Source organism: Stenotrophomonas veracruzanensis, assembly GCF_032911525.1.
Taxonomy (GTDB): Bacteria; Pseudomonadota; Gammaproteobacteria; order Xanthomonadales; family Xanthomonadaceae; genus Stenotrophomonas; species Stenotrophomonas africana.
Genome location: NZ_JAWJTI010000021.1, coordinates 1 through 56679, shown reverse-complemented (window position 1 = coordinate 56679; position 56679 = coordinate 1). Strand labels below are relative to the sequence as shown.

Here is a 56679-nt window from a genome sequence, read left to right as displayed (position 1 = left end):
ACAAGAAGTGCATGGACGCGGAGTTGGGTGTACTCCCGATCGATGATGTCACCCTGGGTCGCATGAAGCGTGAGAAGCTGCTGGCCAAGCAACGACTTCTGCGAATGTACGAAACACCGCTCCCAACGACGTCCCCCACACTTTGACGCACCTCGTCACGCCCGGAACGGCGTGACCCGGCCATCGATGGCCCCGCCGGGCGCTCCTGCCCCGGCATCGCGGCACCGCCGATGAGGCGGCCGCGCCAAGGCACCACAAGCGGTGGTGCCTTGGCCTGCAGGTACGACTCACCGATGCGGGCGGTACCGGTCTCCTCGTCGATCCGGGGCCGTCCGCATCTCTTTTTGCGGGCTTGCGGCCCGGCGCCGCGCCGACCTGACATTCATCGCCATCCGACGGATAATCATCGGTCCGGCCCTGTGTGGCGCGAACCGAAAGTCCTCCGAATGCCCATCCATTCTTCCGTCCTCGAACTCATCGGCCAGACCCCGATCGTCAAGGCCCAGCGCCTGGACACCGGCGTCTGTGAGCTCTACCTGAAGCTGGAGAGCGCCAACCCGGGCGGATCGATCAAGGATCGCATCGGCCTGTCGATGATCGAGGCGGCAGAGCAGCGCGGCGACCTGAAGCCGGGCGCGACCCTGGTCGAGGGCACAGCCGGCAACACCGGCCTGGGCCTGGCCCTGGTGGCCCAGCAGAAGGGCTACAAGCTGATCCTGGTCGTTCCCGACAAAATGAGCCGGGAAAAGATCTTCAACCTGAAGGCGATGGGCGCCGAGGTGCGTCTGACCCGCTCGGACGTGGCCAAGGGCCATCCCGAGTATTACCAGGATCTGGCCAAGACCATCGCCGAACAGACCCCGGGCGCCTACTTCATCAACCAGTTCGGCAACCCGGACAACCCGGCCGCGCATGAATTCGGCACGGGCCCGGAAATCCTGGAACAGATGGGCGGCGATCTGGACGCCATCGTGTTCGGCTGCGGCAGCTCCGGCACCATGACCGGCCTGTCGCGCGCCTTCGCCAAGCTGTCGCCGAAGACCGAGCTGGTGCTCGCCGACCCGGTCGGCTCGATCCTGGCCGAGTACATCAACGACGGCAACCTGAATGACAAGTCGGGCAGCTGGCTGGTGGAAGGCATCGGCGAGGACTTCCTGCCGTCCATCTCCGATTTCAGCCGGGTGAAGAAGGCCTACGCCATCACCGACGGTGAGAGCTTCCATACCGCGCGCGAGCTGCTGGCGAAGGAAGGCATCCTCGGCGGCTCGTCCACCGGCACCCTGCTGGCGGCTGCGCTGAAGTACTGCAAGGAACAGACCACGCCGAAGAAGGTCCTGGTACTGGTCTGCGATACCGGCAACAAGTACCTGTCGAAGATGTACAACGACTACTGGATGCTGGACAACGGCTTCCTGGAGCGCCCACAGCACGGCGACCTGCGCGACCTGATCCTGCGCCCGTACGGCCAGCGCGATACCGTCGTGATCGGCCCGAACGATCTGTTGACCACGGCCTACCAGCGCATGAAGCTGTATGACGTGTCGCAGCTGCCGGTGATGGACGGTGACCAGCTGGTCGGCATCGTCGACGAAAGCGACGTGCTGCTGCATGTCTATGGCGATGAGGCCCGTTTCCGCGACAGCGTCGCTACCGCGATGGTCAGCAAGCTGGACCGGCTGGATGTGAAGTCGCCGATCGAGGCCCTGCTGCCGGTGTTCGACCGTGGCCAGGTCGCGATCGTGATGGACGGCGACGCCTTCCTGGGCCTGATCACCCGTATCGACCTGCTGAACTACCTGCGCCGTCGCGTGCAGTAAGCTGCTGATCGAAGACGTTCGCTGCTGAATCCCGGTTTATCCGCGTCAAAGGTCGTTAAGGCCGCGCTGGTAGACTTCCGCACCTTCGATGGCGCCGTGCGTCGGCGCTCCTCAGGAAACAACATGTCCAACGCTACTTCCCAGGATCGCGCCCTGGCCCTGGCTACCCTGGCCATCCACGGTGGCCAGTCGCCGGACCCCAGCACTGGCGCGGTAATGCCGCCGATCTACGCCACCTCGACCTATGCGCAGTCCAGCCCGGGCGAGCATCAGGGCTTCGAGTACTCGCGTACCCACAACCCGACCCGCTTCGCCTATGAGCGTTGCGTGGCATCGCTGGAAGGTGGTACCCGCGGCTTCGCCTTCGCCTCGGGCATGGCGGCGAGCTCGACCGTGATCGAACTGCTGGACGCCGGCAGTCACGTGGTGGCAATGGACGATATCTACGGCGGCAGCTTCCGCCTGTTCGAGCGGGTGCGTCGCCGCACCGCCGGGCTGGATTTCAGCTTCGTCGACCTGACCGATCTGGCCGCGTTCGAAGCCGCCATCACGTCGAAGACGAAGATGGTGTGGATCGAGACCCCGACCAACCCGATGCTGAAGATCGTCGACATCGCCGCGGTCACCGCCATCGCCAAGCGCCATGGCCTGATCGTGGTGGTCGACAACACCTTCGCCTCGCCGATGCTGCAGCGTCCGCTGGAGCTGGGTGCGGACCTGGTCCTGCATTCGGCCACCAAGTACCTCAACGGTCACTCGGACATGGTCGGCGGCATGGTCGTGGTCGGCGACAACGCCGAACTGGCCGAGCAGATGGCCTTCCTGCAGAACTCGGTGGGTGGCGTGCAGGGCCCGTTCGACAGCTTCCTGGCCCTGCGTGGCCTGAAGACCCTGCCGCTGCGCATGAAGGCGCACTGCGCCAACGCGCTGGCCCTGGCCCAGTGGCTGGAAAAGCACCCGGCGGTGGAGAAAGTGATCTACCCGGGCCTGCCGTCGCACCCGCAGCATGAGCTGGCCGGCAAGCAGATGGCCGGTTACGGCGGCATCGTCTCGATCGTGCTCAAGGGCGGTTTCGAAGCGGCCAAGCGCTTCTGCGAGAAGACCGAACTGTTCACCCTGGCCGAGTCGCTGGGCGGCGTGGAAAGCCTGGTCAACCACCCGGCGGTGATGACGCACGCCTCGATTCCGGTCGCGCGGCGGGAACAGCTGGGTATCAGCGATGCGCTGGTAAGGCTGAGCGTGGGCGTGGAGGAGCTGGGGGATCTGCAGGTGGATCTGGAGCGGGCGCTGGGCGGCTGACCGCACTCCTGTCCTCCATGACGTCTCCAGACTCCTCTCCGGTTGCTGCATCGGTACGCATGTTTGCGTGGCTGCGCAGCCAGGCGTGGCTGCGCGGTGCCTACCATCTGTTGCCGACCGGCCTGCGCGAAGGTGCGCTGCGATTGTTTTCGCGGCGACTTCAGGCGCGGACGCGCTTCGTGCGCACCGCGGCCTGGGAGAAAACTCTGCAGCCTGCCGGCGACGTCGTTGCTGGCGCAGCAGGGCGTGGAGCGGACCTGCCCGGAGTCAACATCCTCGGCTATATCCATGGTCAGTTCGGATTGGCCGAAGCGGCGCGCAGCTATGCGCGTGCATTGATCGAACAGGGTGTGCCGGTCGCGCTTCGCGACATCGATCTTGGCCTGCCGAACGCGCGTGGCGAACATGCGCTTGATGCCTACCTCGACGATACGATGCCGCATGCCGTCAGCATCATCTTCGTCAACCCGGATTACCTGGCGCAGGCCCTGGCGAGTATCCCGCTGGCCCGCGGGCAGGGGCGCTACCTCATCGCCTGCTGGTTCTGGGAGCTGGAACGCCTGCCCGACAGCTGGTTGCCGGCCCTGGAGCTGGTGGATGAAGTGATGGTGGCCACAGGTTTCGTCGAGAATGCCGTGGCTCATGCCACCCGCAAGCCGGTGACGCGGATTCCGATGCCGCTGGGTGTCCTCAACGACAGTGGGCTGCAGCGTGTGGACTTCGGCCTGCCGCAGGAGGCCTTCGTCTTCCTGACGTCCTTCGATTTCAGTTCGCGGATGGAGCGCAAGAATCCCGAAGCGGTGATCCGCGCCTTCCGCGAGGCGTTCCCGGCACAGCGCCGTGATGTCCGCCTGCTGGTCAAGAGCAGCAATGGCCATCGCTTCCCGCATCTGCTCAAGCATCTGCTGGCCATCGCCGACGGCGACGAGCGCATCATCATCCGTGACGAAGTCATCGCACGCGAGCATCTCAATGCACTGCAGCGTTGCTGCGACGCTTACGTATCGCTGCACCGCGCCGAGGGCTTCGGCCTGGGCCTGGCCGAATGCATGGCCATGGGCAAGCCGGTGATCGCCACCGGGTGGTCGGGCAACATGGAATTCATGGATGCCGATTCGGCCGGACTGGTCGATTTCACGCTTGTTCCGGTGCGTGAAGGGGAATACCCGGCGGGCAAGGGGCAGCGCTGGGCCGACGCGCAGGTGCCGATGGCTGCAGCATGGATGCGCCGGCTGGCCGATGACCCGGGCTTCGCCGCCGCGCTGGGGCAGGCAGGACGCACCCGCGTCGAAGCAATCCTATCCACCCAGGCCGCTGCCAGCGGCATCATTGAACGCGTTCGCCAGCTTCAGGCCAACGCACGTACCGCGCAGGACACCATGCAGACAATGAAGCACGAGGCAGGTAATGAGTGACATGATCCGGTCCATCTGGGCCTACCGGTATTTCATTCTTTCGTCGATCAAGAATGAATTGCGGGTCCGCTTCATCCGCAGCAAGCTCGGCGCATTGTGGATGATCATCCATCCGCTGATGCAGGTCGTGATCTTTGCCACCATCCTGTCGGAGGTACTGTCGGCGAAGCTGCCCGGCATCGACAACAAGTACGCCTATGCGCTGTACCTGATGGCGGGCACGCTCTGCTGGAGCATGTTTTCCGAGACGGTTGGCAAATGCGTGTCGCTGTTCGTGGACAGCGGCAATCTGATGAAGAAGATGGCGTTCCCGCGCATCTGCCTGCCCTTCATCGCCGGTGGCACGATGCTGGTCAACAACCTTCTGCTGCTCATCGCGATCTTCGTGGTGTTCGCAGTGCTCGGCCACTACCCGGGAGCGCAGGCGCTCTGGCTGCCGGTCCTGATGCTGATCACGCTCTTCTTCGCAATGTCGATCGGGCTGCTGCTGGGGGTGTTGAACGTGTTCATGCGCGACATCGGTCAGGTGGTCCCCGTCGTGCTGCAGGCGTTGTTCTGGCTGACGCCGATCGTTTACAACATCCGCATCCTGCCTGAGCACGTGCAGGGCCTGTTCAAGCTGAATCCGTTGTATCCGCTGGTGAGCAGCTACCAGAACGTCCTGCTCTACGACCAACCGCCGGTGTGGGCTGACCTGGCCTGGCTGATTGGCGCCGCATGCGTGCTGGCGCTGGCATCGTTGATCGTTTTCCGTCGTGCCAGTCCCGAGATGGTGGATGCACTATGAGTGGTGAGTTGCGTGTTGAAGGCGTAGGCAAGGCCTACCGGGTGTGGGGCAGCGAATGGCTGCGCGCAGCGAGCTGGTTCGGTCTGCCAACCCGCCCGCGCGAAGAGCACTGGGTCCTCCGGAACGTGTCGTTCTCAATCTCGCCCGGCGAAGCGGTGGGTGTGATCGGACAGAACGGTGCCGGCAAGAGCACGTTGCTCAAGCTGATCACCGGCACCGCGCAGCCGACCGAAGGACGGGTCACGCGGACTGGCCGGGTCGCCGCCATCCTTGAGCTGGGAATGGGCTTCAACCAGGACCTGACGGGCCGGCAGAATGCCTTCCACTCTGCAGGCCTGATGGGATACAGCCAGGAGCAGATAGCCGAAGCCATGCCGGGGATCGAGGCATTCGCGGAGATCGGCGAATACTTCGACGAGCCGGTGCGCACGTATTCCAGTGGCATGCAGGTACGCGTTGCATTCGCGGTCGCAACGGCATTCACCCCCGACCTGCTGATCGTCGACGAAGCCCTTGCGGTGGGTGACAGTTACTTCCAGCACAAAAGCTTCGACCGCATGCGGCGGTTCCGCGAGGAAGGCACCTCGATCATGCTGGTTTCCCACAGCCCCAGCGACGTCAAGGCACTGTGTGACCGGGTGATCCTGCTCGACAAGGGGCAGGTGCTGAAGGACGGTGCACCGGACGAAGTGATCGACTTCTACAACGCGTTGATCGCCCGCAAGGAGAACGAGAAGCTCAGCGTTGAGCAACGACGTGATGAGTCGGGTTGGGTCACCACCCGCAGTGGCAGTGGCCAGGCCGTGGTCAGCAGCCTCAAGCTGATCGACGCAGCCACGGGCAGCGAGGTTGCCTTGGCGATGGTGGGGCAGCAGCTCAGGCTGGTACTTGAAGCGGAAGTGCGGGCTTCGCTGCCCAGTCTGGTGCTGGGCTTCATGATCCGCGACAAGCAGGGGCATGTGGTCTGGGGCAGCAACACCTGGCACACCGAGCAGGTCCAGAGCCACGTGTCGGCAGGAGAACGGCTGCGCTACACGCTGGACTTCACCTGCCGGATGGGCCCGGGTTCTTACTCGGTTTCGCCGGCCCTGGTCAGCAGCGATACGCACATGATCGACAACTTCGAGTGGGTCGACAATCTGTTGGTCTTCGAAGTCATGAATGCGGACCATCCCATGTTCATTGGCAGCAACTGGCTGGATGCTGAGTTTGCTGTCGAACGCAACACTGTCATCTGAGTTCTCCGGGTAACCATGTCCAAGCTCATTTCCTACGCCCAGAATTTTGAAGATGTCATCCTGTGGCGCGTACTGGGCCACATCGAAGGCGGCCGCTACATCGATGTCGGTGCGCAGAGCCCGGACGTTGACTCTGTGAGCCTTGTTTTCTACGAGCGTGGTTGGCGCGGCATCCATGTCGAACCGACCCAGCATTATTCGGATCTGCTGCGAACGCGGCGTCCCGACGAACAGGTGCTGCAGGTGGCTGTTACCAACAGCCCGGGTGAGCTCCGCTTCTTTGACGTCGCCGACACCGGTCTGAGCACGCTGGATGAGGGCATCGCCCAGGAACATCGCGATGCCGGCTTCAATGTCAGCGAAGTGCGCGTGCCCGCGGTGACGCTGGACAGCGTGTTCGAGATGTCCGGTCCCGGCGAGATCCACTGGCTCAAGATTGATGTCGAAGGCGCCGAGCGGGAGGTAATCGAGGGCTGGAAGGGACCGCATCGGCCCTGGGTGCTGGTGGTCGAGGCTACGCGGCCACAGAGTCCGGAACTGAACCACCACCTGTGGGATCCGATGGTGCTGGCCAAGGGCTATTCCTTTGCGTACTTCGATGGACTGAACCGCTTCTATGTGAGCGACGCGCATCCTGAGCTGGCCACTGCGCTGACGTGTGGTCCGAATGTGTTCGACGATTTCGTCCTGGCACCACAATCGGCGTTCTGTGCGGCCGCCAATGCAGTTGCTGCCGAAGCCATGGCACAGCAGAGAGCATCTGCCGCCGAAGCAGCAGAGCAGCAGCGGGCGGCCGCTGCCGAAGCAGCAGAGCAGCAGCGGGCGGCCGCTGCCGAGGCAGCAGCGCAACAGCGGGCGGCCGCTGCAGAAGTCGAGGCCCGGCAGCGTGTGCAGCTGGCCGAAGCGGCCCGGAAGATCGAAGTGCTGGAAGGAGAGCTGAAGGCAAAGCGTGCTTCGGAAGCCACTTTCCATCGCGAGAAGAGCTTGATTGTCGAAGCTGCAGGAGAGCACCGCGAAGAGTTCCAGCGGGCAGTGGCACAGAATCAGGTGTTCGCCGTTGAGATCGGACGTCGCGACGCTGAAGTCGCACGCCTGAACGAGGTCGTGCACGCGCTTCTGACCAGCACGTCCTGGCGGATCACCCGACCATTGCGCGGGCTGAAGTATCTGGTCACGCAGCCCACGATGTTTGCGCGTCGCGTGGTGCTCGCGGCCATGCGTCGTGTTGCCCAGCGCCCCGCAGTCGCGCGTCCGCTGAACACGCTGTTGAAGCGGGTGCCGCGGCTGCATGCCAAGCTGATTTCGGTGGCGGTCAATAACCGGATCATCGCCCAGGTGCCGGGAGCCATGCAGCATGCAGGCCTGGTCGGCGGGGTTGGTTCGTTCGAGGGTCTCACCGAAGTGCAGGCCCTGGAACAGCTGTCCATGCGTGGACAGGCGCTCTACACGGATATCGCAGTTGCCAATCGCAGGGAGCGTAGATGATGCGGATTCTTCTGGACCTGCAGGGCGCCCAAGGTGAAAGCCGCCTGCGAGGCATCGGCCGATACTCGTTGTCGTTGGCCCTGTCGGTGGCGCGCAATGCGCGTGACCATGACATCCACGTTCTGGTCAATGGCGCCTTTCCCGAGGGCATTGATCACATCCGTGACGCCTTCGCCGGGCTGCTGCCGAGGGCCAGCATCCACGTACTGCACGTGCCGCTGCCCGTTGCCCAGCGTGAAGGCGAGAATGCGCTGCGTCGGGCGCAGGCCGAGATCGTCCGTGAGGCGGCGATTGCGACGCTGCAGCCGGATATCGTGCATGTCTCCAGCCTCTTCGAGGGCTTTGCCGACAATGCGGTGGGAACCATCAACCAGCACTGCCGCGTGCCGACGATCGTCACGCTGTACGACATGATTCCGTTGATGAATCCGAAGCTGTACCTGGACCCCGATCCGCGCTATCGCGAGTTCTATCATGGGAAGCTGGAACAGCTGGCGCGTGCCGACGCACTGGTGGCCATCTCGGAAAGCTCGGCGCAGGAAGCGCACGAAGTTGCCGGTTTCCCGGCAGAACGCATCTTCAACATGTCCGCAGCCTGCGATCCGGTGTTCCGCCCGATGGATACCCTGGACTCCCGGCGCATCCTGACCCGCGTTGCCTTTGGAGTGACCGCCGGCTTCGTGCTGTATACCGGTGGCGCGGACCGCCGCAAGAATCTGCCGCGCCTTGTGGAAGCCTACGCAGGCCTGGACGCGAAACTGCGCGCCGGCATGCAGCTGGTGTTCGCCGGACATATGCCCGGACCGCACGTGGATGAGCTGCAGCGGTTGGCGGCGTCGCTGGGCCTGGCGGAGCGGGACCTGGTCTTCACCGGGTATGTTTCCGATGAGCAACTGGTCGCGCTCTACAACGAATGCAGTCTCTTTGCGTTTCCTTCGTGGCACGAGGGCTTCGGCCTGCCCGTGCTGGAGGCGATGGCGTGCGGTGCTGCAGTCATCGCGTCGGACGCTTCGAGCATTCGTGAGATCGCAACGGAACCCACCGCGTTGTTTGATCCCATGGATGTCGATTCGCTCCGTGCATGCATGGCTCATTTTCTCTCCAATCCGGAAGAGAGCCAGCGCCTGCGTAGCTATTCACTGGAGAGGGCGCAGGCGTTCTCGTGGAACAGGGTGGCCTCGGTCTTCGTCGATGCATGCGAGCACGTGGTTGGACTGGGGCTGGAGCGCACCTCGCCCGAGGCAGCGATCAACGTCGCGACGACCCGCCTGGGCGCGCTCCCCGATGTCCAGAACATCGATCTGCTGATCGCTGCGGATGCGCTTGATCGCAGCTGCATGGCTGAGCCGCAGCTGCTGGTTGATGTGACCGAGCTGGCGGAAAAGGATCTGCGCACGGGCATCCAGCGCGTCACGCGTGCGGTGGTGGCTGAGTGGGCGAAGCTTGCGCCGACGGGCTATCGGTTGCAGTTGGTGCGCCTGGATCGCATTTCCGGGCAGTATGTCTGCGCCAACATGTATGCGGCAACGCTGCTGGGTCTGCAGCAGCAGGCTGATGTGCCGGTGGTCTGCCACGCCGGTGATGTGTTCCTGGGGCTGGACTTGACCGGATCTGCGGTGAGGCTGGGAAGCGAGTGGTTCCGCTACCTTCGCCGCAGTGGCGTGAAGATCAGCTTCGTGGTCTACGACATCCTGCCGGTCAGGCATCCGGAATGGTGGCCGGGTGGTGGTGGTCAGCACCACGAAGCGTGGCTGCGTGAAATCCTTGGCTGCGCCGACCAGCTCATCTGCATTTCCAGGGCCGTGGCCGATGATGTCCGTGCCTGGATGGAAGAGGAGCAGGTGCAAAGCCCGGCCTCCATTGACTGGTTCCACCTTGGTGCCGATCTGGATGGCAGCGTGCCGTCGAAGGGACTTCCGGATGATGCAGAGCAGGTGATTGAGCGGATCGCTGCCGTTCCCAGCTTCCTGATGGTTGGGACGATCGAACCCCGAAAAGGTCATGAGATGGTGCTGTCGGCCTTCGAGACGCTCTGGGCGGAAGGGCATGACGTGAATCTGGTCATCGTCGGTCGCAAGGGGTGGTTGGTTGACGCGTTGTGCAGCCGGTTGGCTGGCCATGCGCGACTCGGTCGCCAGTTGTTCTGGTTCGAGAGTGCCAGTGACGAGTACCTGGACGCGATCTACGCCAATTCCAGCTGCCTGATGGCTGCCTCGGAAGGTGAGGGGTTTGGTTTGCCGCTGATCGAGGCCGCGCAGCGTGGTCTGTCGATCATCGCCCGCGATATTCCCGTATTCAGGGAAGTGGCGGGTGGGCATGCACACTTCTTCTCGGGGTACGGCGACGCCCCAATCGCGCAAGCCGTCCGTGAATGGCTGCCACTTCGGGCCAAGGGGGCCGAAACCCGTTCAGACCGCATGCCCTGGCTGACCTGGACCCAGAGCGCCGCACAGCTGCAGCGGGTGTTGCTGCAGGATCTCGCCACCGTGGACCGGTCCCTCACCAGCTCCTGAGCTATGATCCACCGTTGCATGGGCGAGCGGGGCGCGCAGGCGACAATTGCCCCCGCGATCTGGCGGAACCCGCCAAACCAGACTTTTGAAGAGAGATCGGAATGAGCAATAAGAAGGCGATTATCACCGGCATCACTGGCCAGGACGGTGCTTACCTGACCGAACTGCTGCTTGAGAAAGGATACGAGGTGTATGGCACCTATCGCCGCACCAGCTCCGTCAATTTCTGGCGCCTGGACGAACTGGGTGTCACCAATCACCCGAACCTGCACCTGGTCGAGTATGACCTGACCGATCTGGGCACCTCGCTGGCCATGGTGCAGAAAATCCAGCCGGACGAGATCTACAACCTGGCTGCGCAGAGCTTCGTCGGGGTGAGCTTCGAACAGCCGACCACCACCGCGCAGATTACCGGTGTGGGCGCGCTGAACCTGCTGGAGGCGATTCGCCTGGTCAACCCGAAGATCCGCTTTTACCAGGCGTCGACTTCGGAAATGTTCGGAAAGGTGCAGGCCGTGCCGCAGGTGGAAGACACCCCGTTCTACCCGCGCAGTCCCTACGGCGTGGCCAAGCTCTACGCGCACTGGATCACGGTGAACTACCGCGAGAGCTATGACATCTTTGGTTCCAGCGGCATCCTGTTCAACCATGAGAGCCCGCTGCGCGGCCGCGAGTTCGTGACCCGCAAGATCACCGACTCGGTGGCCAAGATCAAGCTGGGCCAGCTGGACTGCCTGGAGCTGGGGAACCTGGATGCCAAGCGCGACTGGGGCTTTGCCAAGGAATATGTGGAAGGCATGTGGCGCATGCTGCAGGCCGATCAGCCCGACACTTTCGTTCTGGCGACCAACCGTACCGAAACCGTCCGCGATTTCGTCAGCATGGCGTTCAAGGGGGCCGGCATCGACGTCGAGTTCAAGGGCAGGGATATCGATGAAGTTGCCATCGATGCCGCGAGCGGCAAGACCGTGATGCGCATCAATCCGAAGTTCCATCGCCCGGCGGAAGTCGATCTGCTGATCGGCAATCCGGAAAAGGCCGAGCGCATCTTGGGCTGGAAGCCCCAGACCACGTTGGAACAGCTGTGCCAGATGATGGTCGAAGCCGACCTGAAGAGGAATGAGCGTGGTTTCTCGTTCTGACCTGAACGGAAAGCGGGTTCTTGTCACCGGAGCGTCCGGCTTCACCGGACGCTACATGGTGGAGGAACTGCGTGCGCAGGGCTGTCATATTGTTGCGTTGAGCGGGCAGGGTGCAGCCAGCGCTGCTGATGACCATGTCGTTGCCGATCTGACAGATGCTGCGGCGGTGACGGCTGCCGTAGCCGAGGCGCGCGCGGATATCGTCGTGCATCTGGCCGCGCTGGCATTCGTTGGCCACGGTAAGGTCGAGGACTTCTACAGCGTGAACCTGATGGGGACACGCCACCTGCTCGCTGCCCTGGACCAAGCCGGGCATCGTCCCGAACACGTCCTGCTGGCCAGCAGTGCCAATATCTACGGCAATCGCTCCAGCGGTATCCTGGACGAGGATACGATGCCTGAGCCGGCCAACGACTACGCGGTGAGCAAGCTGGCCATGGAGCATGTGGCGGGCCTGTGGCGTGAGCGCTTGCCGATCACTATTGTCCGGCCGTTCAACTACACCGGTGTCGGCCAGGCAGAGCAGTTCCTGGTACCGAAAATTGTCTCTCATTTCGCCCGGCGGCTGCCGGTGATGGAACTGGGCAACCTGGAGGTCTCCCGAGATTTTGGCGATGTAAGGGCCGTGGTTTCCGCCTACAGGCAGCTGTTGCAGGTGCCCGCTGGGGGGCAGGTGGTCAATGTCTGCTCGGGCCGTGGCCTCAGCCTGACCGAGATTGTCATGCTGTGCGCGGAACTGACCGGTCATCAGCTGGAGATCCGGGTGAATCCGGCTTTTGTCCGACCCAACGAAGTCAAGGTGCTGCTGGGCAGCAACGAGCGCCTGCGGGGACTGATAGGCGACTGGCAGGTTCCGCCAATGCAGGAGACGCTGGCCTGGATGCTGGGCGCTGCCCTGTAGGACTTCCCGCCGACTTGGCGCGGACTTGGCATACAATTACTGAATGACTGGGGCTATCCCGGAAGCGGGTCATGGCGGCCTGCTCCGGAGTGCAACCACCGATCCCGAGGATTGCATCGATCATGGCTGAAGAACAAAAACGCGTTCTGGTAACTGGTGGCGCCGGTTTCCTTGGATCCCACCTGTGTGATCGTCTGATCGATGCAGGTCATGACGTCCTGTGCGTGGACAACTTCTACACTGGCAGCAAGGCGAACGTTGACGGTTTACTCAACCATCCGCGTTTTGAGCTGATGCGCCATGATGTGACGTTCCCGCTCTACGTGGAAGTTGACCGCATTTTCAATCTGGCCTGCCCGGCGTCGCCTGTGCACTACCAGCACGATCCGGTGCAGACCACCAAGACCAGTGTGCACGGTGCGATCAATATGTTGGGCCTGGCCAAGCGCGTCGGGGCTCGTATCCTGCAGGCCAGCACGAGCGAAGTCTACGGAGATCCGGAAATCCACCCGCAGGTCGAAGGTTATTGGGGCCGGGTGAACCCGATCGGCATCCGCAGCTGCTACGACGAAGGCAAGCGCTGTGCCGAAACTCTGTTCTTCGACTACTGGCGCCAGCACCAGCTCGAAATAAAGGTGATGCGTATCTTCAATACCTACGGCCCGCGCATGCATCCCAACGACGGTCGCGTGGTCAGCAACTTCATCGTGCAGGCGCTGAAGGGCGAGCCCATCACGATCTACGGCGATGGCACCCAGACCCGCAGCTTCTGCTATGTCGATGACCTCATCGAAGGCATGCTGCGTCTGATGAATTCGCCGGCTGATTTCACCGGGCCGGTGAACATTGGCAACCCTGGTGAGTTCACTATGCTTGAGTTGGCTGAAACCGTGCTGCGTCTGGTTGGTGGCACCTCGAAGATCGAGCATCGCCCGCTGCCGTCTGATGACCCCAAGCAGCGCCAGCCGGACATCAGCCTGGCCAAGGCCACGTTCGACTGGGAGCCGAAGGTCGCGCTGGAGGACGGCCTGAAGGAAACCATTGCCTACTTCCGCCATCGCCTGCAGGCCTGAGGACGCAACGATGCGCAAGGTTGTGGTGATGCCAGTGTATGAGGACCTGGAAGCTTCCTCGAAGCTGTTCTTGGAACTGGCGCGTACCCAGGGTCCGGATACCTATGTCGTGGCGGTGGATGATGGTTCAGTTCGCCAGCCGTTGCAGGTGTCGGCCATTGAGGCAGCCGCACTGGAAGGCGTGGTGATCAAGCTGCGTCGCAACGTCGGGCATCAACGCGCCATTGCCATCGGCCTAAGCTACGTTGCAGAGCATTTCGATGATAATGTGATCGTCATCTCGATGGATTCCGATGGCGAAGACACACCTGAGAGCATCACTGAACTGGTCGGTGGGCTGTCATCGCCCGATGTCGACGTGGTTGTGGCTACCCGCAAGAGCCGGGTCGAATCGCTGAAGTTCAAGTCGTTCTACATCGTCTACAAGCTCCTGTTCTCGCTGCTGAGCGGGCGCAAGATCAGCTTCGGTAATTTCATGGCTGCCAAGATGCCGGCGGTGCGCCGCCTGTCTTCGATGCAGGAACTGTGGACGCACGTGGCGGCTGCTGTGCTCGGCTCCAAATTGCGCGTGCAGACCTGTGCACTGGATCGTGGCGCGCGTTATGCCGGGCGCAGCAAGATGAACTTCGTTGGCCTGGCCCTGCATGGCTTCCGCGCGCTGATGGTATTTGCCGAGGATGTACTGGTGCGCGTGGGCATTGCCTGCACGCTCGTAGCGGGCCTGTCAGTGGTCGGTGGCGTGGTGGCATTGCTGTTGAAGACGATGGGCTTCGCTACGCCTGGCTGGTTCTCGTTGGCCTTCGGCATCCTACTGCTAGTGTTCCTGCAGACAGCGGCACTTACGCTGATCATCCTGATGCTGTCGGGCATGATCCGCAGCGGCGGGGTGCTGGTCGCAGGCAGTTATCGTGAATTCGTCGATGAGGTACAGCATGCCCGCCGCACCTGAGCGCGCGTTGGGTGGCCAGTTGATCAGGTACCTGATCAACGGCGTTGTCGCTACGGTAGTGCATTACAGCGTGCTGCGCTTCAACATCGAAGTGCTGCACATTCCCCTGGCTGGGATCGCCAATGCCATCGCCGCCGTGTTCGGCATTTCGGTGTCCTTTCTGGGCAGCCGCTACTTCGTGTTCCGCGGCCAGCAGGGCAGCGTGGTGAAGCAGGGCTCGCTATTTCTGCTGGTCTACGCCGCCATCGCCGTCCTGCATGCCCTGGTGATGTATGTCTGGGCCGATCGGCTCGGCTATGACTACCGCATCGGCTTCCTGCTTGCCACCGGCATGCAGATGGCCTTCAGTTTCCTTGCGAACAAATTCGTGGTGTTCAAATGAACAAGTACCTGCGCGCCATCCTGGCCACCGTTGCCTTCATTGCCGTTCTGCTGTTGACCTACTACCTGCACATGCGCTATTTCCGCGTCAATGTGGTTCTGTACGCCAGCATCCTGGATGCACTCATCGCGTTGGTGGTTGTTTTCGGCACGCTGTACCTGCTCAAGTGCTTCCGTGATTTCAGTCGCCTGGAACTGATCCAGCTGGCCGCTATTTGGTTGCTGGGCGGATACCTGTTCGCCATTTCGGTGCCGACGGTGATCGACCGCTCGTTGTCGTTCTACATTCTGGAGAAACTGCAGCAGCGTGGCGGTGGCATCCGCGAGGATGCGTTCAGGCAGGTCTTCACCGAGGAATACGTACGCGAGCATCACCTCGTGGAAGTCCGCCTGACCGAGCAACTGCAGTCCGGTACGATCGATATCGAGCATGGCTGCGTGAAGCTGACCCCGCGCGGTGAGCGCCTTGCCTCGTTCAGCCGCTTCTACCGCCGGAACCTGCTGCCGACCCACCGACTGCTGATGGGTCAGTACACCGACGCGCTGACGGATCCATTCCGCGACAGCCACATGAGCAACGACTACCGTTGCCGTTGACGCCCCGGAGGCCGAGCATGCTGTCCATGCCTGATTCCGGCCAAGCGCCCGGCAACACGGCAAGCGTTGCTCGGCTGGTGTGGCCGCTGCTGCTGCTGATTGTCGGTTTCTGGCTGGTGCCGCTGGCGCTGACCTGCCAGTTGCAGTGCGTGCCCGGCGACCTGGGCGATGCCCGCTTCAACAATGTGGTGCTGGAGCATTTCTACCGTTGGTTGGGCGGGCACGAAGCCAGCTTGGTGAGCCCGGGCTTCTTCTACCCGATGCCCGGTGCGTTGACCTTCTCGGACAACCACTGGGGAACGGCGTGGATCTACGCGATCTTCCGCGCGCTGGGCTGGGACCGTTACCAGGCATTCGACCTGTGGTTCCTCTGCGGCTACCTGCTGAATTTCGTGGCGAGCCACTACGTCTTCCGCCGGCTGCGCTTCTCGCCGCTGGCCAGCGCGCTGGCGGCGTTTGCATTCACCTTCGCGATGCCGGTGGTTGCGCGGTATGGCCACGCGCAGCTGACGTATCGCTTCCTGATTCCCATCGGCCTGCTACTGTGGCAGTGCTTCCGCGGAGATGGACGCTGGCGATGGCTGGCCGCGCTCGCGCTCGCGGTTGCGGCACAGTTCTATATCTCCATCTACCTGGGCTACTTCATGCTGCTTTTTCTGGCGGCATGGGCGCTGGCGCAATGGCTGCTGGAAGGGTGGGGGCCTCGTCAATGGTTCGAGCAATGGCAGCACTACCCACAGGGTGTTGTCCGGCGCGAGCTGATCCTGGCCTCGCTGACGATCGTGGCCGCAGCGGTGATGATCGCCGTGCTGATGTACCCGTACCTGCATTATTCAAAGCTATACGGTTTCCAGCGCGCTGCGGCGGAGATCGCTTCGCTGCTGCCCCGGCCACAGAGTTACCTGTTGGCCGATTCGTCGGGAGTGTGGGGCGGTCTCAGTCAGCAGTTGGCCACGCGCATGCCGATGCGCCATGAGCAACAGATTTTCTTTGGTCTGGGTATTCTGGGGTTGATGGGCGTCGGCCTGTTCATGTCACGGCTGCCATCACGATGGGTTGCGCTGGGCGCGATCGTCATCGTGGTGGCGCTGACCCTGAGTGTGGGGGGCGTATCCCTCTATATGCTGCTGGTCAAGTTGCCAGGTGTTGGCTCCATCCGCGCCATGGCACGCATCGGCTTGGTACTGGCCCTGCCAGTCGCGCTGCTTGTTGCTGTCGGCGTGGATGCTTTGCGAACAAAGGGAACAGCAGGACTGCTTGTTGCTGGTGCCTTCGCGTTGGCGATGGTGGCTGAGTCCGGGTCGATGCACACGGTCCATTTCGATATCCAGACGGCACGTCTACACGATACAGGTCTGCGCACCCAGCTGCCCTCGCAGCTACCCGTCGATGCGGTGATTTTCAATCCATTGCGACCCGAAGTGCCGTTTTACGAGGATGAACTGGACGGAGTGATTCTGGCCCAATCGCTGGGCAGGCCGACACTCAATGGCTATTCCGGTAACAGTCCGCCGGGCTACACCGCCAACGTTGAAGCGTCGCCCGAGCAACAGGCAGAGCAACGAATAGGGGCAGCCAAGGCATTCTTTGCAGAAAAGCTGCATCTTGCGTTGCCGTTGGAAATGGCGGACTCACTGGAGATCGTGCGCCATCCTGAGCCTTCGGACACACCCCGAAGCCAGATGCGGTTGACGGAAATGGCGCGTGTGTCGATCGAGGTCGTTACGCTGCGGCGTCAGTCAGATGGCTATTCCGTACAGGTACGTATCCACAATGGTGGCGATCACTTCTTGACCTCCAGGTCTCACGCACCCTTCAGGCTTTCATGGCAGTGGTTTACCGATGCCGAAGGCCCCGATTCGGCGCGTTGGACCGAACGCGTGGATCCGACAGGTGGGGTGAATGTTGCACCTGGCTCTGATTTCATCACGACGTTCAAGATTCCGGATAGGCAGGAACCAAGGGCACGTCTGGCGGTAAGCGGCGTGCTGGAGGGGCGTGCCTGGCTGCACGATCATGGCATGCAACCGGCCGTCGCCGAGCTTGATGCCGCAAGACCACCGAACCCCTGAGCAACGCATTCGCATGAAGTCCAGCCGTTCTGCCATCGAATGGGGCCTGATCGCAGCCGGTGTCGTGGTCATCGCATTGACCCTTCACCCTGCCATCTTGGGTGATGCTGCTGTCCGCTACCAGACCATCGAGTACTGGCTGGGGGAGGGCGGGGGCTATTCGAAGTTCTCGATGATCCAGCCCGCGCTTTCCATGCCATTGGCGTGGTTGGCCAATGCCGTGGGTATCGATCCGGCACACTTGGTCGCCTACTTCAACGGCCTGGTTTTTCTGGTGATGGGAGCCGCTGCCTATCCCGAACTGGCCCAGCGCTATTCGCCGGAAACGGGCCGTACATGGCTGCTCCTGATGATGGCGGCGTCGATGTTTCCCCACCATCTGCAGCACTATTACGGCGAGGTGTTGACCAGCCTGTGCCTGTTGCTGGGGATCCTCTGGATCAGTCATCGTTCCTTGATCGCGGTGTTGCTGCTGGCGCTGGCTTGTGTCACTACGCCGGCATTGCTTGTCCCCTTCGCCGCCGTTGCTTTCGTATGGCTGCTCGTGCGTCGCAATCCATTGCCAATGCTTGCGCTCTTGATCGCAGGAGCGATCTTTCTGGGCGAGACGCTGATCAAGTACGGCGGCTTTGACTCTGGCTACCTCTCCGATGGCGAGCACGGCTTCGCGACTGTCCTGCCGTACTCAGGGCGCCCCGGGTTCAGCTATCCGATGTTCTTTGGCGTCCTGTCCCTCTTGATGTCCTTCGGCAAGGGACTCGTCTTCTATATTCCCGCGCTGGTTCTTGTCTTGAGCCGTCGCGTCCGGGAGATGCTGCAGCTCGATGCGCGCGCGACGTGGATTGCGTTGGCTGCATTGGCGCTGCCCATCCTCTTTTACTCCAAGTGGTGGGCGTGGTACGGCGGTGCCTTCTGGGGTCCGAGATTCTTTCTCTATCTCTGCGCGCCTGCTTGCCTGTTTATCGCTCTGGCAATGCAGGATCGTGCCGTCGCGTGGCCACGGCGATTGCTGGTCACGGCTATCCTGGTGTTGTCTGCCTGGGTTGCTGTCGATGGCTACCTGTACGGTCAGGAGCAGATGGATGCATGCTGGGCTGACAATTATTCCGAGGAGTACCTGTGCTGGTATGTGCCTGAGTTCAGCGCGCTATGGCGGCCTTTCGTCACCGGCAGTTTCTGGCACATGATGAGCAACGTACGCTGGCCCTACGCGGCTTGGAATCTGCTTGTTGTCGGCTACCTGCTGGCTCGTGAACTAATTGGCTCGCTCGGGCGGGATCCTGCGCCCCGGCCGTTGTCTGTCGCAGCAAAGAATTCCGCCCTTCCCTGATATTTGACCGAGAGCACCATGAAAATCGCAATCGCAGGCACCGGCTATGTCGGACTTTCCAATGGCGTACTCCTCGCACGGCAGCATGAAGTCGTGGCGCTGGATGTGCTGGCAGACAAGGTAGAAAAACTCAACCGCGGTGAATCGCCGATCGTCGATGCGGATATTCAGAGCGCGCTGGCGGGCGGCGCGCTGAACTTCCGTGCAACGCTTGATCCGTACGAAGCGTATGAAGGTGCTGATTTTGTCGTCATCGCCACACCGACGGACTACGATCCGGAAACCAACTACTTCAACACCGGCTCGATTGAAAGCGTCATCAAGAAGGTGCTGTCGATCAATCCGTCGGCGACGATGATCATCAAGTCAACCATTCCCGTGGGTTTTACCCGTCGGATGCGTGAACAGTTCGGTGTCCAGAACATCATCTTCTCGCCGGAATTCCTGCGTGAAGGCCGCGCCCTGTACGACAACCTGCATCCGTCCCGGATCATCGTCGGCGATCATTCCGAGGCGGCCAAGACGTTCGCGGCGCTGCTCGAAGCCGGGGCGGAAAAGAAAGATGTCCCGGTGTTGTTCACCGATTCAACCGAAGCAGAAGCCATCAAGCTGTTCGCCAACACCTACCTGGCGATGCGGGTGTCCTACTTCAACGAACTGGATACCTACGCGCAGACTCATGGCCTGGACAGCCGACAGATCATCGAAGGCATTTCGCTGGATCCACGCATTGGCAGAGGCTACAACAACCCATCGTTCGGTTACGGTGGCTACTGCCTGCCCAAGGATACCAAGCAGCTTCTGGCCAACTACCAGAGCGTTCCACAGAACCTGATCCGGGCGATTGTCGATTCCAACACCACGCGCAAGGATTTCATCGCAGCCGATATCCTGCGCCGCAAGCCCAGGGTCGTAGGCGTCTACCGCTTGATCATGAAGGCGGGCTCGGACAATTTCCGTTCCTCCAGCATTCAGGGGATCATGAAGCGCATCAAGGCCAAGGGCGTGGACGTGATCGTCCACGAGCCCGTTCTGGATGCGCCGGAGTTCTTCAATTCGCGGGTAGTCAATGACCTGCAGGCGTTCAAGCAGGAAGCGGATGTGATCATCAGCAACCGTATGGCGGATTCACTGCTCGACGTTGCTGACAAGGTGTATACGCGCGATCTGTTCGGCGACAACTGATCGCTGCCAAGCGGCAAAGGAAAAGGCCGGGAGTCATGTTCCCGGCCTTTTTTCATGCGTGACGCGGGAAGGGCTCAGGCGCGCCCGTAGCTGTCTTCGAAGCGCACGATATCGTCCTCGCCGAGATAGCTGCCGGACTGCACTTCGATCAGTTCCAGCGGCAGCTTGCCCGGATTCTTCAGTCGGTGAGTCACGCCCAGCGGAATGTAGGTACTCTGGTTCTCCGACAGCAGGATCACCTCATCACCACGGGTGACCTCGGCGGTGCCGCTGACCACGATCCAGTGCTCGGCACGGTGGTGGTGCATCTGCAGGCTCAGCGTTGCGCCCGGCTTGACGGTGATGCGCTTGACCTGGAAACGCGCGCCATTGTCGATTGAGTCGTAGGCGCCCCAGGGGCGGTAGACCTTGCGGTGGGCGGCGGCTTCGCTGCGGCCATCGCGCTTGATCTGGCCTACGATTTCCTTGACGTCCTGCACGCGGTCCTTGTGGCCCACGAACACGGCGTCATCGGTTTCAACGACCACGATGTCCTGCAGGCCAACCATTGCAATCAGGCGATTGCCGTAGGCGTAGCTGTTCTTGCAGTCCACGGCGATAACATCGCCGTGGCAGGCATTGCCATCGGGGTCCTTGTCGGACACCTCCCACAGCGCCGACCACGATCCGACGTCGTTCCACTCGGCATCGAGCGGTACGACGGCGGCGTCGGCGGTCTTTTCCATCACGGCGTAGTCGATGGAGTCGTTCGGGCTGGCGGCGAAGGCCTCTGCATCCAGGCGGATGAAGTCGTTGTCGCGGGCGGCCTTGTCGAGCGCCTGACGGCAGGCGGCCAGGATCGCAGGCTGCAGGGCTTCCAGCTCCTTCAGGTAACGCGAGGCCTTGAACAGGAACATGCCGCTGTTCCAGAAGTACTCGCCGGAAGCGACGTACTGCTCGGCGGTGGCCAGATCAGGCTTTTCGACGAAACGGTCGACGGCGCGCACGCCTTCGCCTGCAGCGGCCTTGATGTAGCCGTAGCCGGTTTCCGGTGCGGTCGGGACGATGCCGAAGGTGACCAGCTTGCCGGACTCGGCAGCGAGGGCGGCCTGCTTGACCGCCGCGTGGAAGGCCGCTTCGTTGCGGACCACGTGGTCGGACGGCAGCACCAGCAGCAGCGCGTCATCGCCATTGGCCAAGGCCTGCAGCGCGGCGATCGCGATGGCCGGAGCGGTATTGCGGCCCACCGGCTCGAGGATCAGCGCCTGCGGCAGCACCTTGCACTCGCGCAGCTGCTCGGCAGCCATGAAGCGGTGCTCCTGGTTGGCGACCACGATCGGTGCCGCGCCGGCGATGGAAGCAACCCGCTTCCAGGTCGCCTGCAGCATGGTGTCATCGCCGACCAGCGGCAGGAACTGCTTCGGATAGGCCTCGCGCGACAGCGGCCACAGCCGCGTGCCCGAGCCGCCGGACAGAATGACGGGAACAATGGGGGTCATGCGAAGTATGTCCTTCTCAGTGATTGGCTGGCGTGCCGCCAATCAGGGCAGTCAGCTCGCGGATTCGGTCCTGCAGCAATGCTGCATTGCCGCGGGTCTCGATGTTCAGCCGCAGCAGTGGTTCGGTATTGGAACTGCGCAGGTTGAAGCGCCATTCGGCAAAGTCGGCGCTGACGCCGTCGGTGCGATCCAGGAGCGGCTGCTGAGCCTCGAAATGAGCCAGCACACGCGCGACCGTGGCCTTGGCATCGTCCACCCGGAAGTTGATCTCGCCGCTGCACGGGTAAGCCTTCATGCGATCGGCCACCAGTTCGCCCAACGACTTGCCGGTGCTGGACACCAGCTGTGCGATCAGCAGCCAGGGAATCATCCCCGAATCGCAGTAGGCGAATTCGCGGAAGTAGTGGTGCGCACTCATTTCGCCACCATAGATGGCGTCTTCGGCGCGCATGCGTTCCTTGATGAACGCATGGCCGGTCTTGCTCATGATCGGCACGCCGCCGGCCTGCTCGACCATTTCCACGGTGTTCCAGGTCAGGCGCGGGTCGTGGATGATCTTGCCGCCCGGCTGGCGGGCCAGCAGGGCGGTGGCCAGCAGGCCGACCAGGTAGTAGCCCTCGATGAAGTTGCCTTCGGCATCGAAGAAGAAGCAACGGTCGAAGTCGCCATCCCAGGCGATGCCGAAGTCGGCGCCGTTGGCGCGCACCGCATCACGCGTGGCCGCGCGGTTCTCCGGCAGCAGCGGATTGGGGATGCCGTTCGGGAAACTGCCGTCGGCCTCATGCTGGATGCGGATGAACTCGAACGGCAGGTGCGGAGCCAGCTGGTCGATGACCAGTCCCGCGCCGCCGTTGCCGGGATTGGTGACGATCTTCAGCGGCTTCAGGCTGGCGCGATCGACATAGCCGAGCAGGTGCTGGATATAGGCCGACTTGTCGGCATCCTGGGTCACGGTTCCAGTGCCGTTGCCGAGCGGGGCATCTGAGGCGGCGAAATCGCGGATATCGAACAGGCCGGTGTCACCGCTGATCGGCTTGGCGCCGTCGCGCACCAGCTTCATCCCGTTGTAGTCCATCGGGTTGTGGCTGGCGGTGACCATGATGCCGCCGGCGGCACGGCGGTGGAACGTCTGGAAATAGACCTCCTCGGTGCCACACATGCCGATGTCGATGACGTCACGGCCGCTGGCGGTCAGGCCCTTGATGGCGGCCTGCAGCAGCGCGGGGCTGCTCAAGCGGATGTCGTGTCCAACCACCACCGGTCCCGGGCCCAGCAACGCGGCGGTGCCGGCGCCGATACGGCAGGCAAGGCGTTCATCCAGTTCATCCGGAACGCGGCCACGGATGTCATAGGCCTTGAAACACGGAAGCGTCATCAATGCAGTCCTTACACGGGTTGACCCGGGATTATAGCGATAGGTAATGCAAGGACGAGTGATCCAGGCCAGCGTCCCTGCGGGCCCCGAGACGGTTGGAGATGCCACGTAACCTTTTGATTCCGTGGCATCTTTCAGGTGTCTTCAGTTCAGTGCTGTTTCCAGCTCCGGCAGGATCGTGAACAGATCCCCGACCAGGCCGATGTCAGCGATCTCGAAAATCGGCGCATCACCGTCCTTGTTGATTGCGACAATCGTGCCGGCATCCTTGATGCCGGTCAGGTGCTGGATGGCACCACTGATGCCGACGGCCACGTACAGTTCCGGCGCGATGATCTTGCCGGTCTGGCCAACCTGCAGGTCGCTGGGCACGTAGCCGGCATCGACGGCGGCGCGCGAGGCACCGACAGCGGCACCGAGTTTGTCGGCCAGCTGGAAGATCACCTTGAAGTTCTCTTCCGAGCCGACGCCGCGGCCGCCAGAGACCACGCGCTTGGCACTCTGCAGATCCGGGCGGTCGCTGGCACCGGCGGCCAGGCCGACGAAGCGGGTGTGGGTCGGCAGCGCGGCGTCGACGCTCGCCGCTTCAATGGCGGCGCTGCCGCCCTGGGCGGCTTCCGGCCAGGAGGCCGCGCGCACGGTGGCGACCACGATCTGGTCGGCCGGGGCTTCCACGGTGATGATCGCGTTGCCGGCGTAGATCGGGCGCTTGAAGGTGTGGCTGCCTTCGACGGTCATCAGGTCGGAGACCTGGTTGACGCCGAGCAGGGCCGCCACGCACGGCATCAGGTCCTTGCCGAAGGTGGTCGACGGGCCGAACACATGGGTGTAGCCCTTGGCCAGCTGCGCGATCTGCGGTGCCAGTACCTGGGCGATGGCCTGCGCGTTGGCGGCGTTGGCCACGGTCAGGACCTTGGCGACGCCGGCGATCTTCGCGGCTTCGGCGGCAACGCCGGCCGGGTCGGCGGCCAGCACCACCACATCGATGCTGGCACCACTGATGGCGGCGGCGGCGCTGACGGTCTTGGCGGTGGCGGCGTTGAGCTTGCCGTCGTGGTGTTCGGCGATGACGAGAATCTTGCTCATTACAGCAGCCCCTTCTGCTTGAGTGCGGCAACCAGTTCGGCCGCGTCCTTGACCATCACGCCCTTGCTGCGCTTGGACGGCGCGTTGTAGTGGGTGGTCTTGAAGGTGTCGGCGGCGTCAACACCGAGATCGGCCAGCTGCAGGGTTTCCAGCGGCTTGGCCTTGGCCTTCATGATGTCCGGCAGCTTGATGAAGCGCGGCTCGTTCAGGCGCAGGTCGGTGGTGACCACGGCAGGCAGGTCCACTTCCAGCGTTTCCAGGCCGGCGTCGACTTCACGGGTCACCGTGGCCTTGCCGTCGGCGATCTCGAGCTTGCTGGCAAAGGTCGCCTGCGGGCGGCCCCACAGCGTGGCCAGCATCTGGCCGGTCTGGTTGGCGTCGTCGTCAATGGCCTGCTTGCCGAGGATCACCAGGTCCGGCTGTTCCTTCTCGATCAGCTTGAGCAGGGTGCGCGACGCGGTCAGCGGCTGGATGGCCTGGTCGGTGACGACGTGGATGGCGCGGTTGGCGCCCATGGCGAGACCGTTGCGCAGGTGCGCCTGGGCATCGGCCGGGGCGATGGTGGCAACCACGACTTCGCTGGCGATGCCCTTGTCGCGCAGGCGCAGGGCTTCTTCCAGGGCGATTTCATCGAACGGATTGGGGGACAGCTTGACGCCGTCGGTGACCACGCCGGAACCGTCCGGCTTGACCTGAATGCGGACGTTGTAGTCCACCACGCGCTTGTACGCGACGAGGATTTTCATCTGCTGCTCGATCCTTGTAGTGCCGGCCACCGGCCGGCTCACAGTTGCGGAGAACGCCCGGTTCTGGAACAGCAACCGGTTCGGGGGTGGGATCCCGATTCTAGCCGGCTTGAAGGCACCATGCGAATGCGTATGGTTTTGCTGCGATGCGGAAGAATCGCGTCCTTTTTGCCCCTCGTTCATGCACGGCACGCCGTTGTCAGGATGCCCCCGATGTATTCTGTGGAGCTGAATCGGACGGTTTTGATGCCGCCGACCTCCGATGCATCGATCAGGAGAACAGGTAGTGCCCACATGGCTTGTCACCGGCGGCGCCGGATTCATTGGCGGTAACTTCGTTCTCGAGGCCGTCGCGCGCGGTGTCAAGGTCATCAACCTCGATGTGCTGACCTACGCCGGAAACCTGAAGACCCTGTCCAGCCTGGACGGCAACCCGGATCACGTGTTCGTGCAGGGCGACATCGGCGACCAGGCGATGGTCACCCGCCTGCTGGCCGAGCACCGGCCGGACGCCGTGCTCAACTTTGCTGCCGAGAGCCACGTGGATCGCTCCATCGACGGCCCGGGCGCCTTCATCCAGACCAACGTGGTGGGCACCCTGGGCCTGCTGGAAGCGGTGCGCGACTACTGGAAGGCGCTGCCGGCCGAACAGGGCGCGGCCTTCCGCTTCCTGCACGTGTCCACCGACGAGGTGTACGGCACCCTGGGTGAGACCGGCAAGTTCAGCGAAACCACGCCGTATGCTCCGAATTCCCCATATTCGGCGTCGAAGGCCGCTTCGGACCATCTGGTCCGTGCCTTCCACCACACCTACGGGCTGCCGGTGCTGACCACCAACTGCTCCAACAACTACGGCCCGTATCATTTCCCCGAGAAGCTGATCCCGCTGGTGATCGCCAAGGCGCTGGCCGGCGAGCCGCTGCCGGTGTACGGCGATGGCAAGCAGGTGCGCGACTGGCTGTTCGTGTCCGACCACTGCGAAGCGATCCGCACCGTGCTGGCCAAGGGCCAGGTCGGCGAGACCTACAACGTCGGCGGCAATTCGGAAAAGCAGAACATCGAAGTGGTGCAGGCCATCTGCGCACTGCTGGACCAACGCCGCCCGCGCGCGGACGGCCAGCCGCGCAGCAGCCAGATCACCTACGTCACCGACCGCCCGGGCCATGACCGCCGTTACGCGATCGATGCCTCCAAGCTGAAGAACGACCTGGGCTGGGAACCGGCCTACACCTTCGAGCAGGGCATCACCTTCACCGTTGACTGGTACCTGGACAACCAGGAATGGGTCAACGGCGTGCTCGACGGCAGCTACCGTCTGCAGCGCATCGGCACCGCGGCCTGAAAACCCAGGAGACCTCATGACCCAGCGCAAGGGCATCATCCTCGCCGGCGGCTCCGGCACCCGGCTGTATCCGATCACCAAGGGCGTCAGCAAACAGCTGCTGCCGGTGTATGACAAACCCATGATCTACTACCCGCTCAGCGTGCTGATGCTGGCGGGCATCCGTGAAGTGCTGATCATCAACACGCCGCACGAGCAGGCGCTGTTCCAGCAGCTGCTCGGCGACGGCTCGCAGTGGGGCATGGACATCCAGTACGCCGTGCAGCCCAGCCCCGATGGCCTGGCCCAGGCCTACCTGATCGGCCGTGATTTCGTCGCCGGCAAGCCGAGCTGCCTGGTGCTGGGTGACAACATCTTCCATGGCCATGGCCTGCGCGAAGTGCTGCGCAACGCTGACCAGCGCGAGCAGGGTGCGACCGTGTTCGGTTACTGGGTCAATGACCCGGAACGCTACGGCGTGGCCGAGTTCGACAAGGACGGCAAGGTCATCGACCTGGTCGAGAAACCGGAGAATCCGCGATCGAACTACGCGGTCACCGGCCTGTACTTCTACGACGGCAATGCCAGTGACTATGCGGCTGAGCTCAAGCCGTCGCCGCGTGGCGAGCTGGAGATCACCGATCTGAACCAGCGCTACCTGCGTGAAGGCCACCTGCATCTGGAGGCGCTCGGCCGTGGCTACGCCTGGCTCGATACCGGCACCCACCAGTCGCTGCTGGAGGCATCCAACTTCATCGAGACCATCCAGACCCGTCAGGGCCTGCAGGTCTGCTGCCCGGAAGAAATCGCGTTTGGCAAGGGATGGATCACCGCCGAGCAGCTGGAAGCACTGGCTGCACCGCTCATCAAGAATGCCTATGGCCATTATCTTCGGAAGCTGGCATTGCGTGGAGTGGTTCCGTGAAAGTCATTGAAACCTGTTTGTCGGGTTGCGTGGTGATTGAACCGAAAGTGTTCGGCGACGAGCGCGGTTTTTTCTTTGAGGGCTGGAATGCTGAGCGGTTCGGTGATCTGGGTTTGCCGACCCAGTTCGTGCAGAGCAATGTGTCCTCTTCCAGCGAGGGGGTCCTGCGCGGCCTGCATTACCAATGGCCACGCCCGCAGGGAAAGCTGGTGAGCGTTCTCGAAGGTGAGGTCTACGACGTGGCCGTCGACATTCGTCATGGCTCCCCGACCTTCGGGCAATGGGAGGCGGTGGTGCTGAGTGCGCACAACAAGCGTCAATTCTGGATTCCGGAGGGCTTTGCCCACGGTTTTGCGGTGTTGTCCGAGCGCGCGCTTTTCCACTACCTGTGCACTGATGTGTATGTGCCCGAGGCAGATGCAGGCATTCGCTGGAATGACAGCGAAATTGCAGTGAATTGGCCGCTGGGCTCTCCAATGCTGTCTGCCAAGGACGAGCGAGCCCCCTTCCTGAAGGACATTCCTGAGGATCGCCTGCCGGTCTACGTGCCATGACGGTTCTGGTATTCGGCGGCAACGGCCAGGTCGGCCAGGAGCTGCTGCGCGCGCTGGCGCCGCTGGGCAAGGTGGTCGCGACCACCCGCAGCGGCGTCCTGCCCGATGGCAGCGCCTGCGAAACCGCCGATTTCGGCCAGCCGGACAGCTTGCCGGCCCTGCTTGACCGGCTGCAGCCGTCGATCGTGGTCAACGCGGCCGCCTACACCGCCGTCGACCGTGCCGAACAGGAGGTCGACGCCGCCTTTGCGGCCAACGCGCAGGCGCCGGGCGTGATCGCACGCTGGTGCGCGGCGCATGGCGTGCCGTTCGTGCATTACTCCACCGATTATGTGTTCGATGGGCAGGGTTCCGCCCCGTACCGTGAGGACGAACCGACCGCGCCGCTGGGTGTCTACGGCACCAGCAAGCGTGATGGTGAGGACGCCATACGGGCAGCGGCAGGACGCCACCTGATCTTCCGCACGGCATGGGTGTATGCGTCGCATGGTGCGAATTTCCTGCGTACCATGCTGCGCGTCGGCGCCGAGCGAGAGCAGCTGCGCGTGGTGGCTGACCAGGTGGGTACGCCGACGCCGGCGGCGCTGATTGCCGATGTCACTGCGCAGGTGCTGCAGCATCCGGGCCAGTTGTCCGGAACCTGGCATCTGACTGCCGATGGGCAGACAAGTTGGCATGGGTTTGCCGAGGCGATCTTCGCCGAAGCGCTGGCTACCGGGGTGTTGGCGAAGGTGCCGGCCGTCGAGGCGATTCCCAGTTCCGAGTATCCGACGCCGGCCAAGCGCCCGGCCTGGTCGGTGCTGGACAACCGCAAGCTGCAGCAGGATTTCAACATCGTCCTGCCGGCATGGCAGGATGGTCTGAAGCAGGTGATGGCGGAAATAGCGCCCGCCTGAAGATTGCAGTGCTTTACCAGAGCGGAAAGGGTTAGAGCTCAGATCCGACGACGTACCCTGCGCGACGCAGGTGGTTTTCCCGGCAACGGCGCCAGCAGCGCCTGCACGTCTTCCTCGCTGAAGCGCGGCCCAGCGCTGCCACCGCCTTCGAGAATCGATTCGGCCAGCAGGGCCTTGCGTTCCTGCAGCTCGGCAATACGCTCTTCGATGCTGCCTGCGGCGATCAACCGGTAGACGAACACCGGCTGCTGCTGGCCGATCCGGTGAGCGCGGTCACTGGCCTGGTTCTCGGCGGCGGGATTCCACCAGGGATCGAAATGGATGACGGTGTCGGCCGCGGTCAGGTTCAACCCCACGCCACCTGCCTTGAGGCTGATCAGGAACACCGGGACGTCACCCTGCATGAAACGCTGCACCGGCGTGGCCCGGTCCTGGGTATCGCCGGTCAGGGTCACATAGGCCAGCCCCAGATCGTCCAGCGCCTGCGCGATCAGCGCCAGCATGCCGGTGAACTGTGAGAACAACAGGATCCGCCGGCCTTCCTCGACCATCGACGGCAGCATGTCGCGCAGCAGTTCCAGCTTGGCCGAACCGGCGTTGCGTGCCGTCGTTTCGCCCGGCAGCAACCGCGGATCGCAGCAGACCTGGCGCAGCTTCAGCAGCGCATCCAGCACCCGGATGTGGCTGCGCGCCAGACCGCTGTCACTGATGGCTTCGCGGACCTGTTTCTCCATTGCCGCCCGAACGGTTTCATAGAGATCGCGCTGCCCGCCCTCCATCGTCACCGCGCGGATGATGAGGGTTTTCGGCGGCAGCTCGGCAGCCACCTCGTCCTTGCGTCGGCGCAGGATGAACGGGCGCAGCCGCTGCGCCAGCAACTGGGCACGGCGATGGTCGCTGCCGCGTTCGATGGGGTGGCGCCAATGCTGGTTGAACTGCTTCTCGGTGCCGAGCAGGCCGGGCAGCAGGAAATCGAACTGCGTCCACAGTTCGCCCAGGTGGTTTTCCAGCGGCGTACCGGTCAAACACAGGCGATGGCGGGCCTGCAACGTGCGCAGGGTGACGGCAGCGCGTGATTTCGGATTCTTCACCTGCTGGGCTTCATCCAGAATCAGCAGATGGTAGGCATGTGCCTGCAGCGCATGCTCGTCGCGCCACAGCAGGGGGTACGTGGTCAGTACGAGATCATGCGCGGGAATCGCGTCGAACAGCGTCTCGCGCGTCGATCCGTGCAGGGTCAGCACGCGCAGGTCCGGGGTGAAGCGTGCCGCTTCGCTCTGCCAGTTGTGCAGCAGTGAGGTCGGCACCACCAGCAGTGCCGGCCGGTCCAGGCGGCCGCTTTCCTTTTCGACCAGCAGATGGGCCAGGGTCTGCAGGGTCTTGCCCAGTCCCATGTCATCGGCCAGTACGCCGCCCAGGCGCTGCTGCCGCAGGTACTGCAGCCACGAAAGGCCATCGCGCTGATAGCCACGCAGCGTCGCCTGCAATCCGGCAGGCGTTGCTACGTCTTCCGGGGCAGGCGCCTGCAGCAGGCGCTGCACGAGTGCCTGGGTGTCCCCGTGGCCCCGCAGCTGCAGGTGTGCGTCGTCCTTCAGGGCTTGCAGCCGACCGCGATCGTGCATCGATAGCCGCAACGGCACATCGCGCGGGGTGAACAGGTCGGCCAGCAGGGCAATGACCGGTTTCAATCGCGACGCCCGAAGCGCCAGGCGCGTATTGCCACCGGCAGTCAGCAGGATGTTCTCGTCATCGCCAATGGCGTCCAGCTGTCCGCGCGACCAGCGAGGATCGGCATTCAGTACCTGCTGCAGCAGCGGAACCATGGACACGTTGTGGCCGTCCACCTGGATCTCCAGGCCCAGATTGAACCAGCCCGCATCCTGCGGGTCCGCCTGGATGTCCAGATCGATTTCATCCACCCGGGTGATGCGATGGCGGAAATCGTCGTCTGCCTCCACTTTCCAGCCCAGGGCCTCCAGCCGCGGCACGTCATCCAGCAGGAAGCGGGTCCAGTCGAAACTGCGCAGTTCGAACAATGGGCCGCCGCCGTCCAGGACGATGCGTGGCTGCCGCTCACGGTGCAGATGCACGCTGCGCAGTTCATCTTCGCGCCGTGCCTCCTCGTGGAGGTCACGCGGCAGCAGGTAGAGCTGGCCCTGCGGGCCATGCACGAACGGCGACGGGTCGTCGAGAAAGCGTACGTGCTCGTCGTACTCGAACGCGAGGGTGGCAACGTCCAGCCACTGCGAAGGATCGCGCTCGGTGAGCCAGTCGGGTCGGTACTCCAGGCTGTGCAGATGGAGGATCGGTGTCATCGCCTGGATCGGCAGGGTTGGCAGCGTCGGATGCGCAGCGGGACGTAGCGGGCCCGTGTCGCCCTCCAGTGACGTGCCCAGTGCCGCCAACAGGACCGAAGCGACATGCTCGCAGGAGCCTCCCGCCGGGCAGGTGCAGCGACTCTGCAGAGGGCTGCGCGGAGCACGGGCGCTGGCGTCCAGGTCGATGGTCACCTGCCAGGTCTCCACCTGCGCGGTCAGCAGCGGCGCCCTGTAGTGCAGCGCGTGCACGGCACCTGCGCGTTGCCTGCCTCTTTCCAGTGTCCCGGCATCCAGCCAGCGGGACAGTTCCCCTCCGGTGAATACTACGGCCATGCGTCGTCCTGTCCTCTCCATCTGCGGCGCGCGTTGCCCAGGGCACCGCAAGCGGGGAAGGGGACATTCTACGGAAAGGCGGCCGGGCATACCGGTTCATGCTGCGGCGCACCCCAGCCGGTAACGGGTGTACCGCTAGAATGGCAACATTCTCACCGGGTAGGGCAGTAGAGATGCAGCAATCGACTTCCACCGGCAAGCGCAGCAAGCGCTTCGCCAGTGCGGCGGAGGCCCTGCAAGGGGTGGTCGCCGATGGCCAGACGCTGGCCGTGGGCGGCTTCGGCCTGTGTGGCATCCCCGAGGCCCTGATCGCCGCGCTGCGCGACAGTGGCGCCAAGGGCCTGACCGTGATCTCCAACAATGCCGGGGTCGATGGCTTCGGTCTGGGCCAGCTGCTGGAAACCCGGCAGATCAAGAAGATGATTTCGTCCTACGTGGGCGAGAACAAGGAGTTCGAGCGCCAGTTCCTGGCCGGCGAGCTCGAGCTGGAATTCAACCCGCAGGGCACCCTGGCCGAACGCCTGCGTGCCGGCGGTGCAGGCATTCCGGCGTTCTTCACCGGCACCGGCTATGGCACGGTGGTGGCCGAAGGCAAGGAAACCCGCGAGTTCGACGGCAAGCACTACGTGATGGAAACCGCGCTGCGCGCCGATGTGGCACTGGTCAAGGCGTGGAAGGCCGACGAGGCCGGCAACCTGGTGTTCCGCAAGACCGCGCGCAACTTCAACCCCGCCTGTGCGATGGCCGGCAAGGTCTGCATCGTGGAAGTGGAAGAGGTGGTGCCGGTCGGTGCCATCGACCCGGACCAGGTGCACCTGCCGGGCATCTACGTGCACCGCATCGTGCACAACCCGCATCCTGAGAAGCGTATCGAACAGCGCACCATCCGCGCGGAGGGCAACTGACATGGCGTGGACCCGCGATGAGATGGCGGCACGTGCCGCCCGCGAACTGACCGATGGTGCGTACGTGAACCTGGGCATCGGCCTGCCGACCCTGGTTGCCAACCACATCCCCGAAGGGGTGGACGTGTGGCTGCAGTCGGAAAACGGCCTGCTCGGCATCGGTCCGTTCCCGACCGATGCCGAAGTGGACGCCGACCTGATCAATGCCGGCAAGCAGACCGTCACCGCGCGTGCCGGTGCCAGCTATTTCGGCAGCCACGACAGCTTCGCGATGATCCGCGGTGGCCATGTGAACCTGGCTATCCTCGGCGCCATGCAGGTCACCGACAAGGGTGACCTGGCCAACTGGATGGTGCCCGGCAAGATGGTCAAGGGCATGGGTGGTGCGATGGACCTGGTGGCCGGCGTGCAGCGCGTGGTGGTGCTGATGGAGCACACCGCCAAGAACGGCGAGCACAAGATCCTGACCGAATGCACGCTGCCGCTGACCGGCGTGGGCGTGGTCGACCGCATCATCACCGACCTGGCCGTGTTCGACGTGACTGACAAGGGCCTGCTGCTGGTGGAAGCAGCGCCGGGTGTCAGCGACGACGAACTGAAGGAGAAAACGGGCGTGACGTTCCAGCGCGCTTGATGCCGTGAGGGCGGTCAAGTGCCGCCCCCATCCTGCGGGGCCTTGATGCTGTTTCCCCATGACCTCCCCGATGCCGATGTCCAGCACCTGCCGGGCTGGTTGGCTGCCGCCGATGGCGACGGGCTCATGTCCGCGCTGCAGGCCGACGTGGCCTGGGAGATCCATCGCATCCGCATGTTTGGCAGCTGGGTGGATTCGCCGCGGTTGAGCTGCTGGATCGGTGACCCGCAGGCGCGCTACCGCTATTCCGGGGCTGATTTCGTTCCGCACCCGTGGCCACCCGCGTTGCAGGCCATGCGCGAGCGCCTGCAGGCGGAAGGCTTCGGCCGCTTCAACAGCGTGCTGCTGAACCGCTATCGCGGTGGTGGCGACTACATGGGCTGGCACAGTGACGACGAACCCGAACTGGGCCCGATGCCGGTGATTGCTTCACTGAGCCTGGGCGCGGAACGGCGCTTCCTGCTGCGCCGGCGCGACGACCCGGCGCGGAAGGCCGAGTATCTGCTCGGCCATGGCGATCTGCTGGTGATGGCCGGGCAGACGCAGAGGTTTTACCAGCACGCGTTGCCGAAGATGGCGCGGGTGCAGGGTGAACGGATCAACCTGACGTTCCGCTGGATTACGCCGCGCTGATCGATCAGCGCGTGACAGTCGGCTGGTCGGCCTGCCCGCTCTGCAGCGTCCAGCCCACCATGTCCTGTGCCAGCTGCTGCAGGCCACGCTCGAAGGCTGCGGTCACCGCCGGTACGTCGGTACTGCCGACCGGCTGCGCCTGGCGGAAGGTACGGTCGGCGACCACGCGCTGGTCGGCCACGTGGATCAGCTTGGCGTTGACCTCGATCACCACGGTCGGCGTCGCCTGACCCTGGTAATCGGATTCGAAGCGGCGCACGTCGGTGGACAGCTTGTAGTCGGCGCGGATGCCGGCAGTGCTGCGGGCCACGCCGCGGATGCGGCCGGAGTCCTCGAAGCCGCGCAGCAGGGTGTCTTCGATCATGTCGGTGGCCGGCTGTGCCCAGCTGGCCCCCTTGTAGATCTCCATCTGCGACGGTGTCGGCCGCACGTTGATGCGCGGGCTGTCGACCATGCGCGCGGCGCTGGGCTTGGCCAGCACCAGCTGCCAGCTGGCCTGCGGCCACGCCGGGTCCGCCTTGACCTGCACGGCCGGCGAGTACAGCGTCACCGCGGTTTTCTCGCTGCTGCCAAGGATGGAGCAGCCGCCCAGCAGGGTGACCATCGAAGCGGCCAGCAGCCGGCGCGGAAGGGTGGTCGGGCTCATTTGGGTTCGAACTCCTTCGGTGCGTCGCGGCCCAGCAGGTAGCGCGCGGGGTTGTTCTCAAGGCGGTCGCTGACCCGGCGCAGGTCGCGGATCAGACCGCGCAGTTCGGTCAGCGTCGGGCCCAGCTGGCCGAGGCCATCGTTGGCGAAACTGTTGATCGCGGCGCGGTTCTCGCCAAGGATCGAGTCGGCGTTGCCGGCGGCCGAATCGAGCTTGGCCAGGGTACCGTCGAGCTTGTCGATGATGCCCGGCAGCTGCTGCACCAGATTCCTGTCCAGGCGCTCGATGGTGCCGTTGGTGGTCTTCAGCGTGGTGTCCAGGCTGCGGGCGGCATCGCGCGCGCTGAGCAGCAGCGCCTGCGTGCCCTGATCACGGTCGGCCAGGCCGCCGCTGATCGTTTCCAGGTTGGCCAGTGTGGCGTTGATCGAGGCCACGTTGCGGTCGCTGAGGATCTGGTCCATGCGCTCGACAATGCGGTTGGCGACGTCGGTGATGTTCTGCAGGGCCGACGGCGTGGTCGGAATGATCGGCGCCGGATCCTTGTTGACCGTGGTCAGTGCCGGCGACTGCGGCGTGCCGCCGCTGAGCTGGATGATCGACGGGCCGGTCAGGCTGGTGATCGCCAGCTTGGCGCGGGTATCGGTCTTGACCGGCGTGTTGGAGTTCAGGCGGATGCGCGCGACGACCTGGCGCGGGTCGTCGGGCACCAGGTTCAACTCGGTGATCGAGCCCACCGCGATGCCGTTGTACTGCACCGGGCTGCCCACCGACAGACCGGTCACGGCTTCGCGGAACACCACGCGGTACTCCTGCCAGGTGCGGTCGGAGGAGTACTTGGCGGCCCACAGGCCGAAGGCCAGCAGGGCCAGGCCGGTGATCAGGGTGAACGCGCCGATCAGCACGTAGTTGGCTTTGGTTTCCATGGCTCAGGCACTCTCGATCTGTTCGCCACGCGCGGCGCGCGCGCGCGGTCCGTGGAAGTATTCCTGGATCCACGGATGATCCAGTTTCTCGATGTCCGGCAAGGGGGCGTTGGCCACCACCCTGCGGTCGGCGATCACCGCCACCCGGTCGCAGATGGCATACAGCGTGTCCAGGTCGTGGGTGATCAGGAACACGGTCAGGCCCAGCGCTTCCTGCAGGGTCTTGATCAGGCGGTCGAACGCCGCCGCACCGATCGGGTCGAGACCGGCGGTCGGTTCGTCCAGGAACAGCAGCGGCGGATCCAGTGCCAGCGCCCGGGCCAGGCCGGCGCGCTTCCGCATGCCACCGGACAGCTGCGAGGGCAGCTTGTTGATCGCATCGGCGGGCAGGCCGGCCAGCTTCACCTTCAACAGCGCCAGCTCGTAATGCCAGCGCTCGGGCAGTTCGCGGTGGTGTTCCTTGAGCGGTACCTGCACGTTCTCGCCCACGGTCAGCGACGAAAACAGCGCGCCGTCCTGGAACAGCACGCCGGTATTGCGTTCGATGTGCAGGCGGCTCTCGGTATCATCGGCACGCGCGTCGCGGCCGAGCACTTCGATCTGCCCGGCATCGGGCACGCGCAGGCCGAGGATCGAGCGCATCAGCACCGACTTGCCGGTACCCGAACCACCCACCACGCCCAGAATCTCGCCGCGGCGCACGTCCAGGTCCAGGTCTTCATGCACGGTCTGGCTGCCGAAGCGGTTGACCAGCCCGCGCACGCGGATGGCCAGGTCGTGGCCGTCGTCGTCCTGCATGGGAATTTCTTCGGGTGTCGAATGCGTGCTCATGTCACCAGTCCATGTGCATGAACCACAACGCCGCGAAGGCGTCGATGATGATCACCAGCGAGATCGTCTGCACTACGCTGGAGGTGGTGCGTTCGCCCACCGACTGCGCCGTGCCTTCCACCTTCAGGCCTTCCAGGCAGCCGATCAGGCCGATCACCAGCGCGAACACCGGCGCCTTCGACAGGCCGACCAGCATGTGCCGCACTTCCATCGTCTCGTGCATGCGCGCGATGTACATCTGCGGCGGGATGTCGAGGTCGAACGCACCGACGGTGATGCCGCCGGCCAGGCCGGCGACCATTGCAATGAAGGTCAGCAGCGGCAGGGTGACCAGCAACGCCAGCAGCCGTGGCAGCACCAGCAGGTCGATCGGATCCAGGCCCAGGGTGCGCATCGCGTCGATTTCCTCGCGCGCCTTCATCGCACCGATCTGCGCGGTGAAGGCGCTGGCGGTGCGGCCGGCCAGCACGATGGCGGTCAGCAGCACGGCAAACTCGCGCAGGAAGGCGATGTTGACCAGTTCGACCACATAGATCTCGGCACCGAAGTCACGCAGGATGGTGGAGCCGAGGAAGGCGATCACCGCGCCGACCAGGTACGACAGCAGCGCTACCAGTGGCACCGCATCCAGGCCCACCTGTTCCATCTGGTGCACGGTGGCGGTGAGCCGGAACCGGCGCGGTTCCTTCACCAGGCGTGCGGCCTTGACCAGGTTCTCGCCGAGGAAACTGCACAGCGCCTTGATGTTGTGACCGGTGGCATGGACGCTGACACCCAGCCGTTCCAGCGCCGCCAGCACGCCGAAGTCGCGCTTGGGCTTGGGCCGGTCGTCGGCGACTTCCTCGATGGTGCACACCAGCGCCTGGTGATCCGGGCGGAACTTCAGTGCGTCCTCGCCGAGGTCGGCGCGATGGGCTACGCGCAGCACCTGCAGCACGCCGGCCGAATCCATCTTTTCGATGGCGGTGGCATCGATGCCGGTCAGCGTATCGGGAACGCCGCGCAGGACTTCGGCCGCGGCCAGCGCGGTCTTCAAGGTCCAGGTGCCGGACAGGTGGATCACGCCCGGGTCATGGGCATCCTGTTCGAGCTGGGGGGCGTGGTTCGGGGTCACTTGGGCCATTCGGGTCGCAGCATAACCGTTCTGTATTGGGCATCGCGTCGAACTCGGATGAATTTCTCCGGTAAGGCCCAGCCTAGGTAATACTACGGCGCATGTCCGCAGACGCTCACACGATCCCCACGCCCCAGGCCACCTACGCGCAGCGCGTGGCCTTCGTTTCCGAGATCGCCGGACGCCTGCACAGCTATGGCACAACGGCTCAGCGCCTGGAAACGGCGGTAGTGGCACTTGCCCGCCAGCTCGATCTGGATTGTGAACCGTGGTCGAATCCCACCGGTATCATCCTCAGCTTCAGCGACCCGGCGCAGGCGATCGGCTCCAGTGACATCACCCGCGTGATCCGCCTGGCGCCCGGTGAAAACGATCTGCACAAGCTCAGCGTCGCCGACCATATCGCCGAGGAAGTGGCCAACGGGCGGATGAGCATCGCCCAGGGCCACACCGCGCTGCGCCAGCTGGACAAGGACCCGGGACGCCGCGGCAAGCTGCGCACCATCCTCTCGTTCACCCTTGGCGCGGCCGGCGTGGCCGGCATGTGGAAGCTGCCGTGGCTGGACATCGCCACCGCCGGTGTCATCGGCCTGATGATCGGCCTGCTCGGCATGGTCACCGACCGTCGCCCGGCAACCCGCGAAGCCGCCGAGGCACTGGCCGCGCTGCTGGCCGGCCTGGTCGCCACCCTGGTCGCGTCCTTTGTCGGTGCACTCAACCTCAATACGGTGATCATCGCCTCGCTGGTGGTGCTGCTGCCGGGCATGTCGTTGACCAATGCGGTCAACGAGCTGGCCAGCCAGCACTGGGTGTCGGGGACCGCGCGCTTCGCCGGTGCGCTGACCACCATCATGAAACTCAGTGTCGGCGCGATGATCGCGGTGACCCTGGCCGACGTGCTCGGGCTGGATCCGGTGATCCGCGCTACGCGGCCGCAGGGGCCCTGGGTGGAGTGGGGTTCGCTGCTGACCGCGGCATTCGCCTTCGCGATGCTGTTCAAGGCCAACCGCCGTGATTACCCGTGGGTGATCGCCGCCTCGGTGGCCGGTTATGCGATCTCCAAGTTCGGTGGCCACGCCTGGGGCGCGCCCGCCGGTATCTTCCTGTCGGCGATGCTGCTGACCGCCGGTGGCAATCTGTTCGGCCGCCTCGTTGGCCGACCGGGTGCGATCATCCGCCTGCCGGGCATCATCATGATGGTACCCGGCAGCACCAGCCTGCGCGGCGTGCTGACCCTGGTCCAGCAGCAGGACGTGGGCGCCGGCCAGAGCGTGTTCCTCACCGTGCTCAACGTGGTGATGGCGCTGGTGGCGGGCCTGCTGTTCGGCAACCTGCTGATGCCTGCTCGCAAGACTCTGTAGAGCCGAGCCCATGCTCGGCTTCGGATATGGATAGCCGAGCGTGGGCTTGGCTCTACAAACAAAAAACGCCGGCTTTCGCCGGCGTTTTTCATTGCATCCCGATCTGGCCTCAGGCCTTCTTGATCAGGAAATCTTCCGGCTTCTTGTTGCCCTTGGCGGTCAGCTCGGCCATCCAGCGCGGCTGCTTGCCACGGCCAGTCCAGGTTTCCTTCGGGTTGGCCGGGTTGCGGTACTTCGGGGCAACCTTGCCCAGCTTGCGGCCAGCGGTCTTCGACGGTGCCTTGGCGACCTTGGCTACCTTGCGGGCGCGCGGGGCCGGGGCGTCGCCGAACAGTTCCTCGATGGTGTAACCCTCGGTCTTGGCCAGCTTGGTCAGCTGGGCGCGAACCTTGGTGATCGGCCGGCGCTTGGCGACGATGGTCTGCTGTTTCTTGGCGGTGCGGATCAGGGCGCCCAGCTCGCGTGCCGACAGGCCGGTCAGGTCAATGCTCATTTACGGTTACTCCGGAAACTAATGTGTGGACGGGACGAGCCAGTCCATGGCGTCGGCGGACAGAATAAAGATGAATTAATCAGAGTACAAATGCAGGCAGGACAAGGCTTGGCGACATGCCGGCCGCATTGCGTCGATTTTGACCGGATTATGTCTGCTGCAATATTGCTCAAGGGGGCGTCAGGTAAAAAAAAGACCGGGGCATGCCCCGGTCTTTTACTGATCAACCCTGCAGGCGCTGCAGCAGGGTGGCCTTGTCCAGGCTTTCCGCTTCGCTGGCGCGGCGCGAGCGGTACTCGTAGGTACCGGCGGCCAGGCCGCGTTCGCTGACCACCACGCGGTGCGGGATGCCGATCAGTTCCATGTCGGCGAACATCGCGCCCGGGCGCAGGCCTCGGTCGTCCAGCGCCGCGTCCAGGCCTGCATCGCGCAGCTCCTGCAGCAGGTTGGCGGCTGCATCGGCCACGGCGGCGTCACCCTTCGGGTTGATCACGCACACCACCACCTGCCACGGCGCCATCGCGTCCGGCCAGATGATGCCGGCATCGTCATGGTTCTGTTCGATCGCGGCAGCGACCACGCGCGAGATGCCGATGCCGTAGCAGCCCATTGCCATTACCGCCGCCTTGCCGTTTTCATCCAGCACGGTGGCATCCAGCGCTTCGGCGTACTTGCGTCCCAGCTGGAACACATGGCCGACTTCGATGCCACGGGTGATCTTCAGTTCGCCACCGTCCAGGGCACGGTCGCCAGCACGCACGTTGCGGATGTCGGCCACTTCCGGTTCCGGCAGGTCACGGCCCCAGTTGACGCCGGCCAGGTGGAAACCGGCTTCGTTGGCGCCGACGACGAAGTCGGACATCGCCGCCACTTCGCGATCAGCCACCACGCGGATGGCCTTGGCCGGGGCGACCGGGCCGAGGAAGCCCGGCACGCTGCCCAGGTACTCGGCGATTTCCGCCTCGCTGGCAAAGCGCTGTTCTTCCAGGCCGGCAACCTTGGCCAGCTTGATCTCGTTGACCTCATGGTCGCCGCGCACCAGCACCAGCACGAACTGCTGTGCCTTGCCTTCGCCGGCGATCAGTGCCACCGACTTCACCGTGCGCTGCAGGTCGATGCCGAGCAGCGCCGCGACATCCTCGCAGGTCTTCTGGGTAGGGGTGTCGACCTTGCGCATGGCCTCGCTGGCGGCCGCACGCGGTGCAGGATCGGCGGCGATTGCCGCTTCCATGTTGGCCGCGTAGTCCGAACCGGTGGAGAACACCAGCGCGTCTTCGCCGGAATCGGCGATCACGTGGAATTCCTGCGAGGCATCACCGCCGATCGCACCGGAGTCCGCCTGCACCATGCGGAAATCCAGGCCGAGGCGGGTGAAGATGCGGCTGTAGGCCGACTTCATGTTCTCGTACTCGCGCACCAGGCACTCATCGTGCAGGTGGAACGAATAGGCATCCTTCATCAGGAACTCGCGCGAGCGCATCACGCCGAAGCGCGGGCGGATCTCGTCGCGGAACTTGGTCTGCACCTGGTAGAAGTTCACCGGCAGCTGCTTGTAGCTGGACAGCTCGCTGCGCGCGAAGTCGCAGGCGGCTTCCTCGGCGGTCGGGCTGTAGCAGAACACCTGGTCCTTGCGGTCCTTGATCTTCAGCAGCTGCGGGCCGAATTTCTGCCAGCGGCCGGTCTGCTCCCACAGTTCCTTCGGCTGGATGGTCGGGATCTGGAATTCCACGGCACCGGCGCGGTCCATTTCCTCGCGCACGATGCGTTCGACCTTGCGCAGCACGCGCAGGCCCAGCGGCGACCAGGTGTACAGGCCCGATGCCAGCTTGCGGATCATGCCCGCGCGCAGCATCAGCCGGTGGCTGGTCAGCTCGGCGTCGCTGGGGGTTTCCTTGGTGGTGTGCAGGTGGAACTGGGAGAGGCGCATCGTCGGCTTCGGATAACGGCAGAGACGCCTATTCTGCCAGCCCGGCTGGGGGGAGGGGTATCGGCAGGGCTGCGCCCTGCACCCGCCTCAAGCAACGTCAACAGCAACAGCAACAACAACAGCGGGTTTCCTGGGAGATGGCGGGTGGGGCGGTGTCGGATTGCGGGGTGTCAGGCGCATGGATGCGGCTGCCAAGCCTACATGGACGTACTTGCGGCGTCCCCGCAATCCGACACCGCCCAGCCATTCCACGGAATGCCCGCTTTTGACGTTGCCGTTGCCGTTGCTTGCAGCCTCTGCAAGTGCAGGGCGCAGCCCTGCCGACCCCCTTTAACCCGCCGGTGGGCAGTAGGCCTTGATGGCGGCCTCCGCCAATCCCTTCTGCGCGCTGCGCTGCTCCGGGCTCAACGGGCTATCGGGCTTGCCATCGCCATCGGTGTCCTGCATCACCTGGCCGCCACCGTCCAGCAGGGCCAGGTTGGCACGGGCGGTGCTGCACTGCTCCGGCACGGGTGTGGCCGGGGTTTCGGCGCTGGCCGCGGCCTGCGGGGTGCGGGCCTGCTCGCGGGTCTCGAATTTCCTGCCCGCCGGCGGGGTCTCCGAATACTGGGTCACGCCATGGGCGTCCTTCCATTTATAGACCGGGCCAGCCACGGCGTTGGCACTGGCCAACAGCAGCAGGCATCCAAGGCAGGACAGGGCACGCATGGCAAACTCCACGGAATGGGCGTAGAACACCGATTGCAGCATTGGCGCCGAGCACTGGCAAGTCGATTAAACTGGATTCCATGGACCCGATCACACCGCCGCCGCGTTCGCGCACGATTTATCTGCTGCCCAACCTGTTCACCACCGCCGGCCTGTTCGCCGGCTTCTACGCGATCATCGCCGCAGCCAACGGGGATTTCGTCAACGCCAGCATCGCCGTGTTCGTGGCGGGGGTGATGGATGGCCTGGACGGGCGCGTGGCGCGCCTGACCGGTACCAGCAGCGAATTCGGCTTGCAGTACGACTCGCTGGCCGACCTGGTCAGCTTCGGCATGGCCCCGGCGCTGGTGATGTACCACTGGTCGCTGTCGTGGCTGAAGTTCGATGACCCGCTGCTCGGCCGTGTCGGCTGGGCCGTCGCTTTCCTGTATGCCGCCTGTGCCGCGCTGCGCCTGGCCCGCTTCAACACCCAGGTGGCGGTGGTCGACAAGCGCTGGTTCGTCGGCCTGGCCAGCCCGGCTGCGGCTGGCTTGATGATGTCCTTCGTATGGGCCTTTGCGGATGGCAACCTGGGCTGGGATGGCAACCAGCTGCGCTACGTGGCGCTGGCGGTGACGATCATCGCTGCACTGCTGATGGTCAGCCGCATCCGCTTCTGGAGCTTCAAGGGCGGTGCCGCCAAGGGCACCCGTTCCGACCGCGTCCCGTTCCTGGTGCTGGCACTGGTGCCGGTGGCGATCGCCATCGCGGTCATCGATCTGCCGCGTGTGCTGTTCGCAGTCGGCATCCTGTACGCCTTGTCCGGCCCGGTGATGTGGGCCGTGCAGCGCCTGCGCAAGAAGCCCGAGGCCGCGTGAGCCAGGACCTGCCCGTGCTGTGGTCACCGGCCCAGCAGGCCTGGCTGCAGGCCATGGGCTACACCGTCTACCACGACGGCCAGTTGGCCGCGGAACTGGATGCCGCGCTGCAGCTGAGTGTGGCCGAAGCCGAGACGGCTGCCGCGCCAGCGGCGGAGCAGGCGCGGGCACCCACCGCGCCCGCGCGCGCGCCTCGGGCTGAAGCCACACCGGTTTCCCGACAGGAACGCCCGGCGCCGCCGCGTCGCGAGACTCCGGTCAGCGCACCGGATACCGCGCCGGCTCCTAGTCGTCCACTGCCGGGCGGCAATGCGCGGCAGCCGGTGGTGCGCCTGCCGGATCGCCTGCAGATTGCCCTGCTGCGTGCGTCCGGCTGCAACCCCAACGATCCGGCCACGCAGGCGCTGATGGACAGCTGGCCGCTGGACCAGCTGCGTCAGGACCCGGCCGCCAAGCGTGCGCTGTGGCCGCAGCTGCGTGCCCTGCGCAAGCGGGGCACGCCATGAGTGCGGTCAGCCTGCCCGGTCCGGTCAGCCTGCGCGCGCTGCGCGAAAGCGATCTCAACGCGGTGATGGCGATCGAAGTACGTGGCTATCCGTTCCCGTGGACCCGCGGCATCTTCGTCGACTGCCTGCGTGCGGGCTACCCGGGTCTGGCCATGGAGCGCGATGGCCAGTTGATCGGCTATGGCGTACTCAGCATCGCGGCCGACGAGGCCCATGTGCTGAACATCTGCATCGACCCGCTGACCCAGTCGCGTGGACTCGGACGCCAGCTGCTGCGCGCGCTGGTGCAGCTGGCCGGTGACCGCGGCGCGCAGCGTGTGTTCCTGGAGGTGCGTCCGTCCAACACGCCGGCGCTGGCGCTATACCACAGCGAAGGCTTCAACGAGATCGGCCGCCGCCCGCGTTACTATCCGGCCGCACAGGGCCGCGAAGATGCGGTGGTGATGGCGATCGAACTGGTCGACGGCGACCTGCAGACGATGCCGCCGCTGTAAGGGAGAAGGGTTGCCGGCCAGCAGCCGACACTACCGGCGGCGGCCAACCCTGGCTGGCACACATTGTCCGCTTCGGTAGGTGCCAACCTTGGTTGGCACGCATTGCTCACGCCAGCCGCAAGGCCAATGCACCGCAGACGATGAGCGCCGCTGCCAGCCAGCGCGCGTGCGGAATCCGTTCGCGCAGCAGGAACACCGAGATCAGCAACGCGAACAGGATCGACGATTCGCGCAGCGCCGCGACCATCGCCACCGGTGCCTGGGTCATCGCCCACAACGCCATCGCGTAGGACGCCGTGGTGCCGACGCCACCGGCCAGGCCCAGTGGCCAATGCTGGCGTGCATAGACCAGCACCGCGCCACCGCGGGTGTACAGCGCCCACAGTGGCAGCGGAACGCCCGATAGCAGGAACAGCCACAGCGTGTAACTGAGTGCGCTGCCGGACTGGCGTGCGCCCTGCGCATCGACCAGGGTGTAGGTGGCGATCATCGCCGCGGTCAGCAGCGGCAGCCGCAGTTGGCCGCCGCGCGCACCCACTGCCATGCACAGGATGCCGGTGCTGACCAGCGCCACGCCCAGCCACGCCGCCAGTGGCAGCTTCTCGCCCAGCAGGGTGCCCGCCAGCGCGACCAGGATCGGCGCGCTGCCACGCATCAGCGGGTAGGCCAGGCTCATGTCGACCTGCTGGTAGCAGCGGGCGACCAGGCCGTAGTACGTCACCTGCAGCAGCACTGAAGCGGCCAGCCACGGCCAGCTGTGCGGGGCGGGGAATGGCAGGAAGGGCAGGGCGGCTGCGGACAGCAGCGCGGCGCTGCCGGTGACCAGCACGGTGCCGAGGAATTTGTCCGGCCCGCGCTTGACGATCGCATTCCAGCTGGCATGCAGGGCCGCGGCCGCGAGGACCAGCAGGAAAATGGAAAGAGGCATCCAGCGATGATGCCATGCGCGGAAATGAAAACGCCGGGCATCGCCCGGCGTTTCCGATTCCGCTTCGGTGGGTGCCAACCTCTCCCGCAGTGGCAGGTGCCAACCTCTCCCGCAGTGGCAGGTGCCAACCTCTCCCGCAGTGGTAGGTGCCAACCTTGGTTGGCACGCACCAGAGTGCGGCGCTTACAGCTTCGCGCGCTGCTCGCGCAGGCCGGCCAGCTGAGTATTCCAGTCGGCCAGTCGCACGCGTTCCTGCTCGACCACGGCTGGCGGCACCTTGTCGGTGAACTTGGCCAGCTTGGTCTCGCTCTTTTCCTTTTCGGCTTCGACGCGGGCGATTTCCTTGTCCAGGCGCACGCGCTCGGCATCGAGATCGACCAGGCCTTCCAGCGGCACCAGCAGCTTCAGTTCGCCAACAATCGCGGCGGCGGCAGGCGGTGCGCTTTCGCCTTCGGCCAGCCACTGGATGCTGTCCAGCTTCAGCAGGAACGACAGCGAGGCGCTGAAGCGTTCAATGCGCACGCGGTCCTGCTCCAGCCCGGCCTGCAGGCGCAGCGGCACCAGCTTGGACGGGGCGACGTTCAGTTCGCTGCGCACGCGACGCACCGCACTGATCACCGCCTTCAACCATTCCACGTCGGCCTCGGCCTGGGCGAAATCGCCTTCGAACTCGGCGGCGGTCGGGTACGGGCGCAGCGACAGCGTGGTTTCGGCCAGGCCCAGGCGCGGGGCCAGCTGCTGCCACAGCTGTTCGGTGATGAACGGCGTGAGCGGGTGCAGCAGGCGCAGCAGCGCTTCCAGCACGTACAACAGCGTGTGACGGGTGCTCTCGGCATCCGCTGCGTCGGCACCATTCAGGGCCGGCTTGCTCAGTTCCAGGAACCAATCGCAGAACGCGTTCCATGCGAACTCGTACAGGCACTGCGCCAGCAGGTCGAAGCGGTAGGCGGCGAAATGGCCCTGCGCTTCGGCGGTGGTGGCGGCCAGGCGCGAGAGAATCCAGCGCTCGGCATCCGTACGCGGCTTGGGAACGCCGGTGAACGCCGCGCCTTCAGTGTTCATCAGCGCGAAGCGGCTGGCGTTCCACAGCTTGTTGCAGAAGTTCTTGTAGCCCTCGGCGCGGTTCATGTCGAACTTGATGTCGCGGCCGTGGGTGGCCAGAGCCGCGATGGTGAAGCGCAGCGCATCGGCACCGTGGGCAGCAATGCCGTCCGGGAATTCCTTGCGGGTGGCCTTCTCGATCTTTTCGACCATCTTCGGCTGCATCAGGCCGCCAGTGCGCTTGGCAACCAGGTCGTCGATGGTGATGCCATCGATGATGTCCAGCGGGTCGAGCACGTTGCCCTTGCTCTTGGACATCTTCTGGCCCTGGCCGTCGCGGATCAGGCCGGTGAAGTAGACGTCCTTGAACGGGATCTTCCCGACCAGGTTGTCGGTGGCCATGATCATGCGCGCCACCCAGAAGAAGATGATGTCGAAGCCGGTGATCAATACCGACGACGGCAGGTAGCGATCGAAGCCGCGCTCGGCCATGGCCTGCTCGTTCGGCCAGCCCAGGGGGGAGAACGGCCACAGCTGCGAGGAGAACCAGGTCTCCAGCACGTCGCTTTCCTGGTTCAGCACCACGTCGCTGCCCAGGTTGTGCTTTGCCCGCACTTCCTCTTCGCTGCGACCGACGTAGCAGCTGCCGGTGGCTTCGTCGAACCACGCCGGGATGCGGTGGCCCCACCACAGCTGGCGGCTGATGCACCAGTCCTGGATGTTGTTCATCCAGTGGCGGTAGGTGTTGATCCAGTTCGGCGGCACGAAGGAAATGCTTCCGTCCTCGACCAGTTCCAGGCCACGCTTGGCCAGGTCGTCCATCTTCACGAACCACTGGTCGGTCAGGTACGGCTCGATCACCTGGCCGGTACGGTCACCGCGCGGCACCTGCAGCTTGTGCGCCTTGGTCTCGACCAGGATGCCCAGGTCTTCCAGCTCGGCCAGCACGGCCTTGCGTGCTTCGTAGCGGTCCAGGCCCTGGAAACGCTCCGGTGCATTTTCATTCAGCGCTGCCACCGGGGTGAACAGGTTGATCATCGGCAGGCTGTGGCGCACGCCCACTTCGTAGTCGTTGAAATCGTGCGCCGGGGTGACCTTGACCACGCCGGTGCCGAACGCGCGGTCCACGTAGTCATCGGCGATCACCGGCACGCGGCGGCCGGTCAGCGGCAGCACCACGCTCTTGCCGATCAGGTGCGCATAGCGCGCGTCTTCCGGGTGCACCATCACCGCGGTGTCGCCCAGCAGGGTTTCCGGGCGGGTGGTGGCGACGACCAGATAGTCGCGGGTTTCGCGCAGGGTTTCCACGCCGTCGGCGTCGCGCTCGATGTGCTCGTAGCTCAGGCCCTCATCCAGCGTGTAGGCGATCGACCACAGGAAGCCGTCTTCCTCGGCGCTCTCCACTTCCAGGTCGGAAATGGCGGTCTTCAGCACCGGGTCCCAGTTGACCAGGCGCTGGCCGCGGTAGATCAGGCCCTGTTCGTACCAGCGCACGAAGGCTTCGTTGACCGCAGCCGACGGTTGCGGGTCCATGGTGAAGGTGCTGCGCGACCAGTCGGCGGAGGTGCCAAGGCGGCGCATCTGGCGCTCGATGGTGTCGCCAGACTGCTGCTTCCACTCCCACACCTTGCCGATGAAGCCTTCGCGGCCCAGCGAATCGCGGGTCTCGCCCTTGCCTTCCAGCGCCAGGTTGCGGCTGACCACCATTTCGGTGGCGATGCCGGCATGATCGGTACCGACCTGCCACAGCGTGTCGTAGCCGCGCATGCGGTGGTAGCGCACCAGCGCATCCATCAGCGTCTGCTGGAAGGCGTGGCCCATGTGCAGCGTGCCGGTCACGTTCGGCGGCGGCAGCAGGATGGTGTACGGCTCGCCCGTGCCGGACGGCTTGAAGTGGCCAGCCTTCTCCCAGGCCTCGTAGAGGTCGGTCTCGAAGGACTTCGGGTCGTAGCTGGAGGCGAGTTGGGTCATGCGGGGGAACCAAGAGGTAATCGTTGAAGGATCAGGGCGCGGCAGCGGCCCATCAAGGGGGCCGGCGCGGCCTTACATGTCGTGCTTGTTCAGGTCGTAACCGGCGGTCTTGTACTGGCGCCAGCGTTCGCGCAGCGGTTCGCGCGCTTCCGGGTCGGCCGGCACCACTTCCAGCACGCGTTCGCACTGGCCGAGCCAGGGTTCGTCGCGCAGGTTGATCACCAGCGACCGTACGGGCGCGTCACCGCCCGGCGGGGCGATCAGCACCAGCGCTTCTTCCTCGTCGACATCCTCACCCACGATCTGGTGCGGGATGTAGGCATCGTTGTCGAACGCCCACAGCAGCTCGTCCAGTTCCTCGGCCTGGGCCTGGTCACGGGCCAGTACCAGGGTGAACAGCCCGGCGTCGTTGGCCTTGCGCGCCAGCTCGCAGACCAGGCGCAGCGGCTCAGTCAGGAAACGGGGCTTGGCGATCAGGTAGAAGTCGGCGCGGGGCATGGCAGGGTCCGGGTCAGGCAGGGTTCCGGCGGTGCCGGGCGAGGCCCCGGCCGGCGTTTGCCGGCCAGGGTCGGGTACGGCATCAGGCGCGGGCGACCTGGTCCAGCAGCCACTGGCTCAGCAGGCCGACCGGGCGGCCGGTGGCCATGCCACGCTTGCCTTCATCGCTGGCCACGCCGGCGATGTCCAGATGGGCCCAGCGCTGGCCTTCGGCGAAGCGCGACAGGAAGCAGCCCGCGGTGATCGCGCCGGCCCAGCGGCCGCCGATGTTGTAGACGTCGGCGAAGCTTGAATCCAGCATCGGCTGGTACTCGTCCCACAGCGGCAGGCGCCAGGCGCGGTCGAACACGTGCTCGCCGGCGGCCAGCAGCTCGTTGGCCAGGTCGTCGTGCTTGCTCATCAGGCCGGCGGTCTGGTGGCCGAGGGCGACCATGCAGGCACCGGTCAGGGTGGCCACGTCGACCAGCGCGGCCGGCTCGAAGCGCTGCGCGTAGGTCAGCGCGTCGCACAGGATCAGGCGGCCTTCGGCGTCGGTATTGCCCACTTCGATGGTCTTGCCCGACATCGAGGTGATCACGTCGGACGGGCGGTAGGCGTTGCCGTCGATGGCGTTTTCCACCGCCGGCACCACCACCACCAGGTTCAGCGGCAGCTTGGCCTTGACCGCAGCGACGAAGGTGCCGATGACGTTGGCGCCACCGCACATGTCGTACTTCATCTCCTCGATGCCGCCCTGGGTCTTCAGGTTGACGCCACCGGTATCGAAGGTGATGCCCTTGCCGACCAGCACGTATGGCTTGGCGTCGCCGCCATTGGTCCACTTCAGCACGACCAGGCGCGGGCGGTTGGCCGAACCGCGGGCCACGGCCAGCAGCGAGCCCATGCCCAGCGCTTCCATCTGATGCTCGTCGAGGATCTCGGCTTCGGCACCTTCATGCTCGCCGGCGAATTTCACGCCCACCTCGGCCAGGTAGGCCGGGGTGCAGTAGTTCGGCGGCAGGTTGCCCAGCTCGCGGGCGAACTCGACACCGGCGGCGATGGCCTGGCCCTGGGCCAGCGCCTGGGCGTCGTCACCGGCGATGGCCAGCTGGGCCAGGCCGGCGTCGTCGGCCTTCTTCTTGCCCAGGGTGGCGGTGTAGCGGTAGGCGGCGTGATCGGCGGCGATCACCGCCTGGCGGATCGCCCAGGCCGCGTCGCGGTCCTTCACCGTCACTTCGGACAGGGTGAACAGTGCGCTGCGGGCAGCACCGGCCTTCAGCGCGCGCACGGCATCGCCGACGGCCTTCAGGTACTGCGGCACGCCGAAACGGGCGACTTCGCCGAGGCCAACCACCAGCACGCGCGGGGCGGTCACGCCCGGCAGGTCGTGCAGCAGGGTGGTCGCGCCGGTCTTGCCGGACAGGTCGCCGCGCTGGGCGAGGGCGGCCAGGCGGCCACCACTGGCGGTGTCCAGGGCCTGTGCGGCCGCGGTCAGGGTATGGTCGGCATACGCGCCGACCACCAGGCAATCAACGGCGGCGGCGGCCGGAGCAACGTGGTTCAGGGTGAATTCGAGGGCCATTGAGCAGATTCCATTGGCGAGTCCGTACAATCGCAGGCCGTTTACGCCCAGACAGTAGACTGGGCGGCACCGCGAACGAACCCCAGAGTTTAAACCACCGCCCCATGCTGAAGCTCGACCGATACCTGCTGGGCGATTTCGTCCAGAGTTTCCTGGCTACCCTGATCGTCCTGCTGGTGGTCAGCGTGGGCGGCGTGCTGGTGGACATCCTCGGCAACATTGCCGACGGGCGCCTGCCGGCCAAGCTGCTGTTCTCGCAGCTGGGCCTGCAGTTCATCGCCTACCTGCCGCTGATCCTGCCGCTGGCGCTGATGCTGGGCCTGCTGCTGGCCATCGCCCGCCTGTACCGCGACTCGGAGATGGCGGTGATCACCGCCATTGGCGTCGGGCCCAAACGCCTGCTGCGGCCACTGTTGATGCTGGTGGTGCCGGTGGTGGCCCTGGTGGGCGCCTGCTCGCTGTGGCTGGGCCCGTGGGCCGGCCGGATGGCCGAGCAGATGATCATCGAGGCCAACCGCAGCGTGCTGATGGCGGGCCTGGAGCCGGGCCGCTTCACCCCGCTGCCCAATGGCGGCGTGGTTTACCTGTCCTCGATCTCGCCCGATGGCACCCAGCTGGGCAAGGTATTCCTTCAGCGGCAGAAGGACGACCGCCTGGAAGTGGTGTCCGCCAATGGTGGCCGCATGTTCTTCGAGGGCACCCGCCAGCGCTTCCTGGAGCTGGATGATGGCCACCAGGTGGAGGGGCCGGTGGCTGGCGCGCTGGATTACCGGCTGGCGACCTTCGCCCGCAACGACGTGGCCCTGCCCGATGGCGCGCAGACCCGCACCGAAGATGACCCCGAACTGATGCCGACCCTGAAGCTGATCGGCGATGAGCGTCCGCAGGCGCAGGCGCAGCTGCACCGCCGCCTGGCGCCGCCGCTGATCGCCCTGGCGTTCGCCCTGCTGACCGTGCCGCTGGGCCGCAGCTCGCCGCGCCAGCAGCGCTACGGCCGGATGATGCTGGCGCTGATGGCCTACATGGTCGGCACCAACCTGATGTTCATCGGCAGTGGCTGGATCGCCAACGGCAAGATTCCGCCCGCGCTCGGCCTGTGGTGGTTGACCCTGCCGCTGCTGGCGCTGGCGATCTGGATGTATGCACGTGATGGCCGTCTGGGCCGCCCCAAGGGAGCCCGCGCATGAGGCTGCGCCCGATGCGTTTCGACCTGTACCTGGGCCAGTCGGTGTTCACCACGGTGCTGCTGACCTGGGCCGTGCTGGTCGGCCTGGACGTGGTAATGGCGTTCTCCGGCGAGTTCAAGGACATCGGCAAGAACGGCTATACCCTGGGCCATGCCGCCGCCTGGGTGCTGTACACGGTGCCGCGCCGCGCCTACACGATGTTCCCCACCGCTGCGGTGATCGGCGCGCTGATGGGCCTGGGCCAGCTGGCCGCGACTTCGGAACTGACGGCGCTGCGCGCGCTGGGCCTGTCGCGCAAGCGCCTGAGCGTATCGGTGGCGATCGCGCTGTCGCTGCTGACCGCGGTGATGGTGCTCAGCGCCGAGACCCTGGGCCCCTGGGGTCAGGACCGCGCCGATGCGTTGAAGGCCAGCGCCAAGTGGGGGCGGGACATTTCCACCACCCGCTACTCGGGCCTGTGGGCACGCGAGGGCGATACCTTCCTCAATGCGCAGAGCGGCGAGGAGCAGCTGGTGGGTGACAAGGGCACGCGCCTGATCCTGCGTGATGTGCGCCTGTACCGTATCGCCGACGACGGCAAGATTGCCGCGTTGACCCATGCTGACACCGCCGAGCACGACAAGGACGGCTGGGTGCTGACCGGGGTCCGGCGCGACACCTTCGGCGAGCGCTCGGCGACCCGCCAGGAAATCGCGCGTGAACCGTGGAATTCGAAGCTGGATGCGGCCGCATTGGCCACCGGCATCGCCAAGCCGCGCAACCTCAGTGTGGCCGAGCTGAGCACCAGCATTGCCTACCGCCAGCGCAACGGGCTGGATGCGCGCGACTTCGAGGATGTGTACTGGAGCCGCTGGTTCTACCCGGTGAACGTGCTGGCGCTGTGCCTGGCGGCGGTGCCGTTCGCGTTCGGTTCGCTGCGCAGTGGCGGCATGGGCAAGCGCCTGTTCCTGGGCATCTTGTTTGCACTGGGCTTCTGGCTGCTGCAGCTGTTCTTCGGGCGCATGGCTGGCGCGTTGAAGTTCGATTACCGCATTGCCTATGCGCTGCCGCCGATCGTGATGCTGGCGGTGTCCGGATTGCTGTTCCGGCGCAAGTCGGGCTGATTCTGGTAGCGCGGGGCCATGCCCGGCGCCACCGGGGCGATCCACCGCTTCGGCATCCGCGCCAGGACCACCAGCATCCCGGCCCAGCGTGCTGGATTCTGTAGAGCCGAGCCCATGCTCGGCTGCTTTTTGCGCACCGCCTGCCAACCGAGCATGGGCTCGGCTCTACAGGTCGTGCATCACCGTTTCGGCATGCGCACCAGACGGGTGCCGCTGGCGCGGTCGTGCCAGGTCAGGCGTTCGCGGTCGACCCACACCCACCAGAATCCCAGGCCGCCCAGCAGCAGGGACAGCGTGCCCACGGCGAAACGCAGCCACAGCTGGCCGCGCCGCAATGGGGTGCCATCGCGCGATTGCAGTTTCAGCCGCCATGGCCGCATGCCCAGTGTCTGCCCGCCGCGGCGCCAGCTGGCCGTGGCGTACCACCCCGTGATCGCCCAGCACACCGCCCACAGCAGCCACTGCCAGGCACTGAACGGCGCGATGTTCTCGCGCTGCGCGTGGCCGCTGAAGGTGTAGGCGAGGGTGAACAGCGTGCCGGCCAGCATCCACAGCGCCAGCACCGGCAGCGCGTCGTAGACCATTGCCAGCACGCGCCAGGGCAGCAGCGCACGCGGGCGGGGCAATTCGGTAGCGGCCTCAGGGGCCGTGTCGGTGGCAGGGCGGGACATGCGCCGAGCATACGCAAAGCTGGCCGTGCCCGCAGTGGCCCTCGTATCCTGCACGCATGGCCCTTGTTTCCACCCCCGCCGAACGCCGCCAGCTGGTCCAGCAACTGCCCGAACTGCGCGCCGACGACAGCGTGCGCATCCAGCGCTTCCTCGATGCGATCTGGGCCGAGAACGGCCTGGCCCGCGCCACCCTCGACAGCTACCGGCGTGACCTGGAAGGGCTGGCGCGCTGGATGGATGGGCGCGACGGTGGCTTGGCCGGCATCGAGCGCCCGGGCTTGTTTGACTATCTGGCCTGGCGCACCCGGCATGGCTGGTCGCCGCGCAGCAATGCGCGGTTGCTGTCGGCGCTGCGGGCGTTCTTCGCCGATGGCGTGCGCCGCGGCGAACGCAGCGAGGACCCCAGCGCGCTGCTGGATCCGCCGAAGCTGCCACGGCTGCTGCCCAAGGCGCTGGCCGAAAGCCAGATCGATGCGCTGCTTGCGGCCCCGGACATCGACAGCCCGCTGGGCCTGCGCGATCGCGCCATGCTGGAACTGATGTATGCCGCCGGTCTACGCGTGAGCGAGCTGGTGCTGCTGCCGGCCACCGCGGTCAACCTGCGCCAGGGCGTGCTGCGGGTTACCGGCAAGGGCAGCAAGGAACGGCTGGTGCCGCTGGGTGAGGAATCGCAGCACTGGCTGGAGCGTTACCTGCAGCAGTCGCGCCCGCAGCTGGTCGGCAAGGGCAGAGTACAGGCCTTGGCCGATGGGCAGACCCCGTTGTTCATCGAGCCGACGCTGCATGCACTGACCCGGCAGGCGTTCTGGCACCTGGTCAAGCGCCACGCGCAGGTGGCTGGCATCGACCCGGTGCGGATCAGTCCGCATGGCCTGCGCCACAGCTTCGCCACCCACCTTCTCAACCGCGGTGCGGATCTGCGCGCGCTGCAGATGCTGCTCGGCCACAGTTCGCTGTCGACCACCCAGATCTACACCCTGGTTGCGCGCGAACACCTGCAGAAGCTGCATGCCCGGCATCATCCACGCGGCTGAGCGAGGGCCTGAACCCTGCCTTGCGCCGTGTGCGGCGTCGCGGCCCGGTCGCGGTGGCTGTGTCAGAATCCGGGGTCTTCTTCTGCCGCGGAACGCTCCATGCTTCGATTTGCCATCGCCGCCGTGTTCGGTGCGCTCAGCCTGACCGCCTGCGCCCAGCCGGCTCCGCCGGCCGCCAAGGCACCCGCCACTGCTGCGGCCAAGGCCGGCCCGGCCGCCAACGCTTCGGCCGACCAGGCCGTGCGCGCCGCGCTGACCGCGCTGAATCCCGGCTTCCAGGTGGACTACATCGGTGCTGCACCGTTCCCCGGCTTCCGCGAGGTCGTCGTTTCCGGGCAGCTGCTGTATGTGTCCGATGACGGTCGCTACCTGTTCCAGTCGCAGCCCTACGACACCCGCGCCAAAGGCCCGGCCAACAGCGAAGGCCTGCTCGGCTACCGCCGTGACCTGCTGGCCAAGGCCAACCACGGCGACCGCATCGTGTTCGCCGCGCCGAACGCCAAGTACACCATCAGCGTGTTCACCGACATCGAGTGCGGTTACTGCCGCAAGCTGCACCAGGACATCGCCGAGCTCAACCGCAACGGCATCAGCGTCGAGTACCTGGCATTCCCGCGCATGGGCCTGGGCAGCAAGGATTACACCGACATGATCTCGGTCTGGTGTGCGGCGGATCGTCGCCAGGCGCTGACCAATGCCAAGCGCGGTGGCAGCGTGCCGGCCAAGAACTGCACCAACCCGGTGGCGATGCAGTACGCGCTGGGCCAGCAGCTGGGCGTGAATGGCACGCCGGCGATCTTCGCGCCGGATGGCACCCAGCTGGGCGGCTACCTGCCGCCGGCGCAGCTGCGCGCGGCGCTGGAAAAGCTGTCGGCCAAGCGCTGACGCCGCCGATCTTTTCCTGTAGAGCCGAGCCCATGCTCGGCTGATGTTTCGGCAGCCGAGCATGGGCTCGGCTCTACAGGTCGGAAGCCGGGGATGCGTGTCGCATCCCCGGCTTTTTTCCTACTTCAGGCCATCACTGACCGCCTTGGTCAGCGTGCCCTGTGCATCGTCACCACTGAACTCCCAGACGAACGCGCCGCCCAGGCCCTGGGTCTTCACGTAGCCCATCTTGCGGGTGATGTTGGCCGGGGTATCGAAGCTCCACAGCGTGCTGCCGTTGTAGATCCAGGTGGCACCGGCGGTGTTGTCGGTGTAGCCCGGCCACGCCAGGTTCTTCAGCACCTTCCAGTCTTCGATGCCGGCCTCGTAGGTACCCGGGGCGGCACCCGTCGCGGTCTGGTACAGGCCGTTGTTGGCATTGGCCACACCGGTCCAGCCACGCCCGTAGTAACCGATGCCCAGGTTGAGCTTGGCGGCGGGCACGCCACGGCTGATGAAGGCCTCGATGGCGTCGTTGCTGTTGTACAGCTTCTGGTCGCCGGTGGACGGGTCATTCGGCGAATCGAACAGCGCCGACTGGTGATTGGTCTTCGCATCCCACGCGCCGTGGAAGTCGTAGGTCATCACGTTGATGTAGTCCAGGTACGGGTGGTACGCGGCCGGATCGGTGACGCGGATCTTGTCGATGCCCGCACCCACTGCCACCGTCAGCAACAGGCCCGGACGCACCGCATCGAGCTGGCGGCGGAATTCGGCCATCAGCGCAGTGAAGTTGGCGTTGTCCTCCGGCTTGCCGCATTCGATGCCGCAGGCCACCGGGTATTCCCAGTCGATGTCGATGCCGTCGAACACGCCCAGTGCGGCACCGGCGCCACCGGCACCGTCGGTCACCGGCAGGTTGCCCTTGATGTAGGCGTCGATGCACGAGGCGACGAAGGCCTGGCGGTTCTCCGGGCGCGCCGCGCTGGAGAAGCCGCGCGACCAGGTCCAGCCGCCGAGCGAGATCAGCACCTTCATGCCCGGGTACTTGGCCTTGAGCTGCTTGAGCTGGTTCCAGTTGCCGCGCAGCGGCTGGTCCCAGGTATCGGCGCTGCCGCTGACACTCTCGGCGGCACTGAAGGCCTTGGTGTAATCGGCGAAGGCGTCGCCACCGGCACCGCTGTTCGGATCCGAGGGCTGGGTGACGCCCACTTCGCAGCGATTGTTGCGCACGTTGCCGAAGGCGTAGTTGATGTGGGTCAGGCGCGCGGCCGAGCCGCTGCTGTCGATGTTCTTGACCCGGTAGTTGCGGCCGTAGATGCCCCACTGGGTGAAGTATCCGATGACCCGCTTGCCGGTGGTGCCGCCGTCGCCGGCCAGCGTGGTGGCGCTGATCTCGGTGCCCTGTGCCGACGCATTGCCGGCGTTGTCGCGGGCACGTACGCGATAACGGTAGGTGGTCGACGCGGTCAGTCCGCCATCCACATAGCTGGCACTGGACGGTGAACCGACCAGGCTGCCATTGCGATACACGTCGTAGCCGGCCAGGCCGCTGCCGCCGGTGTTGTCGGTGGAGGGGCTCCAGCTGAGCGCGATGCTGTTGGCGGTACGCGTGCCGACCGCCAGCCCGCCCGGCACGCTCGGTGCGGTGGTATCGCCACCGGCGGCGTTGACGGTGATGGTGATGGTCGCGGTGCTGCTGGTGGCGTTGTTGTTGTCGGTCGCTACCGCGCGCAGGGTGTGGCTGCCGGCGCTGGCATTGGCCCAGCTGGCCGCATACGGCGCACTGGTGGCCACGCCCAGCGTGCTGCCATCGCGGAAGAATTCGACCTTGGCGACGCTGCCGTCCGGATCGCTGGCGCTGGCGGTCACGTTGACCGTGCTGCCGGCACTGAAGGTGGCGCCATTGGCCGGCGAGGTCAGGCTGACCACCGGTGGCTGGTTGGCGCCGCTGCCATCACAGGCGCCGAGGTTGGTGTAGTAGGGAGCACCGGCCGGATGGTCCGGCGGCGCGTTCCAGATGTCCTGGTTCGCCCGATAGAGGACGCCTCCTTTCTGCAGGGTATCGCCTGCCCGGTAGATCTTGGCCTGGTCCCACTGGGCCACGCCGGCACAGCTGGCGGCCTGCGCCAGGCCGGGCAGGGCGGCGGCACCGGCGGCCAGGGCAAGCAGCCAGGCCAGGCGGCGGGGACGACAGCTTCGGGTCGCACGTTCGGCACTGCGCACAATCGGGTCGTACATGGGTAAGTCTCCGATCAAAGGGCGCGCGGGCCCCGATGGCGCCGCGCGTGACGCAGGTCCGGGCGTCGCCCGGGAAGGCGACGGAGGGGCCGGACGGAGGCACCTGGGAGGCCGGGGAGAGAGTCCGGCGCCAGGTGGGGACAACGTTGTCATCAATTGCGTGGTCAATCCGTGAGCAAGCGCATGGTTCGGCGATTTGGGCGGAAAGCGGCGCTGACGCGCAGTCGGCGGCCATCGGCGGAGCCCCCTCGTGGCTGGGGCTTGCCGCGAACAGCGGATTTCTGGGGGGGGGGGGGGGGGGGGGGGGGGGGGGGGGGGGGGGGGGGGGGGGG

General features: G+C 65.0%; 50 protein-coding genes and 1 pseudogene (1 of these 51 only partly in view). 33 read left to right on the top strand and 18 right to left on the bottom strand.

The annotated features are described in order from the left end of the window. The 18 genes and pseudogenes from R1H25_RS13655 to R1H25_RS13575 all read left to right on the top strand — a co-directional run. Positions 1 to 146, top strand: partial view of a YdcH family protein gene (locus R1H25_RS13655; protein WP_005407964.1) — the 3' portion only. Its footprint begins 91 nt before the window's first position; 146 of the gene's 237 nt are visible here — the last part of the coding sequence; the start codon falls outside the window, past its left edge; it ends in the stop codon at positions 144 to 146. A 300-nt stretch (positions 147 to 446) separates the two neighbouring features. After that, positions 447 to 1817: a pyridoxal-phosphate dependent enzyme gene (locus R1H25_RS13650; RefSeq protein ID WP_317223849.1), complete on the top strand. Its 1371-nt coding sequence runs from the start codon at positions 447 to 449 to the stop codon at positions 1815 to 1817. Positions 1818 to 1940: 123 nt separating this feature from the next. After that, complete coding sequence (locus tag R1H25_RS13645; protein WP_094000504.1) at positions 1941 to 3116, top strand: cystathionine gamma-synthase; 1176 nt, start codon at positions 1941 to 1943, stop codon at positions 3114 to 3116. Between the two features lie 17 nt (positions 3117 to 3133). Beyond that, positions 3134 to 4531, top strand: a complete 1398-nt coding sequence (locus R1H25_RS13640) for a glycosyltransferase family 4 protein (protein WP_373695562.1) — start codon at positions 3134 to 3136, stop codon at positions 4529 to 4531. Further along, positions 4524 to 5318 (top strand): ABC transporter permease, encoded by a 795-nt coding sequence (locus R1H25_RS13635; RefSeq protein ID WP_199120715.1) that lies wholly within the window; start codon positions 4524 to 4526, stop codon positions 5316 to 5318. The genes R1H25_RS13640 and R1H25_RS13635 overlap by 8 nt, the downstream gene beginning before the upstream one ends. Before the next feature lie 119 nt (positions 5319 to 5437). Next, positions 5438 to 5773, top strand: a pseudogene (locus tag R1H25_RS20385) (ABC transporter ATP-binding protein); the annotation flags it as partial. Continuing rightward, complete coding sequence (locus tag R1H25_RS20380) at positions 5762 to 6556, top strand: Wzt carbohydrate-binding domain-containing protein (RefSeq protein ID WP_373695563.1); 795 nt, start codon at positions 5762 to 5764, stop codon at positions 6554 to 6556. The pseudogene R1H25_RS20385 and the gene R1H25_RS20380, both read left to right, overlap by 12 nt. Positions 6557 to 6571: 15 nt before the next feature. Then, positions 6572 to 8041: an FkbM family methyltransferase gene (locus R1H25_RS13625; RefSeq protein WP_317223848.1), complete on the top strand. Its 1470-nt coding sequence runs from the start codon at positions 6572 to 6574 to the stop codon at positions 8039 to 8041. Next, complete coding sequence (locus tag R1H25_RS13620) at positions 8038 to 10554, top strand: glycosyltransferase family 1 protein (protein ID WP_317223847.1); 2517 nt, start codon at positions 8038 to 8040, stop codon at positions 10552 to 10554. The genes R1H25_RS13625 and R1H25_RS13620 overlap by 4 nt, the downstream gene beginning before the upstream one ends. Positions 10555 to 10655: 101 nt before the next feature. Further along, a complete protein-coding gene (gmd, locus tag R1H25_RS13615; protein WP_099588615.1) occupies positions 10656 to 11696 on the top strand; it encodes a GDP-mannose 4,6-dehydratase in 1041 nt (346 codons plus the stop codon). Then, positions 11674 to 12597, top strand: coding sequence for an NAD-dependent epimerase/dehydratase family protein (locus R1H25_RS13610; RefSeq protein WP_199120713.1), 924 nt, complete (start codon positions 11674 to 11676; stop codon positions 12595 to 12597). Before gmd ends, R1H25_RS13610 begins: the two co-directional genes overlap by 23 nt. Positions 12598 to 12719: 122 nt before the next feature. Beyond that, complete coding sequence (locus R1H25_RS13605; RefSeq protein WP_099588614.1) at positions 12720 to 13670, top strand: UDP-glucuronic acid decarboxylase family protein; 951 nt, start codon at positions 12720 to 12722, stop codon at positions 13668 to 13670. Positions 13671 to 13680: 10 nt separating this feature from the next. Then, the gene (locus R1H25_RS13600; RefSeq protein ID WP_099588613.1) at positions 13681 to 14619 is read left to right on the top strand and encodes a glycosyltransferase; all 939 of its coding nucleotides are present in this window, start codon (positions 13681 to 13683) and stop codon (positions 14617 to 14619) included. Then, positions 14603 to 15001, top strand: a complete 399-nt coding sequence (locus R1H25_RS13595; protein ID WP_099588612.1) for a GtrA family protein — start codon at positions 14603 to 14605, stop codon at positions 14999 to 15001. The genes R1H25_RS13600 and R1H25_RS13595 overlap by 17 nt, the downstream gene beginning before the upstream one ends. Then, the gene (locus tag R1H25_RS13590; RefSeq protein WP_099588611.1) at positions 14998 to 15597 is read left to right on the top strand and encodes a hypothetical protein; all 600 of its coding nucleotides are present in this window, start codon (positions 14998 to 15000) and stop codon (positions 15595 to 15597) included. The genes R1H25_RS13595 and R1H25_RS13590 overlap by 4 nt, the downstream gene beginning before the upstream one ends. A gap of 17 nt (positions 15598 to 15614) precedes the next feature. Beyond that, the gene (locus R1H25_RS13585) at positions 15615 to 17669 is read left to right on the top strand and encodes a hypothetical protein (protein ID WP_317223846.1); all 2055 of its coding nucleotides are present in this window, start codon (positions 15615 to 15617) and stop codon (positions 17667 to 17669) included. Positions 17670 to 17682: 13 nt separating this feature from the next. Beyond that, positions 17683 to 18999 (top strand): hypothetical protein, encoded by a 1317-nt coding sequence (locus tag R1H25_RS13580; protein ID WP_241881822.1) that lies wholly within the window; start codon positions 17683 to 17685, stop codon positions 18997 to 18999. Positions 19000 to 19017: 18 nt separating this feature from the next. Continuing rightward, on the top strand, positions 19018 to 20184 hold the full coding sequence (locus R1H25_RS13575) for a nucleotide sugar dehydrogenase (protein WP_099588608.1): 1167 nt from the start codon (positions 19018 to 19020) through the stop codon (positions 20182 to 20184). A gap of 74 nt (positions 20185 to 20258) precedes the next feature. Here the strand turns inward: R1H25_RS13575 and R1H25_RS13570 are convergent, their stop codons facing one another. From R1H25_RS13570 to R1H25_RS13555, 4 genes are all read right to left on the bottom strand, one after another. Then, positions 20259 to 21662, bottom strand: coding sequence for a mannose-1-phosphate guanylyltransferase/mannose-6-phosphate isomerase (locus R1H25_RS13570; protein ID WP_317223845.1), 1404 nt, complete (start codon positions 21660 to 21662; stop codon positions 20259 to 20261). 16 nt (positions 21663 to 21678) lie between these two features. After that, entirely contained in the window at positions 21679 to 23037 is a 1359-nt protein-coding gene (locus R1H25_RS13565; RefSeq protein WP_317223844.1) for a phosphomannomutase, read from the bottom strand. Positions 23038 to 23181: 144 nt separating this feature from the next. Further along, a complete protein-coding gene (locus R1H25_RS13560) occupies positions 23182 to 24123 on the bottom strand; it encodes an electron transfer flavoprotein subunit alpha/FixB family protein (RefSeq protein ID WP_099588605.1) in 942 nt (313 codons plus the stop codon). Next, positions 24123 to 24869, bottom strand: coding sequence for an electron transfer flavoprotein subunit beta/FixA family protein (locus R1H25_RS13555; protein ID WP_317223843.1), 747 nt, complete (start codon positions 24867 to 24869; stop codon positions 24123 to 24125). The genes R1H25_RS13560 and R1H25_RS13555 overlap by 1 nt, the downstream gene beginning before the upstream one ends. 286 nt (positions 24870 to 25155) lie before the next feature. Here R1H25_RS13555 and rfbB point away from each other — a divergent pair, with 286 nt between their 5' ends. The 4 genes from rfbB to rfbD are packed head-to-tail and all read left to right on the top strand — an operon-like array spanning position 25156 to position 28565. Next, on the top strand, positions 25156 to 26211 hold the full coding sequence (gene rfbB / locus R1H25_RS13550) for a dTDP-glucose 4,6-dehydratase (protein ID WP_099588604.1): 1056 nt from the start codon (positions 25156 to 25158) through the stop codon (positions 26209 to 26211). A 16-nt stretch (positions 26212 to 26227) separates the two neighbouring features. Then, positions 26228 to 27115 (top strand): glucose-1-phosphate thymidylyltransferase RfbA, encoded by an 888-nt coding sequence (rfbA, locus tag R1H25_RS13545; RefSeq protein WP_317223842.1) that lies wholly within the window; start codon positions 26228 to 26230, stop codon positions 27113 to 27115. Beyond that, on the top strand, positions 27112 to 27669 hold the full coding sequence (rfbC, locus tag R1H25_RS13540) for a dTDP-4-dehydrorhamnose 3,5-epimerase (protein ID WP_099588602.1): 558 nt from the start codon (positions 27112 to 27114) through the stop codon (positions 27667 to 27669). The genes rfbA and rfbC overlap by 4 nt, the downstream gene beginning before the upstream one ends. Then, a complete protein-coding gene (rfbD, locus tag R1H25_RS13535) occupies positions 27666 to 28565 on the top strand; it encodes a dTDP-4-dehydrorhamnose reductase (protein ID WP_317223841.1) in 900 nt (299 codons plus the stop codon). The genes rfbC and rfbD overlap by 4 nt, the downstream gene beginning before the upstream one ends. Before the next feature lie 38 nt (positions 28566 to 28603). Here rfbD and R1H25_RS13530 read toward each other — a convergent pair whose 3' ends face one another. Next, positions 28604 to 31216 carry a DEAD/DEAH box helicase gene (locus R1H25_RS13530; RefSeq protein WP_317223840.1) on the bottom strand — a complete coding sequence of 871 codons (2613 nt, stop codon included), beginning with the start codon at positions 31214 to 31216 and terminating at the stop codon, positions 28604 to 28606. 173 nt (positions 31217 to 31389) lie between these two features. Between R1H25_RS13530 and R1H25_RS13525 the strand changes: the two genes are divergently transcribed. Genes R1H25_RS13525 through R1H25_RS13515 form a run of 3 tightly spaced genes read left to right on the top strand, consistent with a single transcriptional unit; the run spans position 31390 to position 33388 of the window. Continuing rightward, the gene (locus R1H25_RS13525) at positions 31390 to 32121 is read left to right on the top strand and encodes a CoA transferase subunit A (RefSeq protein WP_317223839.1); all 732 of its coding nucleotides are present in this window, start codon (positions 31390 to 31392) and stop codon (positions 32119 to 32121) included. A 1-nt stretch (position 32122) separates the two neighbouring features. Then, on the top strand, positions 32123 to 32755 hold the full coding sequence (locus R1H25_RS13520; RefSeq protein ID WP_317223838.1) for a CoA transferase subunit B: 633 nt from the start codon (positions 32123 to 32125) through the stop codon (positions 32753 to 32755). A gap of 45 nt (positions 32756 to 32800) precedes the next feature. After that, complete coding sequence (locus R1H25_RS13515; RefSeq protein WP_317223837.1) at positions 32801 to 33388, top strand: alpha-ketoglutarate-dependent dioxygenase AlkB; 588 nt, start codon at positions 32801 to 32803, stop codon at positions 33386 to 33388. A 4-nt stretch (positions 33389 to 33392) separates the two neighbouring features. On the opposite strand, the gene R1H25_RS13510 is transcribed toward R1H25_RS13515, so the two are convergent. Genes R1H25_RS13510 through R1H25_RS13495 form a run of 4 tightly spaced genes read right to left on the bottom strand, consistent with a single transcriptional unit; the run spans position 33393 to position 36911 of the window. Continuing rightward, positions 33393 to 34034, bottom strand: a complete 642-nt coding sequence (locus R1H25_RS13510) for an ABC-type transport auxiliary lipoprotein family protein (RefSeq protein ID WP_057500368.1) — start codon at positions 34032 to 34034, stop codon at positions 33393 to 33395. After that, the gene (locus R1H25_RS13505; RefSeq protein ID WP_057500367.1) at positions 34031 to 34957 is read right to left on the bottom strand and encodes an MlaD family protein; all 927 of its coding nucleotides are present in this window, start codon (positions 34955 to 34957) and stop codon (positions 34031 to 34033) included. Before R1H25_RS13505 ends, R1H25_RS13510 begins: the two co-directional genes overlap by 4 nt. Positions 34958 to 34960: 3 nt before the next feature. Beyond that, on the bottom strand, positions 34961 to 35788 hold the full coding sequence (locus R1H25_RS13500; protein WP_317223836.1) for an ABC transporter ATP-binding protein: 828 nt from the start codon (positions 35786 to 35788) through the stop codon (positions 34961 to 34963). 1 nt (position 35789) lies between these two features. Continuing rightward, positions 35790 to 36911, bottom strand: coding sequence for an ABC transporter permease (locus R1H25_RS13495; RefSeq protein ID WP_057500365.1), 1122 nt, complete (start codon positions 36909 to 36911; stop codon positions 35790 to 35792). 92 nt (positions 36912 to 37003) lie between these two features. On the opposite strand from R1H25_RS13495, the gene R1H25_RS13490 reads away from it, so the two are divergent. Then, positions 37004 to 38263 (top strand): threonine/serine exporter ThrE family protein, encoded by a 1260-nt coding sequence (locus R1H25_RS13490; RefSeq protein WP_004142069.1) that lies wholly within the window; start codon positions 37004 to 37006, stop codon positions 38261 to 38263. Positions 38264 to 38372: 109 nt separating this feature from the next. Here R1H25_RS13490 and R1H25_RS13485 read toward each other — a convergent pair whose 3' ends face one another. The 3 genes from R1H25_RS13485 to R1H25_RS13475 form a co-directional block, all read right to left on the bottom strand. Continuing rightward, positions 38373 to 38756 carry an H-NS family nucleoid-associated regulatory protein gene (locus R1H25_RS13485; RefSeq protein ID WP_005415203.1) on the bottom strand — a complete coding sequence of 128 codons (384 nt, stop codon included), beginning with the start codon at positions 38754 to 38756 and terminating at the stop codon, positions 38373 to 38375. Positions 38757 to 38979: 223 nt separating this feature from the next. Further along, a complete protein-coding gene (locus tag R1H25_RS13480; RefSeq protein WP_317223835.1) occupies positions 38980 to 40683 on the bottom strand; it encodes a proline--tRNA ligase in 1704 nt (567 codons plus the stop codon). A 330-nt stretch (positions 40684 to 41013) separates the two neighbouring features. After that, positions 41014 to 41391: a DUF4124 domain-containing protein gene (locus tag R1H25_RS13475; protein ID WP_317223834.1), complete on the bottom strand. Its 378-nt coding sequence runs from the start codon at positions 41389 to 41391 to the stop codon at positions 41014 to 41016. Between the two features lie 80 nt (positions 41392 to 41471). On the opposite strand from R1H25_RS13475, the gene pssA reads away from it, so the two are divergent. Genes pssA through rimI form a run of 3 tightly spaced genes read left to right on the top strand, consistent with a single transcriptional unit; the run spans position 41472 to position 43248 of the window. Then, positions 41472 to 42248 carry a CDP-diacylglycerol--serine O-phosphatidyltransferase gene (pssA, locus tag R1H25_RS13470; RefSeq protein WP_317223833.1) on the top strand — a complete coding sequence of 259 codons (777 nt, stop codon included), beginning with the start codon at positions 41472 to 41474 and terminating at the stop codon, positions 42246 to 42248. Beyond that, positions 42245 to 42754, top strand: coding sequence for a hypothetical protein (locus R1H25_RS13465; RefSeq protein ID WP_099589951.1), 510 nt, complete (start codon positions 42245 to 42247; stop codon positions 42752 to 42754). Before pssA ends, R1H25_RS13465 begins: the two co-directional genes overlap by 4 nt. Further along, complete coding sequence (gene rimI, locus R1H25_RS13460) at positions 42751 to 43248, top strand: ribosomal protein S18-alanine N-acetyltransferase (RefSeq protein ID WP_049447575.1); 498 nt, start codon at positions 42751 to 42753, stop codon at positions 43246 to 43248. Before R1H25_RS13465 ends, rimI begins: the two co-directional genes overlap by 4 nt. Before the next feature lie 106 nt (positions 43249 to 43354). Here rimI and R1H25_RS13455 read toward each other — a convergent pair whose 3' ends face one another. The 4 genes from R1H25_RS13455 to R1H25_RS13440 form a co-directional block, all read right to left on the bottom strand. After that, positions 43355 to 44176, bottom strand: a complete 822-nt coding sequence (locus tag R1H25_RS13455) for an EamA family transporter (protein ID WP_317223832.1) — start codon at positions 44174 to 44176, stop codon at positions 43355 to 43357. 183 nt (positions 44177 to 44359) lie between these two features. Next, positions 44360 to 47188 carry a valine--tRNA ligase gene (locus R1H25_RS13450; RefSeq protein ID WP_317223831.1) on the bottom strand — a complete coding sequence of 943 codons (2829 nt, stop codon included), beginning with the start codon at positions 47186 to 47188 and terminating at the stop codon, positions 44360 to 44362. A 72-nt stretch (positions 47189 to 47260) separates the two neighbouring features. Continuing rightward, a complete protein-coding gene (locus R1H25_RS13445) occupies positions 47261 to 47686 on the bottom strand; it encodes a DNA polymerase III subunit chi (RefSeq protein WP_317223830.1) in 426 nt (141 codons plus the stop codon). 82 nt (positions 47687 to 47768) lie between these two features. Beyond that, on the bottom strand, positions 47769 to 49247 hold the full coding sequence (locus R1H25_RS13440) for a leucyl aminopeptidase (RefSeq protein WP_057499806.1): 1479 nt from the start codon (positions 49245 to 49247) through the stop codon (positions 47769 to 47771). A 104-nt stretch (positions 49248 to 49351) separates the two neighbouring features. Here R1H25_RS13440 and lptF point away from each other — a divergent pair, with 104 nt between their 5' ends. After that, positions 49352 to 50434: an LPS export ABC transporter permease LptF gene (gene lptF, locus R1H25_RS13435; RefSeq protein WP_088479992.1), complete on the top strand. Its 1083-nt coding sequence runs from the start codon at positions 49352 to 49354 to the stop codon at positions 50432 to 50434. Continuing rightward, the gene (gene lptG / locus R1H25_RS13430; RefSeq protein ID WP_049447583.1) at positions 50431 to 51537 is read left to right on the top strand and encodes an LPS export ABC transporter permease LptG; all 1107 of its coding nucleotides are present in this window, start codon (positions 50431 to 50433) and stop codon (positions 51535 to 51537) included. Before lptF ends, lptG begins: the two co-directional genes overlap by 4 nt. A gap of 179 nt (positions 51538 to 51716) precedes the next feature. Here lptG and R1H25_RS13425 read toward each other — a convergent pair whose 3' ends face one another. Further along, positions 51717 to 52208 (bottom strand): RDD family protein, encoded by a 492-nt coding sequence (locus R1H25_RS13425; RefSeq protein ID WP_317223829.1) that lies wholly within the window; start codon positions 52206 to 52208, stop codon positions 51717 to 51719. A gap of 56 nt (positions 52209 to 52264) precedes the next feature. On the opposite strand from R1H25_RS13425, the gene xerD reads away from it, so the two are divergent. Next, positions 52265 to 53242, top strand: coding sequence for a site-specific tyrosine recombinase XerD (gene xerD / locus R1H25_RS13420; protein WP_049447585.1), 978 nt, complete (start codon positions 52265 to 52267; stop codon positions 53240 to 53242). A gap of 99 nt (positions 53243 to 53341) precedes the next feature. After that, complete coding sequence (locus R1H25_RS13415) at positions 53342 to 54127, top strand: DsbC family protein (protein ID WP_088479990.1); 786 nt, start codon at positions 53342 to 53344, stop codon at positions 54125 to 54127. A 120-nt stretch (positions 54128 to 54247) separates the two neighbouring features. On the opposite strand, the gene R1H25_RS13410 is transcribed toward R1H25_RS13415, so the two are convergent. After that, complete coding sequence (locus R1H25_RS13410; RefSeq protein ID WP_317223828.1) at positions 54248 to 56347, bottom strand: glycosyl hydrolase family 18 protein; 2100 nt, start codon at positions 56345 to 56347, stop codon at positions 54248 to 54250. Between the last annotated feature and the right edge of the window lie 332 nt (positions 56348 to 56679).

Coding starts and splice junctions, on each gene's coding strand:
- R1H25_RS13650 (WP_317223849.1), top strand. CDS start 447: ATGCCCATCCATTCTTCCGTCCTCGAACTCATCGGCCAGACCCCGATC.
- R1H25_RS13645 (WP_094000504.1), top strand. CDS start 1,941: ATGTCCAACGCTACTTCCCAGGATCGCGCCCTGGCCCTGGCTACCCTG.
- R1H25_RS13640 (WP_373695562.1), top strand. CDS start 3,134: ATGACGTCTCCAGACTCCTCTCCGGTTGCTGCATCGGTACGCATGTTT.
- R1H25_RS13635 (WP_199120715.1), top strand. CDS start 4,524: ATGAGTGACATGATCCGGTCCATCTGGGCCTACCGGTATTTCATTCTT.
- R1H25_RS20380 (WP_373695563.1), top strand. CDS start 5,762: ATGCAGGTACGCGTTGCATTCGCGGTCGCAACGGCATTCACCCCCGAC.
- R1H25_RS13625 (WP_317223848.1), top strand. CDS start 6,572: ATGTCCAAGCTCATTTCCTACGCCCAGAATTTTGAAGATGTCATCCTG.
- R1H25_RS13620 (WP_317223847.1), top strand. CDS start 8,038: ATGATGCGGATTCTTCTGGACCTGCAGGGCGCCCAAGGTGAAAGCCGC.
- gmd (WP_099588615.1), top strand. CDS start 10,656: ATGAGCAATAAGAAGGCGATTATCACCGGCATCACTGGCCAGGACGGT.
- R1H25_RS13610 (WP_199120713.1), top strand. CDS start 11,674: ATGAGCGTGGTTTCTCGTTCTGACCTGAACGGAAAGCGGGTTCTTGTC.
- R1H25_RS13605 (WP_099588614.1), top strand. CDS start 12,720: ATGGCTGAAGAACAAAAACGCGTTCTGGTAACTGGTGGCGCCGGTTTC.
- R1H25_RS13600 (WP_099588613.1), top strand. CDS start 13,681: ATGCGCAAGGTTGTGGTGATGCCAGTGTATGAGGACCTGGAAGCTTCC.
- R1H25_RS13595 (WP_099588612.1), top strand. CDS start 14,603: ATGCCCGCCGCACCTGAGCGCGCGTTGGGTGGCCAGTTGATCAGGTAC.
- R1H25_RS13590 (WP_099588611.1), top strand. CDS start 14,998: ATGAACAAGTACCTGCGCGCCATCCTGGCCACCGTTGCCTTCATTGCC.
- R1H25_RS13585 (WP_317223846.1), top strand. CDS start 15,615: ATGCTGTCCATGCCTGATTCCGGCCAAGCGCCCGGCAACACGGCAAGC.
- R1H25_RS13580 (WP_241881822.1), top strand. CDS start 17,683: ATGAAGTCCAGCCGTTCTGCCATCGAATGGGGCCTGATCGCAGCCGGT.
- R1H25_RS13575 (WP_099588608.1), top strand. CDS start 19,018: ATGAAAATCGCAATCGCAGGCACCGGCTATGTCGGACTTTCCAATGGC.
- R1H25_RS13570 (WP_317223845.1), bottom strand. CDS start 21,662: ATGACCCCCATTGTTCCCGTCATTCTGTCCGGCGGCTCGGGCACGCGG.
- R1H25_RS13565 (WP_317223844.1), bottom strand. CDS start 23,037: ATGACGCTTCCGTGTTTCAAGGCCTATGACATCCGTGGCCGCGTTCCG.
- R1H25_RS13560 (WP_099588605.1), bottom strand. CDS start 24,123: ATGAGCAAGATTCTCGTCATCGCCGAACACCACGACGGCAAGCTCAAC.
- R1H25_RS13555 (WP_317223843.1), bottom strand. CDS start 24,869: ATGAAAATCCTCGTCGCGTACAAGCGCGTGGTGGACTACAACGTCCGC.
- rfbA (WP_317223842.1), top strand. CDS start 26,228: ATGACCCAGCGCAAGGGCATCATCCTCGCCGGCGGCTCCGGCACCCGG.
- rfbD (WP_317223841.1), top strand. CDS start 27,666: ATGACGGTTCTGGTATTCGGCGGCAACGGCCAGGTCGGCCAGGAGCTG.
- R1H25_RS13530 (WP_317223840.1), bottom strand. CDS start 31,216: ATGGCCGTAGTATTCACCGGAGGGGAACTGTCCCGCTGGCTGGATGCC.
- R1H25_RS13525 (WP_317223839.1), top strand. CDS start 31,390: ATGCAGCAATCGACTTCCACCGGCAAGCGCAGCAAGCGCTTCGCCAGT.
- R1H25_RS13520 (WP_317223838.1), top strand. CDS start 32,123: ATGGCGTGGACCCGCGATGAGATGGCGGCACGTGCCGCCCGCGAACTG.
- R1H25_RS13515 (WP_317223837.1), top strand. CDS start 32,801: ATGCTGTTTCCCCATGACCTCCCCGATGCCGATGTCCAGCACCTGCCG.
- R1H25_RS13510 (WP_057500368.1), bottom strand. CDS start 34,034: ATGAGCCCGACCACCCTTCCGCGCCGGCTGCTGGCCGCTTCGATGGTC.
- R1H25_RS13505 (WP_057500367.1), bottom strand. CDS start 34,957: ATGGAAACCAAAGCCAACTACGTGCTGATCGGCGCGTTCACCCTGATC.
- R1H25_RS13500 (WP_317223836.1), bottom strand. CDS start 35,788: ATGAGCACGCATTCGACACCCGAAGAAATTCCCATGCAGGACGACGAC.
- R1H25_RS13495 (WP_057500365.1), bottom strand. CDS start 36,911: ATGGCCCAAGTGACCCCGAACCACGCCCCCCAGCTCGAACAGGATGCC.
- R1H25_RS13490 (WP_004142069.1), top strand. CDS start 37,004: ATGTCCGCAGACGCTCACACGATCCCCACGCCCCAGGCCACCTACGCG.
- R1H25_RS13485 (WP_005415203.1), bottom strand. CDS start 38,756: ATGAGCATTGACCTGACCGGCCTGTCGGCACGCGAGCTGGGCGCCCTG.
- R1H25_RS13480 (WP_317223835.1), bottom strand. CDS start 40,683: ATGCGCCTCTCCCAGTTCCACCTGCACACCACCAAGGAAACCCCCAGC.
- R1H25_RS13475 (WP_317223834.1), bottom strand. CDS start 41,391: ATGCGTGCCCTGTCCTGCCTTGGATGCCTGCTGCTGTTGGCCAGTGCC.
- pssA (WP_317223833.1), top strand. CDS start 41,472: ATGGACCCGATCACACCGCCGCCGCGTTCGCGCACGATTTATCTGCTG.
- rimI (WP_049447575.1), top strand. CDS start 42,751: ATGAGTGCGGTCAGCCTGCCCGGTCCGGTCAGCCTGCGCGCGCTGCGC.
- R1H25_RS13455 (WP_317223832.1), bottom strand. CDS start 44,176: ATGCCTCTTTCCATTTTCCTGCTGGTCCTCGCGGCCGCGGCCCTGCAT.
- R1H25_RS13450 (WP_317223831.1), bottom strand. CDS start 47,188: ATGACCCAACTCGCCTCCAGCTACGACCCGAAGTCCTTCGAGACCGAC.
- R1H25_RS13445 (WP_317223830.1), bottom strand. CDS start 47,686: ATGCCCCGCGCCGACTTCTACCTGATCGCCAAGCCCCGTTTCCTGACT.
- R1H25_RS13440 (WP_057499806.1), bottom strand. CDS start 49,247: ATGGCCCTCGAATTCACCCTGAACCACGTTGCTCCGGCCGCCGCCGCC.
- lptF (WP_088479992.1), top strand. CDS start 49,352: ATGCTGAAGCTCGACCGATACCTGCTGGGCGATTTCGTCCAGAGTTTC.
- lptG (WP_049447583.1), top strand. CDS start 50,431: ATGAGGCTGCGCCCGATGCGTTTCGACCTGTACCTGGGCCAGTCGGTG.
- R1H25_RS13425 (WP_317223829.1), bottom strand. CDS start 52,208: ATGTCCCGCCCTGCCACCGACACGGCCCCTGAGGCCGCTACCGAATTG.
- xerD (WP_049447585.1), top strand. CDS start 52,265: ATGGCCCTTGTTTCCACCCCCGCCGAACGCCGCCAGCTGGTCCAGCAA.
- R1H25_RS13415 (WP_088479990.1), top strand. CDS start 53,342: ATGCTTCGATTTGCCATCGCCGCCGTGTTCGGTGCGCTCAGCCTGACC.
- R1H25_RS13410 (WP_317223828.1), bottom strand. CDS start 56,347: ATGTACGACCCGATTGTGCGCAGTGCCGAACGTGCGACCCGAAGCTGT.